Below are 57,244 nucleotides of genomic sequence, written 5' to 3' on the forward strand. Positions count from 1 at the left end.
CCTGCAGCCAAATCCCATGCGTTCAGACCAATCTCCCAGAAGCCGCTCAATCGACCGGCCGCTACATAAGCCATATGAAGCGCCGCTGAACCGGATGCGCGAATATTTCGAGCCTTCGGACTAAGCGCTTGAATACCCTTAAGATTGTGAGCCAAGGCATGGTCTCGATCTGCAGGAAACCCGGTTGCAATTAACGCCTCGCTGAGCTGCTTCTCACCCGAAACACGCATGGGCTTGCCCTTAAGGTAAGCACCCTTCCCCTTCTCGGCAACAAACATCTCGTCATGGACGGGATTATAGACAATACCCACGATCACCTCACCACGGTGTGCTAAGGCAATTGAAACCGAGAAGAAAGGAAAGCCGTGCACAAAGTTCGTTGTGCCATCCAGAGGATCGACGATCCACACATATTCGGCGTCGCTGATTTCTTCAAGCGCAGCTCTCGACGCTTCCGGACCTGGCTCTACACCTTCCTCTCCGAGTATGGAATGGGTAGGGAAGTGCGTATGAATGAGCTTGCGAATCATCATCTCGGCACCTTTATCCACTTCAGTGACAAGATCGTGCTGCGAATATTTAGTATGTAAGGTGCTGTAATCTCCCAGCTTACTCTGAATCCATTCTCCTGTCTTGGAGGCTGTGTTGATGGCAACGGCAGTGAAGCTCTTGCTGCCAACGGCGAACGTAGCATCTATATTGGACATCGTATCATCATCCTTTTGGATAATATATTTTCTCATTCATGATAAGGACTCTATGAGTAGTATAGAAAATATACGCAGCAATAGCTATGTCGTTTCGTCTAAAGTTATATATTTTGTGTGGCGCTCATGACAAAAGGAAAAAACCACTCGCACGCATAAATCGCGCAAGTGGTTCGACATCCCTGCTATATCATGCTATACCCCTACGATGTGATAGCCGTTATCGACGTAAATCACTTCCCCTGTAATGCCGCGGGAGAGCGGGCTCATGAGGAACAAAGCTGTATCTCCAACCTCAGCTGCCTCCGTCGTCCGACGCAGAGGAGCCTTCTCCTCCACCGTGCGAAGGATGGAATTGAAGTCCTTAATTCCTTTCGCAGCCAATGTCCGAATTGGACCAGCCGAGATCGCGTTCACGCGAATGTTGTATTGCCCGAGGTCGTTCGCCAAATAACGGACGCTCGCTTCAAGCGCAGCCTTGGCGACACCCATGACGTTATAATTTTTCATCGCACGCTCGGCACCGAGGTAGGTCATCGTCATGATGCTGCCACCTTCCGTCATCAGCGGGTACAGCTTCTGAGCGACAGCGACCAGCGAGTATGCGCTGATGTCATGCGCCAATGCGAAGCCTTCGCGCGACGTATCGACGAACAAGCCCTCTAGCTCCTCCGTCTTCGCAAAAGCGATGCTATGCACGAGTCCGTGCAGGACGCCAAAGCGTTCACGCAGTGATTCGGCAAGCTTGTCCAGATCGGCATCATCCGTGACGTTGCACGGCATCACCGAGGCATTCGGAATCGTATCGGCCAGCTTCTTCACACGTTCTTCCACACGCTCATTCTCATAAGTAAACACCAGGTTCGCGCCTTGCGCCGCCAGCGACTGAGCAATCGCCCATGCAATGCTTCGGTCGTTCGCTACACCCATGATGACGATATTCTTACCTGCAACCAAGCTCATTCTTCTTCGTTCCCCTCTCATTGCCCGATGTAGCACGGACACTTTATCCCTATCAACTTACTTCAAATTGGTTCATATTTCAAGAGAGCTTTTTGTCGAACAGTAGCAGCACACACGGCCAAACAAATATGATCAAAGCTCAAAGGACGCTTGCGAACGGATCGATACGCCTTCCTCGCCCCGAAGTGCCTCCATAAGCTTCACCAGTGCATCATCCTTCATCTTCGCCTCCAGCATAATGTCCAGTCGCGGCGTCGATGGCGCAATAGCCCGGAGGAAGGCCATCAACGGAGGAAGCTCGATATAATCGGCATGCCCGCGCGGATCCTTCTCACTCTTCGGACTCGAGACATGAATCTTGGGCGGCAGCGCCGCTGGCTCTGAACCACTGTCCTGCTCCGCCTGCCTACAGCAGCCCTCCCAGGTGCGCTGAATACGCGGCCATAGCTCATCGGCTGACTGTGCACTAGGATTGACAGCATCATGATGAATGTCGAGCACCATAGGTACACCGACCTCCTCCGCAATCTCCAGCGTCTCCAGTGCATTGAACGTCTTGTCGTCGTTCTCTAGCGTAATTCTTTCGCGAATCCGCTCAGACAGGGACTGAAAGTTGCGGATGAATCTGGCGCGAGCTGTCTCCTTGTTGCCGTACGTGCCTCCGACGTGTATGTTGCACTTGGCCGACTTATCAAGTCCCATGGCCTCCAGCATCCGAACATGACGTTCGAGATCGGCGCGCGAATGCTTCAATACTTCTTCCCTTGGCGTACTGAGAACGGTGAAATGATCCGGATGAAAGCTGATACGCATCCGATGAGACTTCGCATACTGCCCCAGCTCCGCAAAAGCATCGGACAGGCGCTCAATCGGGTCCCAGTCTCCGAGACCGTCGTGACCGAGCAGGGGGATCAGCTTGGACGAGCAACGATACATCTCAATGTCATGAGCACGATTGTGCTTCAGCAGCCTGAGCGTGTTGGCGATGTTCTCAGCAGATATACGCTCCAGCTTGCGAAGAGCCGCTTCTTGATCTCCCAGCTTGGAGAAGGTGGCATAGGTCATGGTTTTGGACGGGGACGCATTCTTCACGACGACGGACATCGCGACGTATCCGAGACGAACGAGCATAAGCATTCACACTCCCGGTATATAGTGATTGCCCTTAGCTTAACCAACCTTGGACGTAAGGATAAGCTACGAACAAGCGAATAAGCGAAAACACAAAAACGCCCCCTCCTCCAAGCAAGCTTGGCAAGGGGACGCATTCGTCCGTTCGATCGGTACAGCGGATGTGGCCTGGCTACGGCTACTCTCTTTCGCCGAAAAACATCTCATGAGCCAGCGCTGTCTGTATACGCGCTTCTTCGTCGGTGAGCTTGCGCACGAGCTCCATCTCGACCTGGGTCACTTCCTCGCCTTGAAAGTTAATCTCAGCGATCGAGGCGACGATCTTGACAATGGCGATCGCCTGATTGTCAGGCGTGTACGCAACGACCTTCTGTCCGGTTGGGAACACACGGAAGCCTTGCTTCACCATTTTGCCACGGCCGTACTCCAGCAGCTCATACAGCTCCTGCTCCGACTTAAACTTGCACACTGAATTGAACTCGGTTGAAAATCCCATAGCCTTCGCTCCCTTGGCCTGTATTCACGACTTAAGCATAACGGAGTGCTCCCGCTGAATGCAAGCTGGAGGCCGACGGGAGCACGAGCTTCGTCCGCTCACTAGGCGTCAAATGAATACTGCAGCTGCTGCTTCGCCTGATGACGTTCCAGTGCGAGCTGGATCAGCTCATCGAGCAGTTGGGCATAAGGCTTGCCGCTCTCCTTCCAGAGCAGCGGATACATGCTGAACGGCGTAAAGCCGGGCATCGTATTGATCTCGTTGATGAATACGGCACCGTCCTCCTTGCGCAGGAAGAAATCAAGACGCGACAGACCAGAGCCGTCTACGGCCATGTAAGCACGAATCGCCAGATCACGAATGAGCTCAGCCGTCTCCTGCGGAAGGTCGGCCGGAATAATCATCGTTGACTTGCCATCTACATATTTCGCCTTGTAATCGTAAAATTCGTTCGACGATACGATTTCGCCGACTACAGATGCTACTGGCTCATCGTTGCCGAGCACAGCAACCTCAACCTCGCGAGCGTTGATGTTCTCCTCGACAATGATTTTACGGTCATACTGGAATGCAAGATTGATCGCCTCAAGCAGCTCCTCGCGACTGCGCGCCTTGCTGATGCCGACGCTCGAACCGAGATTAGCCGGCTTCACGAAGCAAGGATACCCGATCGATACCTCGATCTCCATCAGGAAGAACGCATGATCCTTCTGCCATTGCGCTTTGGTGAAGTGACGGAATACGCACTGCGGCAAGCCCTCCTGGGCAAATACACGCTTCATCATCACTTTATCCATGCCGACTGCCGAGGCAAGAACACCTGCTCCGACATATGCGATATTCGCCATCTCCAGCAGTCCCTGAATGGTACCATCCTCGCCGTACGTACCGTGGAGGAGTGGGAACACGACGTCAAATGCAGTATCAGTCGCTAACGCTTCTGCTGCACCCCCTGATGTGCTGGACTGTAGGGCGTTGAAGATCGGCTTCAGAACAGCAGTGCCGCTATGCGCTGCGTTCTGCTCGAAGGTGAGCGACTGCACCGAATCGACCGGAGCAGACAGGGCCGGACCCGAGCGCCATTCGCCCTCCTTCGTTATGTAAATAGGCGTTACTTCATATTTAGATAGATCGAACGCTTTAATGACAGCAAGCGCCGTCTGAAGGGAGACCTCATGCTCCCCTGATTTTCCGCCGTAAATTAAGCCTACACGTATTATGTCGTTCATAGAAACCTCCGGTTCGTATCTGTTAAGTATGTAGTGAGAAGCAGGGGAACAAGCATATGAAAGAAAACAAATGATCAAGCGCATGATGAAACGATGAAAGGCGAAGCCTAACATCGTCACACAAGTCAGTTCATGAAGCAACAGCCATGCTGGTTCGAGACTGTATGTATAACGAGCATGCTCGGGGCTGCAGCTTAGAAGGTATCCACGATATGCACGAACCGATAGCGGGTACGATCGGTCCACGCCGGGGAGTCGGTATAGCTCCAATACCGGTGCTTGCTGCTTACCGTATGTGCATTGACAAGAGGCATGCCGTTCGCATCCTTCGCTGTCACGATCGTGCTGTGCTGGTACCGGCCGCTCCCGTCCCAGTCATAGCTGATCACATCACCGATATCGAGCTGACCGGGCTCTGCCACCTCTTCACCCCGTAGTCCGCTGCGGCTGCCAAGCAGATACATCGGCAGGCTGTGGGCGACGGCCCAGCTGAAGCTCCATAGCTCCTGGGAGCCCGTACGGCCTTGATACCACCAGCCCGAATCTCTTTTACCAGTATAGTTCATCGGTGCACCGCCTGCAAAGAGGCACTGAGACACATAATTGGTGCAATCGACATCGAAGCTCAAGTAAGCCGGATTGCCACGGTCCCACCACAAATCGGCATACGTTGCGGCAGCTGTACGGTTATACTGCACTCGAGCAGAGCTTCCGTCTTGGGGATCGCGTAGCAGTTTTCGATTCAGGAAAGGAATAGAATGCGAGCGTACTGTTCCCGAAACATGCATGTCCGTGAGTACCTCTTGGCCTATACCGCTGACGACAGGAACGCTACGGAATGCATGCTCGGCATCAAGGGAAACGATCTTGCCTATCGTCCACTCGCCGTCCTCCTGCTGCAGCGTAATGCGTTCTCGCTCGATCCGGTATTCCTCCAGCTCATCGGCCGAACCAATACGGCCGCAAGCGTGACGCTTTAATGTAATATCAGCTACAGCCCGATCGGTATGCTCGTAGATCACGTCAAGGATGAGTCGTGTTTCACACTTCAGCGGAGAGAACGCACGTTCTTGTTGCGTGTCGGCCCGCCGGGCGAGCAGCAGCGTTTGCCGGTTCAAGAACGACGTATCGCTAACGAGCGGCTGAATCGGCTCGACCGAGCAATTGAGCTCCATCTGATTGCGCTGATGCACATATTCACTTAACAACGTTTTCCAGGTCATGGTCCATACCCCTTCCCTACGTCATTTCTCATTGTATGCACGGCTAATTGTAAACATGTTGTGTACAAGTCCGTGATCGTGACAACGTAATTCCATCTTCAGGAGGAACTGAGATGCTTAATCATGATCCATATTCGATCCATCGAGAGCTGCAGACATCAAGCCACACGTATCGCTACTGCAGCCTGCCGTCGGCATGGGCGTGCTGCCGCTGCAGTTCGTGGACGGTCAGAGCTGGCAGTCGCTCGGCATAACCGGCCGCGAGACATTCGACCTGACAGGCCTCTCGAACGACATCAAGCCCGGCGAGCATATGATCGTCAACGTCACACGCGAGGACGGAACGACGTTCAGCTTCGAGACAGCCGTCCGGCTGGACAGCTACGTCGACGTCGACTATTATCGGAACGGCGGTATTCTGCAGACGGTACTCCGACAGTTTATGACCTAGGCTTACGTATATATAAAACGGCCCGCACCTCGTATGAGAGGTGCGGGCCGTTCTGCTGCGCCCTCCTCGGACGCGCTATGGCGGTGCTCAAGCTGCTACTTCAGCATCTTGCCCATGCGCCGCGCCGCCTCCATGAGGCTCGGCGCATGCTCCTTCATCAGCTCGACCGTCAATCGGTTCGACGGTCCGGATACAGCGAGCGCGGCAGCAAGCCGCTGCCTGCGGTCGAAGATCGGCGCGGATACAGCCGCCGCGCCGGGCTCGCGCTCCTCGACGCTCGTCGCATAGCCGAGCGTCCGCACCTCTTCGAGCTGCTGCAGGTACGCATCATTGGCCGCGAAGCCGGGCCAATCGGGATGTCGCAGCAGCGCATCGCGGTCGCCTGGGTCAGCGAAGGCGACCAGAATTTTGCTCGAGGCGCCGACGTAGAGCGGCAGCCTGGCGCCAAGAGGAGCAACCCGGCGAATCGCCTGGTTGCTCTGCACCGCCTGCACGCGGACGCGCTCGAGTCCGTCGCGTATGTACAGACTGACCGTCTCGCCCAGCAGGTCACGAAGCCGCTCCATCTCCGGCAGCAGCAGAATGGCCGGGTCATCGCTATGCGTGAGATTCGCGGACAGCTCCCAGATGCTGAAGCCGAGACGGTACCGCTCCGACGCCGGGTCGCGAATGATGAAGCCCTTCGCCTCCAGCGAAGCGAGCAGCCGATGCACCGTGCTCTTATGGAGGGCGACTCGCTCCGAGATCTCGGTTAGGCTGAGCTGCTCCGATTGTGTGAAGCATAGCAATATATCTAAGGCGCGTTCGACCGCGCGTACCGTCAGCTTGCCATCTTCCATGCCGCTCCACTCCCACTCTCCGAAAATAGGTTTCACCAGTTGAAATCTATTATACTCCAATCATAGTTACTTTCATATCATGAAATAACAAGCTGGATACTTGACCCAAACTGTTACAAACAGATTACATCTTGTTTACATTTGTCGAGATTCGTTGACGCTCGCTTCAACGGCGGCTTACTATAAATATATAAGCATCACTTGTGAGATTGATCCCTTGTCGTTCGCAGCCCCCAGACATTCTAGCTTAGGAGGGATACCGTTGAAAACAGATTCTGTAACAACTACGCCTATTCATACAGGAAGCATTGAAATCGCTTCCAAACAAACCTTGAGCTTACGTCGGCGCAAGGGCTGGCTCATCGCCCTGCTATCCGCCGGACTACTGCTGCTCAGTCTCGCGCTGTCATTCCACGCCTACGTCGCTTGGACACTTGCCCGTCCTCATATAGATCCACTGCAATCGAATCCCACTGCCGCATTCGGCGCCTTCTATGAAGACGTCACCTTCCCGAGCCAGGACGGAGATACTGCACTGTCGGGCTGGTACATTCCAGCTATTCCAGCTGCCGATCCTTCTTCCGGCGCGATATCAAGCCGTCAGACCGTCGTCTTCTCCCACGGCTATGGCGGCAACCGCGAGGAAATATGGGTGCCGATCTATGATCTGGCTCAAGCGGCCCATCGCGAGGGCTACAACGTACTCATGTTCGACTACGGCTACGTACAGCCGCAATGGAACGTAACCGGCGGCGTGCGCGAATCGCAGGAGCTACTCGGTGCGGTGCAATATGCGAAGGAACGCGGCGCGGAGCAAGTCTATGTATGGGGCTTCTCGATGGGAGCCGGTACAGCACTGCAAGCGGCGCTGCAGACGGAGGATATCGATGGGATGATTCTGGACAGCACGTTCGTGCTGGAGCCTGATACGCTTTATCATAACATGAAGCAGGCGGCCAATCTACCCAGATTCTCCCAACCGCTGGTGCACATGTTCTTCCCAATCGTGAACGGCGTCAGCCTTAATCAAATACCTTATCGCAAGGTGAAATCGACCGCTTACCCGATCCCGATTCTGTTCATCCACGGCAAGCAGGACGCCCGTGCGCCATATGAGCTGGTCGAGGGCATATTCGCCGAGCAGAAGGTAACTTCCGGCTCGGGGCTGTGGCTGCTCGAGGATGACGGTCATGAGCTCATCTACCGTGCGCATAAGCGTACGTATTTGCAAATGACGACAGGCTTTCTCCGCACACTGACTGGCGGGTCTGCAGCTCAGACTGCCACAGCCAGCACACACTAGCATACGTCCTTCAGTCTTTTTTATCACATATCACCCAAGCCTCTCCGAATACAATGACGCTGTGAGCATCAGGGTCGATCAGCCGACTATAGCTGGACACCATTCGGGGAGGAATGACCGCATGCTATTTGTATATGGAACGATGATGCCTATGCGTATATTGGAGGAAATTCGTTTTTGGAAAATGCAAGAAAGAGAGCACACCGTCGTCATCCGCGAGCTCGTGCCGAATCTCGAGCCGGAATATGTGAAGCTGCTTGAGCAATGGGAGGGCGTCTTCGCCAAGACGGAGGCGGACGCTGGACGCTGGATCGAGGCGGTCATTCGCTCAGGTGTAGCCGTAACCCCGCACATAATGGCGAAAGTGAACGAGCTGCTGCAGTACTCCACCTTGCAATCGCAGTCATTCATTCAGCAGCTGTTCCTCATGCTTGACAAAAGCGCCCCGATCCAAGCTAGCCCTGTTATCCGGGCCGTGATGCTGCACATCATCCGCGAGTCCGAATATTTCCTCGGGGTGCTGTCAGCCGTGCAAGGAGCGGCAGCGATCGGCGGTCCGCGAGCGATCGACCCGATGTATCCACAGCCGCATTCACCTGCATCAGCAGCTTCCACATCGGCATCTGTATCTACTCCTACTCCTACATATGCTTCCACACTTTCCACCACACCTGCTCACGCACCTCATCCCATAGCTGCATACACTTCCTTGTCCCTACAGACTGCCGCCCCCGAGACAAGACCTGAGGCCAAGCTAGCCTATCTCCATCATATTGAACGCAGCGAGGAGACTGTACCGGTCGAGCCGTATACGGCGACGAACGAAGGAACCTGGTCAGGCAGCATACGTCCAGGGGCGCCTGTCAAGCCAGTGCCCATCGGTGGGCATAAGCTTCCTCCATTGCCCTACAGCTACGAAGCACTCGAGCCTCATATCGATGCTGAGACGATGCGACTGCATCACGACAAGCACCATCAGTCGTATGTTGACGGGCTGAATCAAGCGGAGAAGCAGCTCGCGAAGACACGTGAGACCGGCGACTACGACTTGATCAAGCATTGGGAGCGGGAGATCGCCTTCAATGGTGCGGGGCATTACTTGCACACGATTTTCTGGAATGTGATGAAGCCGGGGGGCGGAGGCAAGGCAACCGGACCGATCGCAGCGGAGATCAAGAGGTCGTTCGGCAGCTTCGAGGCGTTCCAGAAGCACTTCAGTGCGGCGGCCGAGAAGGTAGAAGGCAGCGGCTGGGCGATACTCGTCTGGAGCCCGCGCAGCCATCGTCTTGAGATTCTTCAGGCAGAGAAGCATCAGAACTTATCGCAATGGGACGTCATCCCGCTGCTCGTGCTCGACGTGTGGGAGCATAGCTATTACTTGAAATACAAGAATCAGCGGGCGAAATATATCGAGGCATGGTGGAACACGATCAACTGGGACCATGTCAACGAGCGGTTCGCTGCGGCTCAGCAGCTGATGTGGCTGCCTTACTAGTTAAAAGCAACAGGGATGACCGCCCTTCATGGCGTCATCCCTGTTCTGTAATTCTATATAAGCCTAATCCTTAATGAGCGATAAGAACTCTGCTCTTGCTGCCGCATCGGTTCGGAATATACCTCGTACCGCGGAGCTCACCGTCTTGCTGCCCGGCTTCTTCACGCCGCGGGCGCACATGCATAGATGCTCGCCGTCGACGACGACCATACAGCCGTGCGGCTGCAGCACCTCCATCATAATGTCGGCGATCTCCGAGGTGATGCGCTCCTGCACCTGCAGCCTTCTCGTCACCGCCTCTACGAGACGAGCGAATTTGCTCAGACCAGCGATCTTGCCGCTCGGGATGTAGCCAATATGCACCTTGCCAAAGAATGGCGCCATATGATGCTCGCACTGACTGTAATAGACGATATCCTTGACAATAACAAGCTCCTCATGCTTCTCGTCGAAGGCGACGCCGAGTATCTCGTTCATATCGGCATCATAGCCTGCGAATATCTCCTCGTACATCCGAGTGACGCGCGCCGGCGTATCGACGAGTCCCTCGCGGTCGACGTCCTCACCGATCAGACGCAATATTTCCCGAACATGATGCTCAATCTGCTCTCGATTCTCTATAACCCGGTTATTCCGGTACTCCTTAGCCGGCATCCCTGCTCCTCCTTCTCGTTCGCTGTCAGCACCTGCAAGGCTCAAGGAAGAATTGCGTGCCGACTCACGAGCCAAGCACCCTCATCCGCAGCCTGCAAGCTATGGACGAAACTTCTGGTTCTTCATCATCTGCTGCATCTTCTGCATCTGCTTCTTATCCAGGTTGTACCCCATCTGCTTGGCCATCTGCTGCAGCATCGCCGGGTCGCTCTGCATCTTCTCCAGCTGCTTGCGCAAATACGCTACTCCGATGAAAAATCCGGCAGCTCCGCCGGCAATTAAAGCAACAATAGCCGTAATCGCATACCACATGAGCCTTCACACCTCTTTAGCCGTTATCATATGTTCATTCCTTGATCATACCATGTCCGATATCTGCGCACAACTTGACGCCCTTAACGCGAAGGCTGCGCTTGGCCGACACTCTCCAGCACGATTACATAAGCACACTGTCAATGAACAGCGTATTATGCTTCGCCAGATCAATCTCCTTCACCTCGAGCTGATTGTCGATACTCTTGACGATGCGGACAATCGGCCTGCCAGGCAAGCCGCGATGCTGACCAACGACAACACCTGTCTCCTTCGACGACAGCCTGACCGAAGCCCCAGTCGGATAGACGGATACGGTTCGTAAAAATTGGACGACCGCGTTATGGTCGAGCTTCGTGCCGGCGAGCGCCGTCATCTTCTCGCATGCCTCATGCGGAAGCAGACGCCGTCCCCCCGACAAGTCGCTTAGCATGTTATCGTAGGTGTTTGCGACTGCGACAATTTTGGCATAGAGATGAATCTCATCTCCACCCAACCCACGCGGCTGTCCCAAGCCATCCATCGTCTCATGATGCTGGAACGCAACATGCGCAATCAACAGGTTCATCTCGCGCTTATGCTTCAGCACCTCGAAGCCACGCCATGCATGATGACGACGTGGGTCCCCGCATTGATCGTCTGTAATCTGCTCCAGCTTCCCCACATCGTGCAGCAGCGCGCCGATGGCGAGCTCCCGCAGCTGCGGCTCGGAGAGCCCGAGGTTAATGCCGATCAGCACGGACATCATGCAGACGTTAATCGCATGCAAGTAGCTGGCGTTATCCGTCGTACGAATATCCGTCAGCTGCACCAGCACTTCCTGGTTGGACATGATCTCCTTCAGCAGATCGTCCACACCCTTGTACAGCACCTTCGTATTGAATTCTTTGCCTGAGCGGATCGAGTTGAACGTCTCCCCCATCTGCTTCATAACCGCGCGCTTCGTCTCCTCCGAGATGACCTCGGGAATTTCCACATCCTCGAACTGCTCGTCCTGAATGTAGATCATCGTGACGCCGATCCGCCTCATCGTGTTGATCATATAGACGGTGAGCTGTACGCCTTCTGCAAGCAGCACCTGCCCATTTGCGGAGAAAATCGTTCGACCCAAATATTGTCCCGGCTCCACGTTATCTACATGTACATACCTCATCAGGCTTCTCCTCCCGCAGCATGACCTTCCAGCCTTAACAAAAAGGTCTTCACCTCAAGACCTCCGCCGTAGCCGACCATACCGCCTCCAGCTCCGATTACACGGTGACATGGCACTATGATCGGTACCGGATTGCGGTTATTGGCTCCACCTACCGCACGTACAGCCTTCGGCGCTCCAAGTCGCTCGGCTATATCCTTGTACGCACATACAGTACCGAACGGCACCGTCCGCAATGCGTCCCATACACTCAGTTGAAAGGAGGTACCCCTCAGCTCAAGCGGGGTGGTGAACCGGTCCAGCTGTCCTGCAAAATACGCCTCCAGCTCTTCCCGTGCTTGTCCCGCGCTTCCGGCGTCAGGCTCCCAGCAGCTTGTGCCGAACCAGCGCTTCGACCAAGCCTCGAGCGTTAACCGATTCGATTCGAACGGCCCGAAGTCGATCTGGCACAGCGCCCCGGACGGACTTATGCCGAGCGTCAGCGTCCCGATCGGAGACGACAGCTCCTCATACCGAATGATGTCCACCCGTATTCCCCCTATCGTTCCCGTCCTTGTCAGCCTCGTCCATCTCACCCAGACGAACAAGCGCCTTCTTCAGCTCTCGACGTAACGCTTCATCCGTCTCGCGTCGCAACGCCTCACGCAGCGCCCCCTTGGCAGCGTCCCCGCCGATCTGCCCGAGCGACCACGCGGCCGAGCCGCGAATCTCGGGGCGCTCGTCCGTCTTCAATAGCCGCACGAGGTCCGGTACGCTGTCCACATCGCGGAAATTGCCTAGTGCCAGCACCGCATTGCGCTGAATCGGCTTCTTCCCGCGCCAGGCGGCCGCGCTAGAGCCGAATCGCTCCTTGAACTCGCGATTCGTCATCTGAAGCAGCGGTCTGAGCAGCGGCTTCACCAGCTCCGGATCAGGCGTCAGCTCGGGATGGTGGTCCGCATGAATTCCTTTATTCTTGGGACAGACGATCTGGCACGTATCGCAGCCGTACAGTCGGTTGCCAATCTTCCGCTTCAGCTCGTCGTCCTCGATCATTCCCTTCGTCTGCGTCACATACGAGATGCACCGCTGCGCATTGAGCTGTCCGTGACCGACGAGGGCGGACGTCGGGCATGCATCGATGCAGATGGTGCAATCTCCGCAGCTATCGAGGACAGGCGTATCCGGTGAGAACGGAATATTCGTCACCAGCTCGCCCAAGTATACCCAGGAGCCCCACTCGGGGGTAATAACCGAGCAATTGCGGCCAACCCATCCGATGCCCGCCCGCTCAGCAACCGCCCGATCGACCAGCACGCCAGTATCGACCATACTCACGATGAGCGCCTCCGGCACACGTGTCTTGAGCCAGTCCTCCACCCGCTTCAATCGATCGCGCAGCACATGATGATAATCTTGCCCCCACGCCGAACGGGATAGCATCCCCCTGTACGCACCGGGCTCCGACCGTGGCGGCGACTTCAGCTTCGACGGATAGGCGACCGCTATCGATATAATGGAGCGGGCTGTAGCAAGCGTCAGTGAAGGGTCTGTACGCTTATCCAGATCCGGCTCCTCGAAGCCGGACTCGTAACCCTTCTGCCTGTGCCTTACGAGCACATCCTTCAGCTGGCTGAACGGCTCCGCACTGGCGAAGCCGAGCTTATCGACGCCAAGGCTGAACGCCTGTGCCCTCAGCTCCTCCTTCAGCAGCAGCCAGGCTGCCTCACTCGTCTCGAGCATGCTGTTCATAAGCTCCTCCAATGCTTCGGCGGCCACACGATATACTCCACCCTGCCTTGAACGAGATCAGCCGGTATAGAGCCGAAGCTGCGGCTATCCTTGCTGGCGTAGGCTTTGCGATTGTCCCCCATAATGAAGAGATGTTCAGGGGCAACAAGCAGAGGCTCCATACGCCCCTCCAATATAGGGGAATCCGTATACGGCTCGACCGCCGGCTTTCCATTAATAAGAAGTATGCCTTTACGTATATGCACTTCATCACCTGCAACGGCGACAACCCGCTTGACGATATATGGGAACGACAGCTCGCTGTCTTCGCCTATCGGCTTGCGAAGGACAACGATCTCGCCCCGCTGCGTCTTGCCGACATATCGCGCCGCCAGCTTATTCACGAGCACCCATTGGCCGTCCTTAAGCGTCGGCTCCATCGAGATGCCCTTCACCGCGTATAACTGAAAGCCGTACTGATAGACGAGTACGGCGATGATGCATGAAACGAGCAGCAGTGTGAAGCTTCCTCTAAGCCGTCTGTTCCATATATGGTGTTTATTATGCTCCGTCGCTGCTGTTGTCATCGGGGTCTTGGGCTTTTTTACAGGAAAGAGTCTCATCCGATCCCTCCGTCTGAACGCTCGAATCCAGCCACAGCTGATAATAATGCTTCACCAGATCATCCTGCAGTGGAGGCTTCCCCTCTCGTACCCGCTGCAGCAGCTTCGACAAGCCTTGCTTCACCTTGACATGGACGACCTCTGAGTAATGGTACAACAGCTTATGTCTCTCGTACTCCTCCTGGTCGACGACGTGAATATCGCCAGCGGGCATTCGAATAACGTCCAGATCATAATCAATATACGTAATGACGCGACCGTTCACGTAGGGGGGAGAAGCAATATTACAATAGTAGCGGACTCCCTGCTCCTCCATGAGCGCGACGATATTAAACCATTCACCGGGGATGAAGAACGATACGCCGGGAACCCGGCTCACCCACTCCTTACCGTCGGCCTCCACAATCTTCGTCTGACTATTAATGAATACAAGCATCGCTTGCTCCGCATGCGAAGCATCGAGAAGACGGTCCGGCACACGCCAGTTTTCCAGCCACATCCGATGCAGATGCCCGTCATGCTTAAAACTTTTGATAATATAGGATGTGAAAGCTTCCATGAGGACCAGACCCTTCTGCTTCGGTATCGGACAAGCTCGACTGTCAGCCTAAGCCCATGCGCCAGCTCTTCCCTCTAGCATAAACGTATGGGGGACCGCTTTCAAGGGAAACACAACGCTGCACGCAAAAAAAGCACAACCGTGAAGCCAGGGCCTCCGGTTATGCTTATATAAGCGATGTTAGGCGAGAATGCCGCTAGCCTGCGACAATACTCAGACGGTGAGCCGCTCGGGAGAAATCGTCCGGCTGGTAGCCAGCCTTCTCATAGACAGGCAGTACCACTTCGTTATGCGTATCGACCGTTACCATGATCCTGTGCACCTTACGACCGACAAACCGCTGACGCAGCGCTTCGATCAACGCTTGTCCAATACCGCGGCGCTGGTGATCCTGACCGACAGCGATCCGGTAGAAATACGCCTTCTCCTTATCGATCGTACCGACGACGACGCCGACGATCTCCTCATTCTCCTCAGCTACGAGAATCAGCTCGCTATCCCAAGCCAGCTGTCTGCCGAAGGCCTTCATCGTTTCTGTATAACACTCGTCACACAACACATTTTGAAGCAGGTTCGTCACGGCCACCGAATCAGACAATTGAAAAGAACGCACTTGATACGAGGTTACAAGCATGCTGCACTCTCCCTACCGCTCTATAGAGTAATTCCATAATCAATAAGCCCTACCCGGGCCTTCTAATGACCACTCAACTTCACATTATAGTAAAATACGACAAATATCGCGAAATTCCTGCTTATACGGCGAAAAAAAGAAGATTATTTTAATTTTATTTTAATTTTCTCGAGAAAGCGCTTTATATTAAGCGTTTTCATAAGAGCTTCGTATAAAAGCTGATACACACTGTCATTTCTACAGCCTGCGAGAATGCTGCCGCACTCTCCGCCTTTGGCGGCTTCGAGTACGGCGAGACTACTTCTCCGCCGTCCATTCTACCGGCAGCGTGAATGTAAATACCGCTCCTTCTCCCGGCTTGCTCGCCACATCGATTGCACCTCCATGGATCGTGACGATCTCCTTAACGATTGCAAGACCAAGTCCGGAGCCGTCCTGCTTGCCCATCGCTCTCACCGACCCCTTCACGAATCGGTCGAACACATAAGGGAGCACCGACGGATCGATGCCTGTACCGGTGTCGGCAATGCTGATTTCCAGTAAGGAGCTGGCGGCGTCATTCCCATTCGTCCTGAATTGAGCACTGATGGTGATCGCTCCCCCAGCTAAAGTATGCTTAAGCGCATTATGAATGAGATTGCCCATCACCTGCTCGAAGCGGAACGGATCAATCGTAACAACCGGAACACCTGGCTGCTCTCTAGCTTCAGGGGGCTGCAGCACGTAGCTCAGCTGCTTCGCTTCTACCTCCAGACGGAACTTCTCCATATGCTTCGCCAATAAGTCTGACACTGTCACACTCGTATAATAGAACGAGGCTTGACCCGACTCCAGCTTCGACAGATCGAACAAATCTTGTACGAGCCGACTCACAAGCACGGACTTATCGTAGAGTAGCTGCTGACAGCTTCGGTCATCCGATCGGACCACACCGTCAAGCATCGCCTTCAAGTACCCCTGGATCGAGGTCATCGGCGTCCCCAGCTCATGTGAGATATTGGCGAGTAGGCGCTGCCTCGACAGCTCCGCCTGCTTCAGCTGCTCGTTCGCCTCCAGCAGCCGATCGTTGCTCCATTCCAGCTCCTGCGTGCGCTCCTTGATGCGGTCCTCCAGCGACGTATTCAATGTCTGTAGCTCGACGGACAAGCTCTCCACCTTATAGTAAGCCTTGGAGAATTTAAGCGCTACGATCAGCGTCTGTACGAAAATAAAAAACATAACGCCGTACGGAGCGAAGTCGATTGAATCAAACCATAAGTTGTAATATAAGATGTCGTTCAATACAGCTGCAAACATGACTAGAGACGCAATGCCATTCAGGAACGCCCCATCCCTGCGACGATATGCGGCCATACCGAACACGTAGATGATATACAAGAAGACGACGATGCTGTACACCTGAAACGGCTGCATCGTATATGTAAATAAGATTGCTGGTACGGACCATACAATTGCGGTGAACGCCGTTCCGATAACCAGCATAACACGCAATAGCACCGCATGAACCTCCTGCGGGTACAGCCTGCGAACGAACAGCAGGAAGATCGGAATACCTGCATAGGGGGCCATATACTCCACCTTAACCGCGAGCTCCCACGGAAGCTCGGGAAAAAACCGGACAAGCAGCGTATCTCCAAGCAGCAAGGAGCGGAACGCCAGCAAGGTGGAAACAAGTCCAATCAATAGACTCAGCCGATCAAGCTTGCGAAGAGCGAACAGCGCAAGATGATACAACCCCAGTGTGAGCAGCACGATGGCAATCAGCAGCTGTGAAGTCATGCGACGCTCACGCATATGCGTGATTTCCTCTGAGCCTCCAACGTACAGCTTGCTCCATAGCCCGCCCTTGCGCTGCACATAATTGGATACTTGGAGCACAAGCTCGTTATCCCCTTCGACAGGCTCGAAGTAGACAACCTTGGCATAAGTGCGCGGAGTCATCTCCTCCCGACTCGTACCAACGATGCCGTTCTCCGTCTCAAGTCGTCCGTTAATCCACAGCCTGTACGCTGTTGCTGCTCCCGGTATGTAGAGTGCCTTCACCGCCAGAGAGTCGCTCCCGTCGAAGCGGACGAGCAGGCGATACGTGGCATGTCCCTGTCTGTCCGGCGCTGTAGCCTCGCTGCCATCGAGCCCCCACACATGGGGCAGCATTACCTTCGACGCCTGAGCCTGGTTGTCTATGAATTGCCCCGGCTCCAGCAGCTGGTCCCAATACAGCTCCCACGGTCCGAGCAGCTCGATAATCGACTCTCCTGCTGCTACGACCTGATCGCCAGTAGCTAATAGATGTCGCTGATCCCCTACGTTCGCAGCCGCAGTGCCCGGCCATGCCAGTAGCACCAGAAGAACGAGGCATAGAAGTCGTAATGTAACTGTAGATCGGATATTCATGGGATGATGGTATCCCTTCTTATTCTCAATATATAGGATTGCTTCCCTATTATACCCTACCCTTGATGTCACCTTCAAAAAAATATCGCTTCATACCTATAATGGTATGAAGCGATTGAATGGTTCGATCAAATGATACTTAGCCTGTACATAATTCGGATTACCGTCTTTCAGGTAATCGACTCAGCACCGTCACAGCTTGCGCACGTGTCGCGATGCCTTGCGGGTCGAAGCTCCCGTCCGGATGCCCTTCCAGCAGCAGGGCGGCCGAGGCGGCAAGGACAGCTTCGCGGGCCCATTCACTAATAGTGGACGTATCCCCGAATGCTGTAGCCGGCTTCTGCTGCCGCTCCAGCTTCAAGCCCAGCTTGTTCACTGCGTTCACCAGCATGACCGCCATCTGCTCGCGCGTAATCGGAGCATCGGGTGCGAACTGACCGTCGCTGACACCGCTGACAATACCCGCTTCATAAGCGGCTCCTACCGCTTCATGGAACCAGGCTCCGTCAGGCACGTCGCGGAACGGAGCTGCGCCGGTCTGTCCTTCAAGACGCAGCGCCCTAGCCAGCAATGTGGTGAACTGTGCACGCGTCACTGTCCCCTCAGGAGCGAAAGTATACGCGCCGATGCCGTCCGCGATTTGGCGGGCGGCCATCCGCTCGATCGCCTGCTGCGCCCAGTGTCCTGCCGTGTCGGTGAACGTGCGATTCCATTCCATGACGGTGTACTGCGAGAAGTGGCTGAGCTCCACCTTGGCAATACCTTTGGACAGCTCTCCGCCTACGTATTCCCAGATGCCCTTGTCTTCATTGTAATAAAAGACGGCTGCTCGATCCGGGTACGTCAGCTTCAGCGGATCGTACTTCAGCTCGACAGTGACCGGACTCGCGAAGCGATGCAGCTGCCTGCCCCCGGCCTCCAGCCCCAGATCAAGCACTGGCGCAGCCTGCTTCGCATATGCAGGCTTGCCGGTCGCTTGCTCGGTGGAGCGAACTGTTAGCTTGACTGAGGCGGCGCTCGTCGGCAATTCCACCACCTTCGCCGGCAAGCGGATAGTGGCTTGCTCCGCTTCGATGCGGAACTGTGCACCAGATTGCGCTGCCTTCTTCCATACGTCGGCCGGTAGCTCCACCTGCACCTCAGCTACTTTGTCCTCACTCTTCGCCTCAATGTTGATCAGCTCGGCCTTCCCTGAGGTAAGCTGCTCCAGCAGCTTCTGCTTGCTCGGCGTCACGATGAGCCGGCCGTTCTCCAGCTTGACTTCCTTGTCAGCAGGCGGCAGGAAGCCGCCTCCTCCCCCGAAGAATGGCGGAGGAGCCGCAGCCGTAATGGTGTAGGTGAGCCGCACAGACTCGCTCGCAACCCCATTCTTCACTGCAACTGCGGTAATAGTTCTGCTCGCGCTAATCGTAATCGGACCTGTGTACAAGCTGGAATTGTCCGCTGTCGGCATCGATCCGTCCTGCGTGTAGTAGATGCTCGCATCCGGCGTGGACGTCGTCAGTGTGAGCGTCTGGTTCCCAATGTACGTACCCGAGGCGAGGGAAGCTTGCGGCTTGACAGGGTATTGAGCGAATTCAACCGAATTGGACAGCACGTAGCTGTTCGTCCCCGAATCGATCGTGTCATCTGCATATAAGCCTAAGTAATAGGCATCCGTGCTTTCCATCGAGAACTGCAGTTCTGCCTTCCCGTACGTCAGCTCGGTCACGGTCTGCGTCGTTCCCGCTGGCGTCTCCTTCAATAGACGAATCGGACCGCTTACTTGCACGACCTGCCCGGTATCGTCCTTCGCTGCGATAGATACTTGGTACAGCCGCCCGCTGCCGCTTACGAGCTGCTCGCTTGCTGTCAGCGTCAGCCTAGGCATCACGAGCGCCTGCTTCGCGCTCACAAGACCGCCGCCAAAGTAGCTGCGATATGCCTCTGTGGACGTCCCTGCTTGGTTCCCCGGAGTCTCGATCGGCATCTGCAGGCTACTGTCGTATATAATACGCATCACATCATCCGGGCTCAGCCCTGGCTGCTGCGCCTTCACCATCGCCGCCACTCCGGCGACGAACGGTGCCGAGAACGAGGTACCGCTGCTCTTGCTATAGGTACCGCCCTTGCTCGTCGTGTAGATCCCACTGCCGGGAGCAGTCGTCACGATGCTTCCAATATTGGAGTAGTCCGATATAGCCAGCTGACCGGTCTGGGCATCCCGCTGTAGCGCTCCAACCGACACGACCCCCGCCATACTAGCTGGAAAATTCGTCTCTACCGCCTTACGAGCAGCGCCCGGCGTCTCATTGTACTTCTCACTGGCCAGCCAATGGTTGCTGTCATTACCAGCTGCCGCTACGACAACGATACCCGCCTGCTGCGCTTCCTCAATCGCTTCTCGAACGACCTTGATATTGGATTCTCCAGCTACGCTGCTGTCAATTCCTAAGCTCAGGTTGATAATGTCCGCCTTACCTATCGCATATCGTATGGCTCGGGCCAGCGCATCGCTCGGAATGATGAACTCGTTCGCCGAATTGATGTAGCCTGCGCGAATCGGCAAGATACGGACGCCCGGGGCCGCACCGGCGATACCTATGCCGTTGTCAGCCGCTGCAGCAATGACGCCTGCAACCGCTGTCCCATGTCCATCGACGTCTGAAGATTGCGACGTCTGCTGGTAAGCATCATAGCCCTTCTCAACGAGCACCCGACCTGCTAGATCAGGGTGCGATGCATCGACACCGGTATCGATTACAGCGACGGTTACCGCCTCTCGCTTAACCGTCGGCACACGCTGCCACCCATAGGTCACATCGGTTACCGTCATCGCCCATTGACCAGACAGCAGCGGGTCGTTCGATGCGGGCGCAGCCTGCAGCTGAAGAGCAGCACCCGGACCAGCCTCGGCTGACGCAGCCTCCATGTAAGTCGGTGCAGCTTCGGACAAGCGGAATACGTACACCGGCTCGGCATATTCGACGGTCTGATCGCCTTCCAGCTCATTCAGCAGCTCATCCACGCTCTGACCCGGCTCGACCTTCTTCTCCACGAATGGCTGGACGCTGGAGCTCCACGTCCGGTAGCTGGAATGCGTTCTCTGCTTGTACTTCACCAGCACCTTGCCTGGCATATAGCTGCCTTCTTCTGTCTTCTGCGCCGCAGCTGGCTCAGACTCCGACTCCTGCGTATTCGCACCTGTCTTCCAATCCTTATGTATGTATCGTTCTTCAGAGCTTAAGGCCGCTTGGGCACCCGCTTCCCCATGGACAGTCATCCCTGACAATAGGGATACGACTAGCCCTAGAGACAAGCTCATCCTTCCGAACTTCCTTCGATTAACCTTCATATTCCTGGCTCCTCCTTCAAGCGAAAAGCACATATGTTCCCAAAGTCATACGTTACTAGTATATAGTGGATTATATGGGCTGTGCAATGAGAGTTGCTGGCAATCGATAGAATCATAGAACCTTTCTGATTACATCGAGAGACGGTTTATCACCATTTCGTGACATTTCGTAACATTTCGACCCTTTGTAGCGTACTTACCTATAACAATAATTTGAAGGAGCGATGACATGCACAGCAACCCCCAGCCTCCAGCCTCCAGCGGCAAAAAGCTGCTCGGCCTATTCATGGCCGCCGCGCTGACCACAAGCACGGTCGGCTGCGCCAACACGGCTCAGCCCAGACTCGCCGATTCGCGCGCAACCGATTACCGGGTGAATTCTACAGCGCCTCATGGCACCCAAAGCCTGCCGGCTCAGCAGCGCCAAGAAGCGCAGCCGGAGGACTATTGCTTCGATGTGAATGAAGATCTGCAATGTGACGACGGCAGCGGAGAGATCGAGCTTGACGATTATGACATCATTGACGGCAAGAAGCGATATTACAAGCGTTACTCCGCTACTGCTGCTGTTGCCGCCGCTGCTGCGGCTTCCGCTACCGCTGCGGCTTCCGCCGCCAAAGCGACGAAGCCTTCAAGCGGCACAGCCTCGAGCACTACGAGCTCTGGGAGCGCGATGACGCCATCAGGTACGACGACTGGCAACAGCACGACGGGGAGCAGCACGACGCCACCTACGACCAGCGCAAGAACTGGAACGTTCACGTCGCCGAACAGCTCAACAGGAGCCGCGGGCACGGCCAGCTCGAGCAGCAGCTCCAGCTCAGCGAGCTCATCCAGCACTAAGAGCAGCACAGGCACAGCCAGCGCGAACAACAGCCCCAGCACGTCCAGTGCAGCCGCATCCAAGAGCAGCTCCGGAACGTCTGGCAGCAGCTCCTCTGGCAACTCCTTCAGCTCATCCAGCTCATCTCGTGGAAGCAGCAGCTTCTCCAGCTCCTCCGGCATATCCAGCGGCAGCTCGAGCTCGCATGGCGGCATCGGCAGCTCATCATCCTCAAGCGGGGGCTAACCTCCGCTTTTTTTCATGTCATGGCAGCTGGCACGAGGTCTACAGAGGGCATGCATAATACGCTGAACACACGGCAACGATAAGTCGGTAAACTTTGGGAGGAGAAGGGAGGGAATAGCATGCATACGCACCAGCAAGAAGCAGGCTCCGACATTCGTCGCATTCATGAGCTGAACGACCTCAAGGCGGACGCGTGGAGCTCGGAGGAGCTGCACTATCATCAGCGCGTCATGAGCGACCTGTCGCCATGGCTGAACGCGCAAGGCACCGCGATGCTAAGTCAGATCATCCAGGAGATCGAACGCCGCGGACATGAACAAGATAAGCAGACAAACGCTCGCTAGAGTATGGCTACTTAACATACATAAATGTTGATTTTATATGGTAAATCGGCGATAATAGGCAATGGAACTCTCATATTCTAGGAGGTAGATTAGAAGATGGCACACCAATTACCGGCACTTCCTTACCCGAACAACGCACTTGAGCCGCACTTCGACGAAACGACCATGATGATCCACCACGACCGTCACCACAACGCGTACGTGACGAACCTGAACGCTGCACTGGAAGGTCATGCTGACCTGCAGTCCAAGAGCATCGAAGAGCTGATCGGTGATCTGAACAGCGTGCCTGAGAGCATCCGTACAGCTGTTCGCAACAATGGTGGCGGCCATGCGAACCACACTCTTTTCTGGGAAACAATCGCCCCTAACGCTGGCGGCGCGCCAACTGGCAAGCTCGCTGACGCGATCAACAACGAGCTGGGCGGCTTCGATAAATTCAAGGAAGATTTCGCGAAGGCGGGCGCTACTCGCTTCGGCTCCGGCTGGGCGTTCCTCGCAGTAACGAAGGAAGGCAAGCTGAAGGTATACAGCCTGCCGAACCAGGACAGCCCGATCATGGAAGGCGAGACGCCAATCCTCGGACTGGACGTATGGGAGCATGCGTACTACCTGAAGTATCAGAACAAGCGTCCAGACTACATCGCTGCATTCTGGAACGTTGTGAACTGGGAAGAAGTCGGCAAGCGCTACGAGGCTGCTGTACAATAGTAGGCAACAAGCTCGGATATTGTGCGAGCCTGTTAGTTCATCTCAGAGAACACGGTACGCTCCGCAAGGAGTTTGCCGTGTTTTTTCTCGTGAAGGTGTCGATATTCGTCATGTTGTGCTGGTGTATTCGACTGTTTCACGCTATAATTTAGCTATTCATATCTATTTTTCTTCAATATGGAAAGAGTGAGGCTCATGAACCGATTGATCCCGCTCCTGCAAAATGTACCCATCTTCCACGATCTGTCCGCTGCCGAGCTCGAGTCGATTGCTCCCTTGTTTATTGAACGCAAGTATAAGAAAGGTACGATCTTGTTCTTCGAAGGCGATGTAGGCGACGAGTTCTTCCTCGTCCATAGCGGTGTCGTCAAGGTGTATCGGATCGATAACGCCAAGGAGATTATATTGTCTCTCTTTCATGCCGGGGACTATTTCGGTGAGATGGCGCTTATGCAGAAGGGGCTACAGCGCTCCGCGACGGCGGAGACGCTCGACAACTGCTCGATCTTCACACTGGTGCGCTCGGAGTTCCATCAGTTCATGGAGCGCAGCCCGAAGCTGTGCATGCGACTGCTAGAGGTTACGATGGAGCGTCTGCGCAAGACGAACGAACAAATCTACGATCTGACCTTTCTCGACGTGCGTTCCCGCATTATTAAGACGATCTTTCGCTTAGCGGAGCAATACGGTCAGCTGAAGCCGAACGGCATCCTCATCAACATGAAGCTTACCCACCAACAGCTTGCCAATCTGGTCGGAACCGTACGTGAATCGGTCACCAAGGTACTTCAGGAGCTGCAAGAAGACCGCATCATCACGATCGACAAAAAGTTCATACTTGTCCGTGACCTCGAAGCATTAAAGAAAATGATTTACTGAAACATGCTGCTGCTAGCGAAGGCTGCGCAGGCTGTCCAGGACGACATGCGCCTGGCAGCCAATAATCGCACAACAACCCCCTCGACGCCAAAGCCAAGGGGGTTGTTGCTATGCATGCTGATCAAAGTATGCGTTCAGGATACGAAGAAAAACATTCGGGAACGCGAAATCCGCCATCTCCTCGCGGCTGATCCACCTGTAATGCGAGGGCAGACGGTCAGTCGCTCCGTAACCCGACACAGACACATCCAGACTCCCTAGCAGCACGTCCATCTGCCAATGAATATGGCTGAACGTATGCTCGGTCTGCAGCAGCCACCTCGGCGCCTCGAGCGCGAAGCCCTGCTCGGCGAGGTGTGCCGACAGCGCGGCATGAGCTGCTGGCAGCGCAGCTGCTCCAGCGCCAGCTGAAGCAGATGACAGCTCGGTGTGCGGCAGCTCCCACATCCGGGCCAGCAGCCCGGTCGAAGGCCGCTGGCGAATGAGCACCTTGCCGGCTTCGCTGCTGCTACCCTGCAAGATGATCGCTGCACGCGCCTCAGGCCGGGGCGGCTTCGCCTTCGTCTTCACCGGCAGCGTCTCCTCGACGCCTGCTGCACGCCCTGCGCAATGCGCCATGACCGGACACGTCAGGCAGTGCGGAGATTTCGGCGTACAGACGAGCGCGCCCAGCTCCATCAAGCCTTGGTTGAAGTCGCCGGCCGCTCCTTCCGGAATGAGCTCCTGCGCGAGCACTTCCATCCGAACGCGTGTTCGAGGCTTAGCGATATCATCCTCGATGCGGAAATATCTCGAGAGCACCCGCATCACATTACCATCGACAGCAGGCTCCGGCTTATTGTAGGCGATGCTCAAGATCGCGCCCGTCGTATACGGGCCGACTCCCTTAAGCGCCGACACCGCCTCCTTCGAGTCGGGCACTACGCCTCCGTAGCTCTCATGCACCTCGCGAACAGCGCTCTGCAGGTTGCGAGCGCGCGAATAATAGCCTAGCCCCTCCCAAGCCTTGAGCACCTCCTCCTCCGGAGCTTCCGCGAGCGCTTGGACTGTCGGAAATTGTTCGATGAACCGGTTGAAATACGGAATGACCGTGTCGACCCTTGTTTGCTGCAGCATAATTTCTGAAACCCACGTATAGTAAGCATTCCGGTGACGCCGCCACGGCAAGTCCCGCTTATGACGACGGTACCAGCTCAGCAGCTCGGTCGAAAAATATCGTTTAGCTTCCGTCGCTTCCATCTCCTGTTGTCCCCTTTACTCGAGCAAGCTATCTTCCTATTATAGCTGAATGGATCTGCTAGCCCAAACGGTACAACCGCTGGAACTATTGGCCAATTGTAGCTTCCCCAGATGAATTTGACTTGCTTCACTTGAATGTGTACGCTGTGGTTAGATGTGTCATGTAAAGTCCAGAAGGAACATCTCTCCGATGCAGCGCGTCGGATGTTCATCTTGACGTTGTATAGTGAAAAGAGGCGATCTGCATGGCAAATGCCGAATCCACAACCGACACCCCATACTTAACCGCGCAATCGGGCTCACACTCAGCAGCGTATGCGCAGGCTGCTCCTTATGCGGCTTACTTATACATATGGGGGGCAGCCTGGGTCAGCTTGGCCGCCCTGCAGTTCTACGAGCAATTCGGCAAGGCTCCGGTCAGTCCGTTCCTTGTCATCGTGCTCGCGCTGTTCGCCACGGAATCGGTTCAGTACATTCGAAGGAAGCGCAATGCGCTTCGGCCGCCTGCTGCAGGGGACTCTCGGCTGAACGGGCTCATGCTGTTCGGGACGTGCGCACTGGTCGCGATCCTCTATCTAGCAGCCCGCACTGGCGTCCTCCAGCCGCTCGATTGGCACATTGGACAAGGCGTGCTGCTCGCCTGCTTCTACGGTGCGCTGAGCCGCAAGCTCGGCAAGCCGGTGCTCGGCCTCGCGCTATGGCAGCTGGCTCTCACCGCAACGGTCGGCTGGAGCTATCTCGGCTTCGCCCCCGTGCTGATCACCGGCTTCAGCGGCGCTAGTCTGCTCGCACTCGCAGTCATGATTCAGTTATGGAAATCGAACAGGAGGTCTTAAGATGAAAGTTACTCCATGGAAGTTAAGTGCAGCATGCGGCTTGCTGACGCTCGCCCTGCTCACAGGCTGCACAGCGAAGGAAAGCCCAGAGCCGTTCGGTGGCGGCAAGACGAGCGCCGTCACACCGGAAACGGCTATGGCTGGCGCGTCGGAGAGCGTTCAGGCGTTGTATAAGCAGAACTGTCTCTCCTGTCACGCAGCCAACCTCGAAGGGCGTATGGGCGGGAAGACGAACCTCCAGCAGGTCGGCGCCCGCCTGAGCGTGGAGCAAATTACTACCCAGATCGCCAAGGGCGGCAACGGAATGCCCGGCTATCAGGGCAGGCTGAAGCCCGAGGAGATCGACGGCCTCGCTCAATGGCTAGCAACGAAGAAGTAAGCCTAGCATATGTTAAGAAGCCTCCTTCCCACCGATCTAGGTTGGGAAGGAGGCTTCTTCCAGCTTATGAGTGCCTTGTACCGTCTACCCGCTCGATAATACAGTACGCCATAGCGGCCGTGTCGCTGTGCGTAATGCTCAGATGTATCACGAGGGTATCCTTCCGCCCCTGTACTGCTGCATCCTGCGGCACCGGCAATCCGAGAAGCGGGTACAGGCGCTCCTTGCTTCTTGCTGAGATACGGCACTCTGGCTTCCCCGCCCTGCTAGGCAGCACCTCGATGTCCTGCAGCGACAGCTGCTTGCCGATGCCGCAGCCGAACGCCTTCGCCACCGCCTCCTTCGCAGCGAATCGCCCAGCTGTGAATTCCGCAAGCCGTCCTGCGCGCCCCTGGGCCAGCTCTCGCTCTGCCGGAGTGAGCACCCGCTCCAGAAATCTCGCTCCCGAAGCCTCACTTAAGATGCGGCGTACTCTCTCGATCTCCAATAAGTCCGTGCCGATGCCGACAATCATGTCCAACGCGCCCCTTTCACTGTCTCATTCCCGAGTGGTACAATAGGATATTAGCGAACATCGCCGTCTCATTCGCTCTATCGTAATCGATTGAATATGGAAGTTCAAGGAGGCTCGAGCTATGGATCTTAAGCAGGCGGAGCGCTTGCTGCAGGCAGACCGCTCCTATGTGTGGCATCCGTTCACGCAGATGAAGGATTACGCGGAGCGCGACCCGATTCTTATTGAGAAGGCAGAGGGCGTCTTCCTCTACGATGCGTACGGCCAGCGCTACTATGACACGAACTCCTCGTGGTGGGTGAACGTTCACGGCCACGCGCATCCGCGCATCCGCGAGGCGATCAACCGTCAGCTCGGACAGATGGACCACGTCATGTTCGCAGGCTTGACTCACTCTCCGGGCATCGAGCTGGCGGAGCAGCTCGTCAAGCTGACGCCGCCGGGACTCGACCGAGTGTTCTACTCCGATAACGGTTCCACCTCGGTCGAGGTCGCGCTGAAGATGTCGTTCCAATATTGGCAGCAGTCCGACCGTCCGGATAAGACGAAGTTCGTCTACGTCGACAGCAGCTACCATGGCGACACGCTCGGCGCGGTCAGCGTCGGAGGAACGGACCAGTTCTTCTCTGTGTTCCGTCCACTGCTGTTCGATGCGTACAGCGTCCCTTCGCCTGACCCTCGGCTAGCACCGGGTGGCGATGCGGAGACCGCCGCGCAACAGGCGCTCGAAGCGGTTAGGACGCTGTTCGAGGAGAAGGCCGGGGAGCTCGCGGCGATCATTATCGAGCCGCTGCTGCAGGCGGCAGGCGGCATGATCATGTATGCGCCGTCTTACCTTACCCGCCTGCGGGAGCTGTGCACCGCCTACAACGTCCACCTCATCGCCGACGAGGTCGCCGTCGGCTTCGGACGGACAGGCCGTCTGTTCGCCTGCGAGCACGCCGGCATTACGCCTGATTTCATGTGCTTGTCCAAGGGGTTGACCGCTGGTGTTCTGCCGCTGGCCGTCACAATGACGACGAGCGGCGTCTTCGACGCGTTCTATGACGATTATCCGAAGCTGAAGACGTTCACGCACGGGCACAGCTTTACCGGCAATCCAGTATCGTGCGCCGTCGCACTCGAATCGCTGCGCATCATGGAGGACGAGCATGTGCTGGAGCGGACGGTGGAGAGCGCCGCCTTCCTCAAGACGCAGATGACCCGCTTCCAGTCGCTCGATGGACCGGCGAACGTCCGCAGCCTCGGCATGGTCGGCGCATTCGATCTGTTCCGCAGCCGCGATGCGGGCACGCGCTACTCGTTCGACGAGCGAATCGGCTTCCGCGTCTATCTGGAAGGACTGAAGGAAGGCTTGTTTCTACGGCCGCTCGGCGATACGATCTACTACTGGCTGCCGCTCTGTACGACGAGGGCACACATCGAGGACATCGTGGACCGGACGCTCCGGGTGCTGCAGGCCGTGCGTTAGTAGCAGGCGCCCCCCTTTGATTTCACACACAAAAAGCACCGTGCATCCGCCAGCTCCAGGCCGGCCGTATGTACGGTGCTTTTTTTCATACAATAAAACCTTAAATACCTGGAATCGGCGAGCGCTTATGCTCTGTCTTCGCATATTGACGCTCGAGCTTCTGCTGCGCCTCCGGTGCGATCTGCTTGCCCTCTAGGTAGTCGCTATTGTCTTCATACGTAATGCCAAGCTCAGCCTCGTCCGTCTGCCCCTCCCACAGTCCGGCAGTCGGCGCCTTGTCGAGCACGCTGCGCGGCACGCCAAGCTCCTCGGCCAGCATACGCACCTGACGCTTGTTCAGCGTGCTGAGCGGTGTCAGATCAACAGCTCCATCGCCGTACTTCGTGAAGAAGCCCGTAATTGCCTCGGACGCATGGTCTGTGCCGACGACAAGCAGATTAAGCTCGAACGCCAGCGCATATTGGACGACCATCCGCGTACGCGCCTTCACATTGCCCTTGCCTGCACGGCTCAGATGGCGATGAACACCGATCGACTTCAGGCCATATTCGGCCTCCAGCGCAATCTCGTTCACCGCTTCTTCGATGTTCGTCTCAACCCGATACTTGAGCGCGAACGCCTCTGCCACCGCGTAGCTGTCTGCGATGTCGACCTGTTCACCGTACGGCTGGAACACGCCGACCGTCTTGAACTCGCGGCCCTTCTCCTCGCTCAGCTCATCGGTTGCGAGCTTGCACAGACCAGTCGCCACCGCGCTATCGATGCCGCCGCTAATCGCGATCAGCAAGCCGTCCACGCCCGCGCTCAGCACATACGACTTGAGGAAGTCGACCCGCTTGCGAATCTCCTCCTTCACCTCGATGTGCGGCTGCACGCCTAGCTTCTGAATAATGTCTTGCTGGATGCTCATCCTCTCCACCCTCTCCCATGTCACGTTAATTGGAAAAACTCCCGCCCAGAGCCTAAAGGCCATAAGCGGGAGTGCTAGCTGTTCTTATTTGCAGTATTCTTCGAAGGCTCCGATCAGATCGGCCGCGATCATCTCCGCGGAGCGGTCCTCCACCTGATGACGCTGAATGAAATGAACGAGCTGGCCGTCCTTCATCAGCGCGATCGACGGAGACGACGGCGGATACGGTGCGAAATATTCGCGCGCCTTCGCTGTCGCTTCCTTATCCTGACCGGCAAACACCGTGTACAGGTGATCCGGCTTCACTTCGTTCTGCAGCGCCTTGGCAACGCCTGGACGGCATTGACCTGCAGCACAGCCGCAGACGGAGTTCACGACGATCAGTGCAGTTCCTTGCATATTGCTGAGCGCCTGCTCGACATCCTCCGGTGTGCGAAGCTCCTGAATGCCGATACGGGTCAGCTCGTCACGCATAGGCTGCACCATATCTTTCATATATGATTCAAACGACATGGACATGGACAATTCACTCCTTATCTATAACAATAATGGATATACGACTTATGCCCATTATACTCGGGTATTCAGGTGAAAGCAAAGCGAATGGCTCCATGCCTGTCGTCTGAAATGGCATCTGCACCTGCCTGTAGCAGCCTACTCGGTTAATTAGAATCCGATGAGCTGTCTCCGCGCTTCTTCGGGTCCCGCTCCCCGCTCTGGAACGTCTTGTACGCGACATCCTTGTCCGAATGCATGAACGGATACGCTTGCGGACGTATTCCTTCCTCGAACAGCTCGCGGTTCTCAGTCGTCTGGAACCCTACATCCTTATACGGATGCACCCATTCATCGCCCGACATGACAGACGGATCGACGTCCTTGCTCCACTTCTCCAGCGGGGAATTGCTCGATTCATACTGATGATCCCCGATCAGCACGCCATGCTCATTCACGAACGGCTTACGAGGACCGCGGTCCTCCGTGAACTCCGGTCGAAAGTTAATTTCGAACGGATCGAGCTCGGGATCGTTAGTGCGATTATACTCGATATTCGTCTCTACATTCTCATATGACTGCTTCGATTGCTCGCTCATCACCATGCGCCTCCCTTCATCCGATTCGTTAGACCGAAGGACGGTTCGGCCCAGTCAGCCTCTTGTCTCCCGCTTGAAACGACTCCGCCGCTTCGTTCTTCTCCACCTGCTTCGCCTGCTCCTTGGAAGCGTTCTTGACGCCTTTGTTGTCAGCCATTCTTATCATCTCCTTTCGTTCCCTATGCGCTTAGTATGCGAATGTATGTCATGAATCAGTCAAGCTGGCGGCTGTAGAAATTGGCAGCGGAACGACTCCTCCTTATCAAGCCCCTTGAATTCATAGCCCTCTCGCTTCAAAAAAGTAATGATCTCCGGCAAAGCCTCCACCGTCGTCGTCTTCTTATCCATATCGTGCATCAATACGATAATACGATCCTTATGCGCGCTGTTCTGCTTCACAGCTTGTACAATAGATTGCTTATCGAGTGTAACGGCTGCCGCATCCGCCGAGCTCACGTTCCAATCGAAGTAAGCGATCCCTTGCTTCGACATTTCCCGGGCAATACTTGCCATAATTCGACGACCGCCCGCCTTCCAGCTTATATGGTTATTCGACCCTCCGGGAAAGCGCAATATGTCCGGCTTCACACCTGTCTGCTCCTCTAGCAGCATGTTCAGCCGCTCCACATCCCGCTGGAACGCCTCCGTCGATCGATATATTCGACTGTAATCATGGGAGTACGTATGGTTGCCCAGCACATGGCCTTCTTCTACAATACGCCGGTACATCCGCTTATCTGTCTCCCGTTCCTTCCCAATGACGAAGAAGGTCGCCTGTACATGCTGCCGCTGCAAAATATCAAGTATTCGTGGTGTATGACTGGACGGACCGTCATCGAACGTTAAATACGCGATCTTGCGTGAAGCATCTGACTTCTGTAGATGTTCAACCTCACGGTCAGCCGTGCTTCTTGCTTGCGGAGGCGTAGATGAGCTCAGGCTCGTCGATTCGGACGAACTCCAAGGACTGTACGGTGGACCATATTCATCCTCGACCTTATGTATGACAGCTTGATGCTGCGGCGCCCCCCCTTCCCTCGTGAGCAACGAGCCTTCCCTGTAACCAAGTGCAGAAGCAAGCACCAACAACGCGGCTAGAATGGACATCCCGCGCACACTTCTCATTCCGAGCCCCCCCCATCATCATCGTACGCCTAGTATGGCTCGAATACGGTGTAAGGTAAGCTCATGCTACAATGCCAATATATCCTATCTTGAACCAACAGGCTCCCTACAGATCGACATGTTAGGTCTGGACAAAATAAAATGGACCTCGTCCCTGTACGGCTCGAAGTCCATCGTTCATTCGTATCCTATTGCATGCCACGCCTGCATGCACCATTCCTCTTCGAATCAGTCATCCATCATGCTGACTAACTAAAACAACGAAAGCCCTGCCTCTCTTCCATCCTTGCGGCTCCGAAGACCGCGCCAGTGAGAATCAGTTGAACCACCATGCAACAATACATCCTGCTCTGAACATTACCGAATCATTCTAACGTGAGATTAATGTGGGAATGTAAACAATCTTTTGAGGTGTGATTCTGTGGGGAATTTCGCGGATATAAATATAAAGATCATAATACCACATTATCAACTGATTTGCAACCACCACATTGCAACTATTTAGGCCACAGATCTGAATGGAAGGTTGGATTACTTGCAGCTTCTTCTCCTTTTTCACCCAACCCCGGTTTTTTCGCTTAAAACGAACAAATTTGTTCAAATTCGCGTACATGCGGTTGAATTACGGGATTAAACAGGCCGTGTACCTGCTCAGCACGCCAAGCATCGTCCTGAAGCCCTCGCACATCGTTTGAGACGCTCTTCGCCATCCGTTATAATGATACATAAGAAAGTATTATATTTTCTAAAAAAATCGACTGTCCAAGGAGGTGTACCTATCCACCTCACAGAGGGGATAGGGAATGTTTGAGTAGTGACCCGTTACCCTTATTTTTGATTAACGCGGTTTTGATTGTAGCCTTAGTGCTGTTGAATGGCTTCTTCGTCGCCGCCGAGTTCGCGCTCGTCAAGGTGCGTAATTCGCGGATCGACACGCTGGCCCTGACCGGCAACCTTAGCGCTCGCGTCGCCCAGCAAATTACCGGTAATTTAAACGCTTATTTATCCGCCTGCCAGCTCGGTATTACGCTCACGTCGCTCGTGCTCGGTTGGGTCGGAGAACCGGCGATTTCGCAATTGCTGGAGCCTGTGCTGAAGGACTGGCTCGGATTAAGCGACGTTGCCCTGCATGCTGTATCGTTCTTCATCGCGTTCACTATCATTACCTCGCTTCACATTACGCTCGGGGAGCAGTTCCCGAAGACGTACGCGATCCGGCAATCGGAGCGGGTGACGCTTTGGACAGCCATTCCGTTGATCATCTTCTATAAGCTGATGTTTCCACTCATCTGGGCGCTGAACGGCGTATCCGATTGGATGCTGCGGCTTGCGGGTATTGAGCCAACGAATGAGCACGAGTCCGCGCACACCGAGGATGAGATTCGGGTATTGATGAAGGAGAGCCACAAGAGCGGTCACATCGACAACACAGAGCTTACACTATTTGACAATATATTCGAATTTGCCGAGACGAACGCTCGGGAAATTATGATTCCGCGAACGGACATGAACTGCTTGTACGCCAACCTGACGTTCGAGGAGAACATGCAGATCGCCTTGACCGAGATGCGTACACGTTATCCGGTCTGTGATCCGGATAAGGACAACATCATTGGCTTCGTCCACATTAAGGATCTACTCAAGCATCAAGCCAGCACTCGTGTATCTGATATTCATTCGATCGTCAGACCGATCACGAAGGTGCCGGATTCGATGCCGATCAGCAACCTGCTGAAGCTGATGCAGCGTAAGAAGGTACAGATCGTGCTCTTGATCGACGAATACGGCGGCACAGCTGGACTCGTCACCATCGAGGATATACTCGAGGAGATCGTCGGCGACATTCGGGATGAATTCGATATGGAGCAGCGTCCGAGCATTGAGAAGAAGGATGAGCTGACATATTCCATCGACGGACGTCTGTTGATCGACGAGGTGAACGAGCACTTCGGCTTTGAGATCGAATCAGAGGATTACGATACGATCGGAGGCTGGATCTACTCGCAGGTCGAGATACCTCCGAAGCGAGGCCATGCCATCATGTATGGCGACAACTACGAATTCATTATCGAGGAGACCGATGATCTGCGGATCGCGCGTCTAACGGTGCGCAAGCTGCAGTTTGAAGTCGCTGGTATCAAGTCGGCCTAATCCTGATATTATAGATAAATATGAAAGACGAGGCGCATGTCGCCTCGTCTTTTTTGACGCCCCTTTTATAGATGATGACTGACGGACCTCCCGCTTCGCAGCTCCTTCAGCTGAGTTCTGAGCAGCTTCATCTGCAGCTTATTCGCCGTAATCGCTTCTTTGGTCATAATAAGTGCTGTTGCATTAGCGGTCACATCCTGCATTAGTTGACGATTGGCGACCGCCAGCTGAACGATCCGCTGCTGCAGCTGACTACGGTTCACGCTCACTTCAGATTGACTCATCGTGTGTTCGACACTCCTCTATCTAAGGTTCGTTAACATCCCGATTATAATATAGTTATGATTAAAAGTTTGTCAAAGCTTGTAGGAGCGACTGACACTAATTTTGAAGAATGCCGTCACATTTTTTATAATGAGCGTATACAGGGGGTCTGTCATAATGTCATATGATGTAATTGTTGTCGGCGGCGGTTCGTCCGGACTAATGGCCGCTGTGGCCGCGAGTGGACAAGGAGCGAAGGTGCTGCTGCTCGACAAGGGCGATAAGCTCGGACGCAAGCTCGGTATCTCCGGAGGCGGCCGCTGCAACGTGACGAATGCGAAGGATACGGATGAGCTGATCAAGCATATTCCAGGCAACGGCAAGTTTCTACACAGCGCGTTGAACGATTTCGGGAATCGGGATATTATGCGCTTCTTCGAAAGTATGGGCATTGCACTGAAGGAGGAGGATAATGGGAGGATGTTCCCGGTGTCCAATAAGGCGAAGAGCGTCGTCGACGCGCTGGTCGGCAAGGTGCGCACGCAAGGGGTGCATCTGAAGGTCAACAGCCCGGTGCGCGAGGTGATATATCGGGATGGCGCTGTGTCAGGCGTGAAGCTGCGCTCCGGCGAGGTGATCAAGTGCCGCTGCGTTATCGTTGCGGTAGGCGGCAAGTCCGTTCCGCATACGGGCTCCGAGGGAGACGGCTACGCATGGGCCGAGCTGGCCGGGCACACGATCACGGAGCTCTACCCGACCGAGGTGCCGCTCACTTCCGGGGAGCCGTTCATCCAACGCAAGGAGCTGCAAGGGCTGTCGCTCAGAGAGATCCGACTGACCGTATGGAACGCGAAGGGCAAGCGGCTCGTCGAGCACCAAGGCGATATGATCTTCACTCACTTCGGCCTATCCGGACCGACGGCGTTGCGCTGCAGCCAGTATGTCATCAAGGCGCTGAAGCAGGTACAAGCCGGGCCTCGCACCGTGCTGCTCACGCTCGACCTGAAGCCGGACCGAAGCGCCGCTGACGTGTACGCCCAGACGCTGCTGCTCGCGAAGCAGGAAGCTCGCAAGTCGATCAAGAACGTGCTGAAGAGCTATGTGCCCGAGCGCATCATACCTATGCTGCTATCAGCTGCCTCGTTATCCGAGGAGCTCACCTACGATCATATTCCGAAGCAGCCTTGGCTGGAGCTCGCGAAGCTGATTAAGGCTTATCCGATTCGTGTGAACGGCACGCTGTCCATTCAGGAGGCGTTCGTTACGGGCGGCGGCGTGAACCTGAAGGAGATTGATCCGAAGACGATGCAGTCGAAGCTGATGCACGGTCTGTTCTTCTGCGGGGAAATACTAGACATTCACGGTTATACCGGAGGCTATAACATTACAGCCGCCTTCTCGACCGGCCATTCAGCTGGCAAGCATGCCGCGAAGCTGGCGTTAGCCGCGAGAAGCGGTGAGCTGGAATAGCGACAGCTGTGGATAGGGGAAGACGCATTACGGTTGTGGATAACATCATCTGTGGATATGTGTGTAGATGGAGCTAGAGCTATTCACAGCGCTATTTTAGGCAATGTGGATAATGTGTATAACTTTGTGGATAATGGCTGACAAGAGCCGTATACGGCTCCCAGCATCGAAGATGCCCGGCAAGCTTCTGAAGCTTAAGCCGGGCTTTTTTTCATCCTACCGAGTCGATGGACACGCTCTTACACTCTTGCCTTCTCTCTGCTTGATGCCCCGTCTCCCGCTTCTTCCGGCCTCTGCTCCTTGCCTTGACCCTTGCGCTCCGGAGGCTTCGTCGACCGCTCCTCATGGAACGATCGGAGCATTGAGATGACCATCAGCAGCAGGATGACCGCCAGCGGGAACGCGCTGACGATGATGGCGGTCTGGAAGCCCTGCAGTCCTCCTGACGACATCAGAATGACGGCGGATGCGGAGAGCACAAGTCCCCAGATCACCTTCACAGCGGTTGGCGGCTCTAGGCTGCCGTACGTCGTCTGCATACCGAGCACATATGTGGCAGAATCGGCTGATGTAATGAAGAACGTCGTAATGAGGAACAGCGTCACGACGATCAGCACGTTCGCCAGCGGCAGCTGCTGATACACATAGAACAGTGCAGTCTCCAGACTCTGTGCGGCGATCGGCAGTCCGAGCACATGCTCCATGTAGACGCCCGTTCCCCCGAATACGCCGAACCAGACCGCACAGAAGGTCGAAGGAATGATGAGCACTGCAATGACGAATTCGCGGATCGTTCGACCCTTCGATATTCGTGCGATGAACGTGCCGACGAATGGCGCCCACGCGATCCACCATGCCCAGTAGAAGATGGTCCAGGAGCGCAGCCAGCTCGCATTCTGCTCATTGAACGGCGCAAGACGTAAGCCCATGCCGAGCAAATTCTGCACATACGTGCCGAACGTCGTCGTGAACAGGTCCAGCAAAAATACGGTCGGCCCCATCGCCAAAAAGACGACGAACAAAATAAGCGCCAGCACCATGTTGGCGTTGCTCAAATATTTAATGCCCCGCTTCACGCCGGTGCCAGCCGACAATATAAACAAGACCGTCACAATCGATATGATAATGACTTGAACGGTAAAGTTGTTCGGTATGCCGGTTAAATAGCTGATGCCTCCGTTAATTTGCGCGGCCCCGAGGCCTAGCGATGCAGCTACGCCGAAGATCGTCGCGATGACGGCGATCATGTCGACGAGCTTACCGATCCAGCCATTCACTCGCTCCCCCAGCACCGGGTACAGCGTAGCGCTCATCAGTCCGGGAAGACCCTTGCGGAACTTATAATAGGCTAGCGCTAGCGCGATAACGGCGTAGATCGCCCATGCGTGGAACCCCCAGTGTAGATATGTATACTGCAGAGCCAGCTTGGCACTGTCGTTCGTACCCCCTGCACCGAGAGGCGGCTTCGCATAGTGCGAGATCGGCTCGGATACACCGAAGAACAGAAGCCCGATGCCCATCCCCGCGCTGAACAGCATCGCAAGCCAGGTTAGTCGGTTGAACTCCGGCTTGTCGGTATCCTTCCCCAGCTTAATATTGCCGTAGCGGCTGAAGATCAGGAATACAGCGAACAAGAGGAAGAAGGTAGCGGACAGCTGGTAGAACCATCCGAACCGGACAAGGAAATACGTCTGAAGTGTGTTCATGCTTTGAATAAGTTGCTTCGGCCATATCGCTCCCCACAGCACGAAGAAGACGGATATCACAAGCGTTATCCAAAAGACGCTAGAAGTTTTTTTCAAGCGAGCCCTCCTCCTTTACCTCCATTATGTCTAACCGTCCCGCTATTTATGTGGATAATGTTCCGAATAAAGGATAATTACGCAACGTTTCACACAACATAAGGCTGGAGGTGAAACGGTATGGTCCGTATATGGCTGTTCATATTTACGATCCAGATTGTGTACGTAACGTTCTTCACCTTACGCATGATCTTGACGCTGAAGGGGCAGAAATACATAGCCGCTGTGCTGAGCACGGCAGAAATTACAATCTATATACTCGGCCTCCATCTGGTGCTTCAGTACTTGAATGAAGTGACGAGCCTCGTCGTCTATGCACTCGGGTATGCGCTCGGTATATTGCTCGGGGCTTGGATTGAGGAAAAGATAGCACTCGGGTACGTCACCATCAAGGTCATATCTAATGACACCGATGGACGCATCGCTCAGCAGCTGCGGGAGAAAGGCTACGGCGTCACCTCCTGGTATGGTGCGGGTCGGGACGGAGATCGTCTCGTCATGGAAATTCTCGCCAAGCGTAAAAACCATAACAAGCTGTACGATACGATTCTTGCGCTTGATCCTAAGGCGTTCGTCATTACAATTGAGCCGAAGCAATTTCACGGCGGCTTCTGGACGACGGTCATTAAGCGATAATGATTCAGCTCCATGCTCCATGAGCAGCATTCTTTGTACAAAGGAGACGTGAGGAAACGATGACTTCCACATCCCGGCCATCATCGCATGGGCCAGCCTCTCAGCCTTTAGAAACGAGTCTGCGGGCGAATCTAGCCCGGCTGGAGCAAGCCTTCGGCTATCCGGATAACGTAGACCTGCATATTCGTTCCCTTCATATTCCCGCGCTGCGGCGTGAAGCGTTCTTATTGTATCTGGAAGGCGTGGTCGATGAATCGACGGTGGAGCATCACGTGCTCCAGCCTCTGCTGACGAGCATGCAGCCATTGCCTGAGCACGAGGACCGCCCAGCCTCCCTGCTGCTGCAGCGCGTGCTGCAAACGGCCAGCGCCCGAATTGTGACGAATACCGAGGACGTCGTACATGATCTGTTGAACGGCTTCGCGGTGCTCCTGATTGAATTCGAGTGCGAGGCCGTGTCCGTGAATGCTCCGGGCTTCCAGGCCCGCAGCGTCGACATCGTACAGACGGAGAACGTGCTGCTCGGCCCGAAGGAGGCTTTCGTCGAATCAGCAACCATCAATCGTTCCTTGGTGCGCAAAAATTTGAAGGAGGCCTCTCTCATTACCGAATCGATTACGATCGGGCATGAGGGTCGTCAGATCGTTCATCTGATGTATCTCAAAACGTCAGCCGACCCCGAGCTGATCCAGACGGTGAAGCAGCGTATACAGTCAATCGAAAGCACAACGGTCTCCCAGCTCTCGATGCTGGCTCAATATATGGAGGATCGGCCCTATTCCCTGCTGCCCACGTACCTCATTACGGAACGACCGGATCGAGCGTGCGCGTTCCTGAACGAAGGTCATGTCGTGCTGATCATGGAGAGCTCGCCGCATGCCCTGATCGCACCTGTCACCTTCTGGTCGCTCTTTCACACATCGGAGGATATGTATCAGCGGTTCTTCTACGGTAACTTTATACGAATGATTCGTCTGTTCTCCTTCTTCGTCGCGCTGCTGACACCGGCGCTGTACATCGCAATCACGAACTATCATGTCGAGATGGTCCCGACCGATCTTGTCCTCGCCATCGGCGCAACGCGTGAGAAGGTGCCGCTGCCGGCCATCTTCGAGGTGCTCATCATGGAGCTGACGTTCGAGCTGCTGCGCGAGGCAGGCATCCGGATCCCGAGCATGATCGGTCCGACGATCGGCATCGTCGGTGCGCTTATTCTAGGTCAGGCAGCTGTAGATGCGAATATCATCAGTCCGATTCTGGTCATCGTCGTTGCGATTACGGGACTTGCTTCCTTCACCATATCCGATATTAGCTTCAGCTTCGTCATACGAATTACTCGCTTCGCCATATTGGCCTCTGCGGCGATTCTCGGCTTCTTCGGCATGTCGCTGCTGCTGACGGTCCTTATTGCTTACATGGTATCGGTGAAATCATTCGGCGTCCCGTTCTTGTACCCGGTAGCCCCTTACAGCCGTTCTGCCAATGACACCATCCTGCGTCCGACCGTCTGGAAGCTATGGCTGCGCCCATTCCAGGTTCGCATGCAGATGGCAGCCAAGCGATCTGGAGGAGGGAATAGAACATGAAGTCTTCCGATGGGAAAAGCGGCGGCCGTGAGTTCATGTCGATCATTCTGTTATCGATGATGGTCAAGGTGTCCGATACGACGCCTGCGCTCTTGTATCAGGCCGGCTTGACCGCTGCGTGGCTCATCCCGCTCCTCTCGCTGCTGATCATCGCCGGCCCGCTTCTCTTGCTGCAGCATCTGCTTAAGCGGTACAACGTCGGGCTGATTGAGCTGCTATACAAGCTCACAGGCCGATATGTAGGCTTTATAATCGGCATGTCAGCCTTTACCATTATGTTCTGGGGCACTGTGGTCAACAGCCGCAGCTATGCGGATATCGTCAACTTTATGTTTTATCCGAAGACGCCCCTGATCATTCTCTATACGCTGCTCATCGCGGCAAGCTGCTATATCGCTTCCAAGGGACTAGAGACGCTCGGAAGGACGAGCTGGGTCATTATTCCTTACGTGATTGGTGTGTACCTGATCCTTGTTGCGCTCGTACGTAAGGACATTGAGCTGGCGAACCTGGCCCCTTATATGGGACCGGGCTTCGGCCAAGTCGCCGTATCCTCCTTCAAGTACAGCTCCATTTTTGCTGAGGTGTTCCTGCTGAGCATTTTTTACCCCTGCGTACGTAGTGACAAGGAATATCGGTATGCCAATTGGCTCGGACTCGGCACCGTCGTCCTCCTGATGATGCTGTTCTTAATTATTTTCGTCGCCGTATTTGACTTCCACTCTACACGCAAGGAGGCGTTCCCGTTCCAGCATTTGACCCGCTTTGCGGACATCGGTCCATATATTCAGCATATCGAAGCGCTGTTCCTTGGCTTCTGGGTCATGGCGGGTGTGGTACACTTCGGCATCTACATCTATATCGTAACAGCCATTCTGGGCCAGACGCTGAAGCTGGATAAGTGGGAGCCGCTCTTGCTCCCGATGTCGGGACTTATTCTGTTCACTGGCATGCTGCCGGAAAATATTACAGCCACTCTCCTTCTGTCCAGAGAGCGGCTGCTGTTCCTAGCATCGCTGTTCTTCATCGTGCTGCCTCTCTTGCTGTCGTTGTTGAACATGGTGAGAAGGAGGTCCATCTCTACATGAGAAGATGCCATGGCTTCTATGTACCGTTGCTCACTCTGCTACTCTCTATTCTAGTATCAGGCTGCTGGGACAAGCAGGAGATCGAGGAGCAGGCCTTCTCTGTCGTGGTCGGCGTCGATCCCAAGGAGGGCTCCGGCATTCAGATTACGTACCAGATCGCGAACCCTCAGATCGGCTCCTCCGACCGGGCTACCGCTCAAGAGGAACCGCCAAGCGACATCATTACGTTCTCAGCGCCTGATCTCATTACCGGACGGGATCTGGCTAATGCCATGGTGACCCGCAATATAAGCTTCGCCCATACGAAGACGCTGGTCGTCAGCGAGCAATTTGCCCGCTCGAAGCTCTTCAAGCATTTCATCGGGGCATCCATTCGGGATCGGCAGCTACGGCGCGAGGTAAATCTAATCGTATCGAAGGAGTCAGCCGCAGATTTTATTCGTAGCAACAAGCCCATACTCGAGACACGGCCGCACAAGTACTTCGAATTCATGCAGACGCGCTGGAAGGAGACCGGACTCGTGCCGTTCTCCACATTGAATCGGCTGTTCCAGCGAACGGAGGGTGACGACACCTTATTCCTTGCGATCTACGCCACAGGACAGAAGGGCAAAGACAAGGAGGAGGCCCCCAATGCACCTAGGCAAGATACGATTACGTATGGCAATGAGGATAGCTACATGCCGGGACAAATCGGCTACCGCAGTAAGCCAAGACTGCAGTTCATGGGCTCTGCGGTTCTGCGTGATGGCCGGATGATCGGCACCATGACGGGTGAGGAGACGCGGCTCGCGCTGCTGCTTCGGCCCTCGAGCATAAGAGCTTCGACGTGGATGTCCACCTACACCGATCCGCTGGATTCTAGATTCCGGGTTGGTGTACGACTTCTGCGTGAAAGAAAACCGACCGTCAGCATCGACATAAGCGGCAGCAGGCCTCGTGTGCAAGCGTTCGTGCCCATTACGGCACACCTCATCAACACGCCTAGCCTCATCGACTATATCGCCAATGTGTCCAACCAAGAGCTGCTGAAGCAGTCCATTGAAGAGCAGCTTTCAAGCAAGGCGAAGGCTCTGATCAAGCGAACTCAGACGGAATTCAAGGGCGAGCCGTTCACCTGGTACTTAAGCGCACGCCAAAAATTTGCAACGTACCAGCAATACCAAGCCTACGACTGGATCGAGCAATACCCAAGAGCAGACGTTGAGGTTACGTTCAGCGTGTCTATTCAGCAGTTCGGCAAACAGCTGCAGCCGTTCGAGGAGAAATGGCAGGAGGAGGTCGTTCAATGAGGATACTCTACTTAATCATCGGAGCCTATCTCGCCTACTATACGATCAGCTATGCGCGTGTCGTGTGGGTGGAAGGCAATCGGCTTGCTGGGGCGGTCATCTTCTTGCTCGCCCTCGCCCTGCTGCCGCTCGCTTATGTCGAATATACAGGGATGAACCGCGGCTAAGCATGGACATGTCAAAGGCTGAAGCGAAGTGCTGTTTCTATGCAGCGCTTCACTTCAGCCTTATTGGTGTTAGCGAATCGGATCGATATGAATTCAGGAGCGCTCCTGCTCCTCGAACGGTTCGATATGAACATGCACATTGCGAATGTGATGCTCCTGCAGCATACGCCGCTCAATCTCGTCGCTAATATCGTGACTCTGCCCCACAGACAGCTCGGCGCTGACCTCGACGACGACATCGAGCAGCACACTGCTGCCGTGAACACGGGCACGTATATCCTTGATGCCCTTCACCCCAGGGGTCGTCGTCAGCGTCTCCTCGTACACCTTCAATTGCTGATCGTCGAAGCCGTCTGTTAACGTATGAGCCGCATCGGAGAATATGTCCCACGCTGTCTTCAGTATGATCAGACCGACTGCAAGCGCTGCAACCGCATCAAGCACCGGAAGACCGAACCGAGCGCCGAATATACCGACCGCTGCCCCGATGCTGACAAGAGCATCGGCGCGGTTATCTTGAGCGGCCGCCATCAGCGATTGATTCTGAATGCGCTTCGCCAAGCGGCTATTGTACATGTATACGCCCCACATGATGACCGCCGCTCCGAGCGCTACCCATGCCGCGAGGAGACTTGGCGTCGTCCGCTCATCCGCGAAGAAGCTCTTCGCCGCTCCGAGTACGACCTGAAGTCCGGCAGCAGCCATAATGAATGAGGCGACTAGCGAGGCGATCGTCTCTGCTCTCTTATGCCCGTAGGGGTGGTCCCGATCCGGCGGCTTGCGCGAGATGCGTAACCCGATCAGCACCGCAAGCGATACAACGATATCAGTTGTATTGTTAATGCCGTCAGCCGTTAGTGCAGCCGAGGCTGTTAAGTAGCCGATGGCGATTTTGAGCGTAGACAACAGCACGTAGGCGACAATGCTTACCCACGCGCCCTTCTCGCCTTCCTTCAATTGATCATAGGGCTCCACCTAGATCCCCCCGTCCTCTTTATAACATGCACATGCTCCGTTACAGCTAACCCATCATATCAAAGCACGATCGTGTGGGTCTAGAGAAACAGAGTTTTCTAAGTTTATAAAAATAGGTGCAGGGCAACTTTGTTTTCCCTATGAAAAGCTTCATAGATCCTGCAGTGAGAGAAGCCGTGCTATGCATCTGTTCCTTCTACAAATGGATTCCCGCGTCAAAGCCATCATAGCTGTCACCCGAAGGGTCGAACTCGGAATGGTCGTCGTTGTAAGCGCCGCTGGAACGATTCATATAAGCAGAGGCTGACGTGACTGGCTCACTGTCTGCAAGGTCCTCGTTCACCAGATGAGCGGGAATTGGGATCATCCCATCCTCTGTGTGGTAGGCCAGCGCATAGACGTCCGACTCTCGCTCTCCCTGATGCGTCTCCAGCAAGCACCCACCGTGCGATTGGGACACCTCGAGGCAGCTGGTCAGGTCGTGCCTGTCTACGACAACCTGTAGCACAGGCTGCTTCGCCTCTGTATGCATGCTTACCGAATACCCGAGCTCCTCCAGCGTATCTAGCGCCATGTAGGCGTCCTTGTCCGTTGCGAATTGAAAAAATATAGGCTTGCTGGACATGTCCATCGTCCTTTCTCTAAATGGTATAAGTTCCTAGCGCTCGCTATAGGATGCCCCGTCCGAACGTGCTTATTCTCCATGTCATGCAATTGCGACGAGATGTCGAATTTGTTATCATTGACAAATGGCTGAGCATGTGTAATATTAGTAATTAATAGAGACGCTTTATCGCTTAAAAGCCAAAAAGCTTAAAAGCTAAAAAGCTTGAAAGCCAAAAAGGAAACGTCATACATGTTCATTCAATTTGGAGAGGGGTAATGAGTAATGGTAAGAGATGATCAGCACAAAATTTTGGATTGTACGATTCGCGACGGCGGTCTGGTGAACAACTGGGACTTCAGCGTGCAGTTTGTTCAAGACATGTACAACGGACTGAGCGAAGCGGGCGTTGAATATATGGAGATCGGCTACAAGAACTCCGCTAACCTGCTGAAGGGCGCCGAAGCCGGCCCTTGGCGCTTCCTGAACGAGGATTTCCTGAAGGAAGTCATTACGCGCAAGACGGATACGAAGCTATCCGCACTTGTTGACATCGGCCGCGTCGATGAGAAGGATATTCTTCCGCGTGACCAAAGCTTGCTCGATCTGATCCGTGTTGCTACTTACGTCAAGGATGTAGACAAGGCGCTCGATCTCGTGCAGAAGTTCCACGACTACGGCTACGAGACGACGATCAACATCATGGCGCTGTCGCACGTCATGGAGAATGATCTGAACGAGGCGTTCGAGGAGATCGCGAAGAGCCCAGTTGACGTCGTGTACGTCGTAGACTCCTACGGCAGCATGGACTACAAGGACATTGATTACCTCGTATCGAAGTTCCAGCGTATGCTGCCAACGAAGAAGCTCGGCCTTCATATGCACAACAACATGCAGCTGGCATTCTCGAATACGATCATGGGTGCAGCGAAGGGCGTCGAGTTCCTCGATACGTCCGTATACGGAATGGGACGCGCGGCAGGTAACTGCCCAACTGAGCTGCTTGTCTCCCATCTGAAGAACCCGAGATACGATGTGCGTCCAGTCATCAACATCATCGAGAAGCATATGATCGAGATGCGCGAGAAGTGGGAGTGGGGCTACATTATCCCTTACATGATCGCAGGCGTACTGAACGAGCATCCACGCTCGGCTATGGCGCTTCGCTCGTCTGAGGGCAAAGACAAGTTCATCGAGTTCTACGATAAGCTGACATCCCCAGAGGTTATGCCTGCGGGCTCGCCTGAATAATACGAAGCCCCCTGTTCAACTGCTATTGTCGCAGATGAACAGGGGTTTTACTTGCTTTATTATATAATTGAATTATTATATACTTATAAAGTAATTTACTTCTCCCGGGAGAGTGATACGATGAGCAAGAAGATTCGCATGTATTTCCTATGCATACACAATCGGTGCAGAAGTCAGATTGCTGAAGCTTATGCACAGCATTACGGCGGCGAACATATCATCGCTGAGAGCGCTGGTCTTGAACCAGGTGACATTCATCCGTTCACGATCGAGGTGATGAAGGAAGTGGGTATCGACATCTCACAGCGTGAGGCTAAAGGACTGAATATGAAGACCTTTACCCACTCCAACCTCATCGTTAAGCTGTGCGAGCAAGTGAAAGAAAAATGCCCGATTGTTCCATTCGGCATTCAGAGTGTACAGTGGGACATCCCGGATCCGGTTCCAAGTGATATTGAAGCTTTCCGCAACACGCGTGACGAGATTGAGAATAAGGTCGTGAAGCTTCTGCAAGAGCTCAACATTCCAGTCGAACAAGCTAGATAAAAAGATAAATGAAAGAAGGTCATACGATGATTAAACGAATGCATGTGGCGGTCAATTGCAGCGATCTCGATAAATCAGTTGCTTTCTATCAAGCGTTCTTCGGCGCGGAGCCGACCAAGGTGAAGGACAACTACGCGAAGTTCGAGCTGGATGAGCCCGCTCTTCACTTCTCGTTAAACGTTCGTCCGTTCGAGAAGAATGGCGTGCTCAATCACCTCGGCTTTCAGGTCAACAACACAGAGGACGTGCTCGCGATGGGCGAGCGGCTACGTCAGTCTGGGCTGCTCTTAATCGATGAGATGAACACAACGTGCTGCTATGCGGTACAGGATAAAGTATGGGTATACGATCCGGACGGGAATGCGTGGGAAATCTTCTATACACGCGCGGACAGCGAATTCGAATCCGCAGGTGAGGCTCGCGATATGTCCTTGTGCTGCGCGCCCCCGTCTGCTCCGGTTAAGATTGAATTCGGTTCGCTCATCAAAGGCAGCAAGTAGAGGAAATTAGATATAGACGAAAGAGAGCCGCTGCATAGGCAACGGCTCTCTTCGTTCATTGATTCTTGCATGCCCAGCTTAACGGAAATCTGGCGGGATGCGACGGGATACTCCTGTTAGAATCGCCGCCTCAATAATAGCGTGGCGTACCTTGGTGACGACCTTATCATTGAATATACTCGGAATGATATAGTGCTCATTGAGCTCCGATTCCGTTACGACAGACGCGATCGCTCTTGCTGCCGCGAGCTTCATCGGCTCATTAATGCGTCTGGCTCGGCAGTCGAGTGCGCCGCGGAAGATGCCTGGGAACACGAGCACGTTGTTAATCTGGTTCGGGTAATCACTGCGCCCGGTTGCGAACACACGGACGTGCGGCAGCGCCTCCTCAGGCGCGATCTCCGGCACAGGGTTCGCCATGGCGAAGACGATGCTGTTCGGCTTCATCTTCTGAACATCCTCACCCTTCAACAATCCACCGCGCGACACACCGATGAATACATCGGCATCAGCAATGACATCCTTCAGCGTACCTTCCTGCGCTTCGACCTGCGGCTGCTCCGCGAGCCATTGCCACATCGAATGCTCATACGTGCCTCCGCGCACGATTGCGCCGTCGCGATCGACCGGCACCAGGCGAGTGACGCCGGCGGCCAGAAGCATTTTACATATCGACACACCCGCAGCTCCGACGCCGTTCACGACGATACGCACATTGTCAATTCGCTTGCCGACCACCTTGAGTGCATTGAGCAGGCCTGCAATGACGACGACCGCCGTACCATGCTGATCATCGTGGAACACCGGTACATCGAGCTCATCGGCCAGTCTCGTCTCGATCTCGAAGCAGCGCGGCGAGCTGATGTCCTCGAGGTTAATACCGCCGAAGATCGGGCTGATCGCCTTGATCGTACGAATAATTTCTTCCGTATCCTTCGTATCGAGACAGATCGGGAACGCATCGACGCCTGCAAGCTGCTTGAATAGCATCGCCTTTCCTTCCATGACCGGCGCTGCTGCATGCGGGCCGATGTCGCCAAGACCGAGCACAGCTGTACCGTCCGTCACGACCGCCACCGTATTGCGCTTAATCGTGAGCGAGTACGCCTTGCGCGGATTCTCGTGAATGGCGGTGCATACTCTTGCGACTCCCGGCGTATAGACACGCGACAGATCGTCACGGTTCTTAATCGGCAAATTCGGCTGCATATTGATCTTACCGCCCAGATGGACAAGGAACGTACGATCAGATACGTTAACAACCGTAATGCCCTCATGCGATTTCAGAGCTTCAACGACGACCGACTCTGCCGCTTCCGCTACATCTACCGTAATATCACGCACTGATGAATCCTTCCCTGGCCGAATGACGTCAATAGACGTAATATCGCCACCAACCTTGCTAATCGCCGCGGCTACATCGCCGAAGCTAACCTTGTCGTGATCCAGCTCGAGACGCAAAATAATGCTCGTTTGTGCCATATCGAATCCCTTCCTCTCGAACGAAATTGAATAGCCTCATCTTATCATGTAAACGCTTTTTTCTACAATCTAATATTTCCACTTACTGGTATTGTTCATTTATTTTTAATATTGTTCATTTTGGCCTTGGTGTAAGCCTCCTTCAGCATCAGCTCATTCATCGGCCCCTGATGCTTCTCGCGAATTCGGCCTTCCTCGTCCAGCACGAACGTTGCCGGGTACGCTTGCACCCGATACTGCTTCCCCACCTCGCCTGTTGAATCTAAGGGAATCGGGAACGTGACGCCCCACTCCTCAATCCATGCTTGAACAACGGGCAGACTCGCCTCGGTATGCGTCGCGTTCACGCCAACAATGACTACATCCTTCTCTACATTATTCGTAAAAAACTGCTCCATATACGGCATTTCCGTCCGACATGGCGGACACCAGGTTGCCCAGAAGTTGACGAACACGACTTTCCCCCTATAATCAGACAGCTTCACCTTCTCGCCCGTAAGCAATGTAAGCTCGAAGTCTGGCGCAAGCTGACCCACCGCAAGTCCTGTATCTGCTTCTGCTGTTCCGTTCTGCCCTCCTGCACCTTCCCCATACCGGGCCAGGACACCATTCATGAGCGTAATCACAACTGCTCCGCCGATGAGGACGACTAACAGCCGCTGCATGACGACTTGTACGGTGTCAGGGCGCTTCGAGCGCAGCCAGAGCAGCACTGCCGCCACGCCAAAACAAGCCAGCATGAGTGATTCGAGCCTGCCGCCATCCGCAACAAAAAAAGTTATCATTACATATACCGCGTACCCCCCTAAACCGGAGACAAGCATCGAATCTGTATAATAGGGTCTGCTTATGCGTCTTCGTTCAAGCGTGATCACGATGTACACGACAGCAGTCACTATGGCAAGCCATAGTCCTCGTTCACCGCCGTTGAAGTACAGCACATCGGCTGGACGCTCGACGACGCTTGACCAAGCGAACAGAATGACGCTGAGCTTCCATACGAGAAGCCAAATGAGTATCGCGTTCATCGTAACGGAGCTCAGCTCGCTTCTCTCCGGACGACCACGCATTCTAAAGTGTAGTGTACATAAGGCCACAGCTACCGCAATCAGGCTCATGAGCCATTGTTGCGGCACGACGAAAGGTCCGAAGGACCACGTATCCATAAGTGAATCACCGCCTGATTACAATTGTTGCTATCATTGTTGCCTGTCGACTGCCACCTTGTCAAATGTTGAAGCCGCCCGTCATAACTAACATCCAGAATCAACAGGAGGGTATCTCACATCATGATGAAAAAACAACTGCTCACCGTCGCCGTCAGCTCCGCTCTTGCCTTCACCGCACTTCTCGTTGCCGCCCCACAAGCGGATGCTGCAACAGGTACCATTGTCAGCTCCGTCAACTTCCGCTCTGCTCCGAATACGAGTGCTTCGAGCTACGGCTACATTCGAACGGGCGAGCAGGTAGACGTCATCGCCAAGGTCAATGACTGGTGGTACAAGGTTCGTGACGACGAGGGACGTGTCGGCTACATCTCGACGAGCAGCAAGTATATGAAGGTATCCGGCTCTACATCATCCAGCACTTCCAAGAGTGTGACGACATCATCAGCTACCACTGCGACAGACTCGACAGCGTTGCGGAACAAAATCATTGAAGCCGGCAAAGCGTACCTCGGTACCCCTTATGAATACAGCTCGAGCCGCGACAATACACGCACGTTCGACTGCTCGGATTTCGTAAGACAAGCGTTCAAGGACGGTGCAGGCATTACACTACCTAGTGATTCGCGAAGCCAGGGCGATTACGTCAGGTCGATCGGCAAGACGTCAACGAGCTGGAGTCAGCTGAAGCCCGGCGATCTGATGTTCTTCATGGAGTATCGAGGCACGAGCGCTTCGCTCTATCCATCGGACAAGTCAGGTCAACGCATTACCCATGTCGGCATCTATCTCGGTAACGGACAAATTTTACATACATACTCGAAGGATTCCGGCGGTGTACGCATCGATTCAATCGCTGGCAAGTCTTGGGAAGCCCGATTCATCTTCGGCGGAAGCGCCCTGAAATAGACATCATCAACAGCTCCGACTGCATCATGCAGCGGAGCTTTTTTTATATCCCCATGTAGCGAAAAAAGACTCCTTCAGCCTCTACAGCTGATGAAGTCTTCAGATCTTACGTACCGAGTATCGCATCGATCATCGGCTTCGTCTCGCCGCCCGGGAACAGGACATAGAGCAGCACATACACAGCAACGCCTGTCGGTGCAGTAAGCAGCCAGATAACAGCCGTCCAACGTCCGAGCTTCTTATGCTTCGCAAACCGCTTGTTAAAAGCATGGAGCAGCGTAACAATACCGAATACTCCCGCTGTCGTCGCGAGTGTAATATGGAAGAACAAGAACAAGTGATACGCCAGCTTCAAGTCATCAGGTCCACCGAAGCTCGTATTGCCGACGAAGATCGTACGGCTCGCATAGACGAGGAAGAACGCAAGCGCGAAGCCTGCTCCCCACAGCATCATACGCTGATGCTTCTCTCGATTACCCTTCATAATTTGCCTCCAGCCCAGTGCGACGAATATCGCACTAATGACGATGAAGGTCGTACTGATCGTTGGCAGCACAGCCAAATTCATCTTAATCCCCACCGTTCTATCTTGATTGGCAACTTATACACGATTCATATGGCCATGCTCGGAGTAGAAGTCAGCTGTTAGCTCCTCTTCTTCCTCCTTGCGTTCTCTGCGATACCATCTGAAGAAGATATACGCGAGCGCATAGCCGTATACAATCTCTTGAACGATCTTCATAATGACCCCGCCCAGCTGCTGGTCGTCCAGCATAGGTAGCAGGTGGAGCTGCGCAGGAACGGCCGCGTACATCGCATACATCGGCTCCTTGGCAAAAATGATCAGGGCACACGCTGGTGTCAACAGCACGCCGTTCACGAATATATACGCCATCTTCTTCAGATCAGAGATGCTGTTATACTCCGGAAGCGGTGCAAAGACTGGGAACCAGAGCTGGAATGCTGCCAGCAGGAAGATAATCTTATACAGCTCATGCAGCATCGGGCTGGCCATCAACGAATCCATTATAAACGGTATATGATACACCGAGAATATGAAGTTGAACATTGCCATCGCAAGCAATGGGTTCGTGATGAATTTCATAATCCGCTTCGCGAATTGTCCCTGCAGTGCAGGACGCAGCAGCCACCCTGGAACACCCATAAGCAGGAGTGGTGGCATCACGAGATACAGGATTGACTGCTGTAGCATGTGCATGCTGAAGTAGTAGTGATGACCGTAGTAGGACAGCGGGCTACCCTCAGCTATATACCAGCACGCAAGTCCAAGCCAGAAGTAGATCTGTAGCTTAACCGGCACCGGTTCGCTGTCTGTGAAGCGTGGACGCCAACGGTTCACAGCGTAATGATATATGATTCCGACAAGAAGCAGCAAGAGGAACAAGCCCGGATTCCACAGCTCAGCGAACGAGCTGGCGGCGCCATGACCTGTATGGACAACAGTTGCACTCATTTCGGATCCCCCCTGAAATAACAGGTTCCGAGTTCCCTCGGGTTCTGGTATGGCAAGCCTCGAATTTGGCGTAGCCAAATTGAGGGCCTTCTTCGACTCAACAGCATCTGATGCAGCGTTAGCGGCATGATGTCACCCTGAAATAACAGGTTCCGAGTTCCCTCGGGTTCTGGTATGGCATAATAATGTCTAACTCGTGAATTTTTTCCCAAACTATTCGAAAAAAAGAGGGGCTCTCACAACCAAGTGACAAGCCGCCTCTTCCTTCTAATTGAACCTTACCACCAAACCCAATATACAGCCGCTGCTAATGCCGTTAACGCAACGAACGTTCCGAACAGTAGACCGACAATCGGGAAGAAATGTCCGCGATCCTTCATGTGCATCCAATACGCCAGCTGGAATATAACCTGCACCACACCGATTCCGACGAGGAAATAGATGATGAAGGTACGATCCAAGCCGCCATACAGGACAGCAGCAAAAGCAAGAATCGTTAATACGATAGAAATGATATACGTCACATAGTGGTTCCTAGGGCCTTCGAGCCGATGGCGCTCGTGGCCATTGGACGACGATTGATGTTGATTAGCCATCTTATGGTCCCACCTTTCCAAGCAGGTACACGACCGTGAAGATAAACACCCATACGACGTCGATAAAGTGCCAGTACAAGCCGGCCACGTAATATTTAGGCGCCGTAACGGTCGTCAGACCTTTTTTGAAGCCGGAAATAATGAGCAATGAAATCCAGAGCACACCGAACGCAACGTGCGCGCCGTGGAAGCCGACTAGTGTATAGAACGATGTTGCGAAGGCGCTCTTCGAGAAGATATGGCCTTCGTGCACATAGTGATTAAACTCATAAATCTCAAGACCCAAGAACGAAAGGCCAAGAAGAACGGTAACTGCCATCCACATCTGCAGCTTCTGGAACTGACCCCGGTGCAATGCCATCGTCGCGAACACGCTCGTCAAGGAGCTCGTTAGCAGGATCAGCGTCGAAATCGCGACAAGGTCCATCGTGAACAGATGTTGACCTGTCGGACCATCCGGCACCTGGTTGCGCAATGCGATGAACGTTGCAAACAGCGTTCCGAACAATACGCACTCGCCGCCAAGGAACAGCCAGAAGCCAAGTACTTTATTTTTCCCTTCTAAGGTCGCGGTTTCCGCGTGAGGTGGCAGGGTACCGCCTACTTCATGATGTGCTGCACTCATGCCTTTGCCCCCTTATCATTCAACTCTTCCGGCTCAATATGGAAGCCGTGATCGTCATAGACCGAACGGAAGAACATACAAATGAACGTAAATGCGATACCGATGATGCTGACCTCGTACTTATGGTACATGAAGCCGTATGCCGATACGAACAAGCCGAACGACATCAGGAACGGTAAGATCGAAGGTGAAGGCATATGGATCGAGCCAAGCGGTTCTGCCGGCGTCATCTCCTTGTTGCCTGCCATCTTCTCTTTCCACAGTGCATCGTAGCCGCGTACAAGCGGAGTCTGCTTGAAGTTGTACTCTGGCGGCGGTGATGGAATCGCCCACTCCAGCGTACGGCCATCCCACGGATCAGCTGCATGCGGATCGATTGGCTTACGAGCTGTTGCTACGATATTGATAAAGAACGCGATTGTACCGATACCCATCAAGAACGCACCGATCGTACTGATGAAGTTACCTTCTTCAAGTCCGATTCCCGGCTGGAACGTAAATACGCGGCGCGGCATTCCCATCAGACCCAAGAAGTGCTGCGGGAAGAACGTCAGGTGGAAGCCGATGAAGAACGTCCAGAAGTGAATCTTACCGAGCGTTTCGTTCAGCAGCTTGCCGAACATCTTCGGCCACCAGTAGTACGAAGCGGCGAACAAGCCAAGCACAAGACCGCCGACGATGACGTAGTGGAAGTGTGCAACTACGAAGTACGTGTCGTGGTACTGGAAGTCAGCTGCAGGAACTGCAAGCATAACGCCTGTAACGCCGCCCATCGTAAATGTAGGAATGAAGGCCGTTGCGAACATATTAGCAACTGTAAAGCGAATTTGTCCGCCCCACAGCGTGAATAGCCAGTTAAAGATCTTAACCCCTGTTGGTACAGCGATCGCCATCGTCGCAACCCCGAATATCGCATCCCCGACAGGTCCGATACCGGTTGTGAACATATGGTGCGCCCATACCATGAAGCCGAGAAAACCGATCAGCGCTGTTGCAAATACCATCGAGCTGTAGCCGAACAAGCGCTTGCGGGAGAACGTTGCAACGATCTCGGAGATCATACCGAATGCCGGCAGGATCAGGATGTAAACCTCAGGGTGACCAAAAATCCAGAAGATATGCTCCCATATAACCGGGTTACCACCCTTGCTGACATCGAAGAACGCGCCAGCGAAAATACGGTCGAACATCAGCTGAACCAAGCCTACCGTAATAGCAGGGAATGCGAACAAAATAAGCAAGGAAGTAATGAACGCCGCCCATGTAAACATCGGCATTCTCATGTACGTCATGCCTGGTGCACGCATGTTGATGATCGTAACCAGGAAGTTAATACCACCGATCAGCGTACCAAGACCTGCAATCTGCAAGCCGAGCACGTAGAAGTCTACGCCCTTGAACGCGCCTGTCTCATCAATAATGGTAGAGAGCGGAGCGTATGCGGTCCAGCCTGCTGCCGGAGCGCCGCCAAGGAACCAAGAGGTGTTAAGCAGGACGCCTCCGAAGAAAAACAACCAGAAGCCCAAGGCGTTAACGAACGGGAACGCAACGTCGCGCGCCCCGATCTGCAGCGGTACAATCGCATTCATGAAGGCGAAAATAACAGGCATCGCCGCAAGGAAGATCATCGTCGTACCGTGCATCGTCGTCAGCTGGTTGAACGTATCGCCGATGAAAATCTTCAAGTCAGGGTACATCAGCTGAATACGAATCAGGATCGCTTCAAGACCGCCCAGCAAGAAAAATATGCCGCCTGCAAGCAAGTACAGAATACCAATTTTTTTATGGTCCACCGTCGTCAGCCAATCCATGAGTCCGGTGTGCCTTTTAACCGTATGTGAGTGAGCCACGTATTTTTTACCTCCTTTTCCTTGATGCTTCTTACTGAGGCAGCTTCAGCGAGTTCAAATATTTCACAAGCTCGTTGATCTCTTGATCCTTCAGTGCCTTATCCGTATTCGGTGCGCCCTCGTAGAATCCAGGCATCTTCGCGCCAGGCTTCACCGATTGCGGGTCCTTAATCCATTGCTTCAACATCTCATCGTTATGAGGCAAAATACCAGCTATCTTCTCGCGGGAAGCAAAGCCGTTCAGGTTCGGACCAGCGCCCAAGCCTTGTGCGTTCACCGCATGACAGGAGAGACAGTTGTCCTTGAAAATCTGCTCGCCAGCCTTCACATCCGCAGGGATGGAAGCAGGCTTCTTCATGTTCGCAACCCACTGGTCAAATGCCGCAGGCTCCTTCGAAACAACCTTGAAGTCCATCAAGGCGTGTGAGGCTCCGCAAAGCTCCGCACACTTACCGAGGAACACGTCAGCGTCGTCAGCTTCCAGGTAGTACACATTCGTAAGTCCTGGGTTCGTGTCCATCTTACCGCCTAGCGAAGGTACCCAGAAGGAGTGCTTCACGTCAGAGGCTGTAAGCTCGAACGCAATCTTCTTACCCGTCGGAATGACGAGGTCTTGCGCCGTATTAATTCCAAGCGTCGGATACTCAAACTGCCACCAGAACGCGTGCGCTGTGACCTTCACGTGAAGCGCGTCCTCGTTATCTCTGTGATCCTCCAGCAGCTTGAACGTATATTGCACCGTCGGTACGGCCAAGATCAAGAGCAGAATTACAGGAACGACCGTCCAAATAATCTCAAGCGTATGACTTCCTTCCACTTGCTTCGGAATGATGTCCTTCTCGCCCTTCTTCTTGCGGAAACGAATCAATACATAGATGTACAGAGCGAATACGACTACTACGACCAAGAGCATGATGATGAAGCTGAGCTCCATCAAAAACAGCTGATCCCTGGCCACTGGCCCCCTAGGCTTTAAGGCGGATATCGTATCGTCCCCACACCCCGATAGAAGCAATATCAACCCGAGAAGAGGGATGAAACGCCACAGATTTTGCCATCGAATCATCTTATCAATCCCACCTTATAAAGCTAATATTTTTGAACAAAAAAGGTCATAACTTGTCAATGAACCTGATCACCCTATTAACTATAAATTCGAGCCTGTTTTTTGTCAATGAATCTGGCGAAGTTCACAAAACGGTCAAATGTGTTGATTTTAGAGCATTTTCAAGCTTTTTTCAAGACTGTGGAAGCGCTTCTTCGACTCCATGCTGATGCCTTCTAACCGAATACTCAATTGTGGGCTGATTGTGTCGGCAGATACGATCTTCATATGTTCAAATTCGGGTCTATCCTTGTTTTTATTGCCATATTGAGGGTTCTTTATGCATCTTCTTCCCGCTGCCTCTGCTCTGTGAATCAAAAGCTGCTGCATGACTCATCCTAAAGAGGAATTACTGCAGCCTCAATCGCTGAGGGCTTATCGTCTGCATCGCTGTCATTCCTATACAGAAGGAGGCTATGCCAATTGCGGGCTATTCGATCGGCATCCGTTATCGCTCTTGCGCTGTCGTGTACGGTCATGGCCGGCTGCTACAGCTGGTACGACTACAACAGCGCCAACAATTACGGCAGCAAGCGCGACTATCCGAGACAGGACACCTCACGCGCCTACCAGACGGAGCAGCAATATTCCTCCGTATCGCATCAGGTTCAGTCGCTTGAATTCAACCAATTTCTCTCCGATCAGGTTGCGGCTATGTACGGTGTGAACAGCGCACTCATCTTCATGGGGGACAACACTGCCTACGTAGCCATTACGCTCGACAACACCGCGTCAGGCACAAGAGGGGGCGAGGTCAAGGGCACAGAGACGAACTTCTACGGCCTTGTGAAGGGGCTATACAATCCCCACTCCCAGCATACGGATCAAGCTGATCCGGACAAGCTGATTACAGGCCACATCGCTGAGACGGAGACGCATCACGAGCACTTATCTCATTTATTCAAGCAAAAAATCGCAGAAAAAATTCGTTCCCTGCAGCCGAGCGTGACCGATGTATACATCTCTGCCAACCGCTTCATCGTCGACGAGTTCAATCGAATTGCGCAGGAGAGTTGGCAAGGACGGCCACTTGAGCCGTACCGTCCTTACTTCATCAGCCTCATGGAACGAACGTTCGGCACAGCGCCTACGATACCGAATCAGGCCGAGGTGAACGGCCGAGAGTATTAGCATTAGATCTGCTGCACAGAGCCGCTTAAGGCTTGTGCAGTTTCTTTTTGCCGACAGTTGCTGTACAATGCAATATTAATACAAGAGATACTATACCTATATTTAGGAGACTATATTAATGAAGAAAAACGAATTCGCAGCACTCGGCATCAGTGACAATGTAAGCGAGCAGCTGCGCCTATACGGCTATGCAGAGCCGACACCGATTCAGAAGGAAGCGATCCCCGCGATATTGTCAGGCGCTGATTGCATTGCGCAGGCACAGACCGGTACAGGCAAGACGCTGGCCTTCGTCCTACCGATCATTGAGACAATCCGTCCCGAGCGCGAGCACGTTCAAGCGCTCATCGTCACGCCTACCCGTGAGCTGGCTATTCAAATTACAGAGGAGGTTCAGCGCTGGGCGCCTCTGAAGGGCTTGCGCGTGCTATCCGCGTACGGCGGTCAAGATGTGGAACGGCAAATTCGGAAGCTGGAAGGTAATATACATATTATTGTAGCTACACCAGGACGCCTGCTCGATCACATACGTCGTGAAACGGTTCAGCTACATAAGCTGTCTATTCTTGTGCTGGATGAGGCCGACCAGATGCTCCATATGGGCTTCTTGAACGAGGTTATCGATATTATTGCGATGACTCCTTCCCGCAGACAAACGCTGCTCTTCTCGGCAACGATGCCGCCGAAGATCCGGGACCTGGCAAAGGCTTACATGCGGCCTCCAGTTGAAATTGAAATCAAGGCGAAGCGAATTACGCTGGATGAGATCGAGCAGGTCGTCGTGCAGACGACA

Annotated in this window: 59 protein-coding genes and 1 pseudogene (2 of these 60 only partly in view); 22 read left to right on the forward strand and 38 right to left on the reverse strand. The window is 54.2% G+C overall.

Annotated features, from left to right (window positions below; all coding sequences use genetic code 11):
* From PAE68_RS20900 to PAE68_RS20925, 6 genes are all read right to left on the reverse strand, one after another.
* Window positions 1-707 carry the 5' portion of an inositol monophosphatase family protein gene (locus tag PAE68_RS20900; RefSeq protein ID WP_281890170.1) on the reverse strand. 151 nt of this gene lie to the left of the window's left edge, so 707 of the gene's 858 nt are visible here — the first part of the coding sequence; it begins with the start codon at window positions 705-707; its stop codon lies off the left edge, out of view.
* Between the two features lie 195 nt (window positions 708-902).
* Window positions 903-1,670 carry an enoyl-ACP reductase FabI gene (gene fabI, locus PAE68_RS20905; RefSeq protein WP_281890172.1) on the reverse strand — a complete coding sequence of 256 codons (768 nt, stop codon included), beginning with the start codon at window positions 1,668-1,670 and terminating at the stop codon, window positions 903-905.
* A 132-nt stretch (window positions 1,671-1,802) separates the two neighbouring features.
* A complete protein-coding gene (gene uvsE / locus PAE68_RS20910) occupies window positions 1,803-2,801 on the reverse strand; it encodes a UV DNA damage repair endonuclease UvsE (RefSeq protein ID WP_281890174.1) in 999 nt (332 codons plus the stop codon).
* Window positions 2,802-2,979: 178 nt separating this feature from the next.
* Window positions 2,980-3,297, reverse strand: coding sequence for a hypothetical protein (locus tag PAE68_RS20915; protein ID WP_281890176.1), 318 nt, complete (start codon window positions 3,295-3,297; stop codon window positions 2,980-2,982).
* Between the two features lie 101 nt (window positions 3,298-3,398).
* Entirely contained in the window at window positions 3,399-4,526 is a 1,128-nt protein-coding gene (locus PAE68_RS20920) for a D-alanine--D-alanine ligase (protein WP_281890178.1), read from the reverse strand.
* 194 nt (window positions 4,527-4,720) lie between these two features.
* Complete coding sequence (locus PAE68_RS20925) at window positions 4,721-5,749, reverse strand: amidase domain-containing protein (protein ID WP_281890180.1); 1,029 nt, start codon at window positions 5,747-5,749, stop codon at window positions 4,721-4,723.
* 190 nt (window positions 5,750-5,939) lie between these two features.
* Between PAE68_RS20925 and PAE68_RS20930 the strand changes: the two are divergent.
* Window positions 5,940-6,200: pseudogene (locus tag PAE68_RS20930) on the forward strand (hypothetical protein); the annotation flags it as partial.
* Between the two features lie 95 nt (window positions 6,201-6,295).
* On the opposite strand, the gene PAE68_RS20935 reads toward PAE68_RS20930, so the two are convergent.
* Window positions 6,296-7,039 (reverse strand): IclR family transcriptional regulator, encoded by a 744-nt coding sequence (locus tag PAE68_RS20935; RefSeq protein WP_281890182.1) that lies wholly within the window; start codon window positions 7,037-7,039, stop codon window positions 6,296-6,298.
* A 262-nt stretch (window positions 7,040-7,301) separates the two neighbouring features.
* Between PAE68_RS20935 and PAE68_RS20940 the strand changes: the two genes are divergently transcribed.
* Together PAE68_RS20940 and PAE68_RS20945 are read left to right on the forward strand one after the other, a co-directional pair.
* A complete protein-coding gene (locus PAE68_RS20940; RefSeq protein ID WP_281890184.1) occupies window positions 7,302-8,342 on the forward strand; it encodes an alpha/beta hydrolase in 1,041 nt (346 codons plus the stop codon).
* Between the two features lie 121 nt (window positions 8,343-8,463).
* Window positions 8,464-9,837 carry a Fe-Mn family superoxide dismutase gene (locus tag PAE68_RS20945; RefSeq protein ID WP_281890186.1) on the forward strand — a complete coding sequence of 458 codons (1,374 nt, stop codon included), beginning with the start codon at window positions 8,464-8,466 and terminating at the stop codon, window positions 9,835-9,837.
* A 63-nt stretch (window positions 9,838-9,900) separates the two neighbouring features.
* On the opposite strand, the gene folE is transcribed toward PAE68_RS20945, so the two are convergent.
* The 11 genes from folE to PAE68_RS21000 form a co-directional block, all read right to left on the reverse strand.
* Window positions 9,901-10,491, reverse strand: coding sequence for a GTP cyclohydrolase I FolE (gene folE / locus PAE68_RS20950; RefSeq protein ID WP_281890188.1), 591 nt, complete (start codon window positions 10,489-10,491; stop codon window positions 9,901-9,903).
* A 99-nt stretch (window positions 10,492-10,590) separates the two neighbouring features.
* A complete protein-coding gene (locus tag PAE68_RS20955; protein ID WP_281890190.1) occupies window positions 10,591-10,803 on the reverse strand; it encodes a YneF family protein in 213 nt (70 codons plus the stop codon).
* Window positions 10,804-10,927: 124 nt separating this feature from the next.
* A complete protein-coding gene (locus tag PAE68_RS20960) occupies window positions 10,928-11,956 on the reverse strand; it encodes an HD-GYP domain-containing protein (protein WP_281890191.1) in 1,029 nt (342 codons plus the stop codon).
* Window positions 11,956-12,483, reverse strand: a complete 528-nt coding sequence (locus PAE68_RS20965) for a methylated-DNA--[protein]-cysteine S-methyltransferase (RefSeq protein WP_281890193.1) — start codon at window positions 12,481-12,483, stop codon at window positions 11,956-11,958. The genes PAE68_RS20960 and PAE68_RS20965 overlap by 1 nt, the downstream gene beginning before the upstream one ends.
* Complete coding sequence (queG, locus tag PAE68_RS20970; RefSeq protein ID WP_281890195.1) at window positions 12,464-13,687, reverse strand: tRNA epoxyqueuosine(34) reductase QueG; 1,224 nt, start codon at window positions 13,685-13,687, stop codon at window positions 12,464-12,466. The genes PAE68_RS20965 and queG overlap by 20 nt, the downstream gene beginning before the upstream one ends.
* Entirely contained in the window at window positions 13,684-14,253 is a 570-nt protein-coding gene (lepB, locus tag PAE68_RS20975; protein ID WP_281890198.1) for a signal peptidase I, read from the reverse strand. Before lepB ends, queG begins: the two co-directional genes overlap by 4 nt.
* A complete protein-coding gene (locus tag PAE68_RS20980) occupies window positions 14,228-14,848 on the reverse strand; it encodes a DUF402 domain-containing protein (RefSeq protein WP_281890200.1) in 621 nt (206 codons plus the stop codon). The genes lepB and PAE68_RS20980 overlap by 26 nt, the downstream gene beginning before the upstream one ends.
* 196 nt (window positions 14,849-15,044) lie before the next feature.
* Window positions 15,045-15,482, reverse strand: coding sequence for a GNAT family N-acetyltransferase (locus PAE68_RS20985; protein ID WP_281890202.1), 438 nt, complete (start codon window positions 15,480-15,482; stop codon window positions 15,045-15,047).
* Between the two features lie 297 nt (window positions 15,483-15,779).
* A complete protein-coding gene (locus tag PAE68_RS20990; RefSeq protein ID WP_281890203.1) occupies window positions 15,780-17,876 on the reverse strand; it encodes a sensor histidine kinase in 2,097 nt (698 codons plus the stop codon).
* Between the two features lie 160 nt (window positions 17,877-18,036).
* Window positions 18,037-21,210 (reverse strand): S8 family serine peptidase, encoded by a 3,174-nt coding sequence (locus PAE68_RS20995; protein ID WP_281890205.1) that lies wholly within the window; start codon window positions 21,208-21,210, stop codon window positions 18,037-18,039.
* Between the two features lie 549 nt (window positions 21,211-21,759).
* Window positions 21,760-22,248: a hypothetical protein gene (locus PAE68_RS21000; protein WP_281890206.1), complete on the reverse strand. Its 489-nt coding sequence runs from the start codon at window positions 22,246-22,248 to the stop codon at window positions 21,760-21,762.
* A 150-nt stretch (window positions 22,249-22,398) separates the two neighbouring features.
* On the opposite strand from PAE68_RS21000, the gene PAE68_RS21005 reads away from it, so the two are divergent.
* The 3 genes from PAE68_RS21005 (at window position 22,399) to PAE68_RS21015 (ending at window position 24,213) form a co-directional block, all read left to right on the forward strand.
* A complete protein-coding gene (locus tag PAE68_RS21005; RefSeq protein WP_281890207.1) occupies window positions 22,399-22,623 on the forward strand; it encodes a hypothetical protein in 225 nt (74 codons plus the stop codon).
* 96 nt (window positions 22,624-22,719) lie between these two features.
* Entirely contained in the window at window positions 22,720-23,334 is a 615-nt protein-coding gene (locus PAE68_RS21010; protein WP_281890208.1) for a superoxide dismutase, read from the forward strand.
* Between the two features lie 195 nt (window positions 23,335-23,529).
* On the forward strand, window positions 23,530-24,213 hold the full coding sequence (locus PAE68_RS21015; RefSeq protein WP_281890210.1) for a Crp/Fnr family transcriptional regulator: 684 nt from the start codon (window positions 23,530-23,532) through the stop codon (window positions 24,211-24,213).
* Between the two features lie 108 nt (window positions 24,214-24,321).
* Here the strand turns inward: PAE68_RS21015 and mutY are convergent, their stop codons facing one another.
* The gene (gene mutY, locus PAE68_RS21020; RefSeq protein WP_281890211.1) at window positions 24,322-25,452 is read right to left on the reverse strand and encodes an A/G-specific adenine glycosylase; all 1,131 of its coding nucleotides are present in this window, start codon (window positions 25,450-25,452) and stop codon (window positions 24,322-24,324) included.
* Between the two features lie 245 nt (window positions 25,453-25,697).
* Here mutY and PAE68_RS21025 point away from each other — a divergent pair, with 245 nt between their 5' ends.
* Together PAE68_RS21025 and PAE68_RS21030 are read left to right on the forward strand one after the other, a co-directional pair.
* Entirely contained in the window at window positions 25,698-26,288 is a 591-nt protein-coding gene (locus PAE68_RS21025; RefSeq protein ID WP_281890213.1) for a hypothetical protein, read from the forward strand.
* A 1-nt stretch (window position 26,289) separates the two neighbouring features.
* Window positions 26,290-26,667, forward strand: a complete 378-nt coding sequence (locus PAE68_RS21030) for a c-type cytochrome (RefSeq protein WP_281890215.1) — start codon at window positions 26,290-26,292, stop codon at window positions 26,665-26,667.
* Window positions 26,668-26,731: 64 nt separating this feature from the next.
* On the opposite strand, the gene acpS is transcribed toward PAE68_RS21030, so the two are convergent.
* Complete coding sequence (gene acpS / locus PAE68_RS21035) at window positions 26,732-27,181, reverse strand: holo-ACP synthase (RefSeq protein ID WP_281890217.1); 450 nt, start codon at window positions 27,179-27,181, stop codon at window positions 26,732-26,734.
* Window positions 27,182-27,302: 121 nt separating this feature from the next.
* On the opposite strand from acpS, the gene bioA reads away from it, so the two are divergent.
* Window positions 27,303-28,652 carry an adenosylmethionine--8-amino-7-oxononanoate transaminase gene (bioA, locus tag PAE68_RS21040; protein ID WP_281890219.1) on the forward strand — a complete coding sequence of 450 codons (1,350 nt, stop codon included), beginning with the start codon at window positions 27,303-27,305 and terminating at the stop codon, window positions 28,650-28,652.
* A 100-nt stretch (window positions 28,653-28,752) separates the two neighbouring features.
* Here bioA and nadE read toward each other — a convergent pair whose 3' ends face one another.
* The 5 genes from nadE to PAE68_RS21065 form a co-directional block, all read right to left on the reverse strand.
* Window positions 28,753-29,562, reverse strand: a complete 810-nt coding sequence (nadE, locus tag PAE68_RS21045; RefSeq protein WP_281890220.1) for an ammonia-dependent NAD(+) synthetase — start codon at window positions 29,560-29,562, stop codon at window positions 28,753-28,755.
* Between the two features lie 84 nt (window positions 29,563-29,646).
* A complete protein-coding gene (locus PAE68_RS21050) occupies window positions 29,647-30,081 on the reverse strand; it encodes a BrxA/BrxB family bacilliredoxin (protein ID WP_281890222.1) in 435 nt (144 codons plus the stop codon).
* 143 nt (window positions 30,082-30,224) lie between these two features.
* Complete coding sequence (locus tag PAE68_RS21055) at window positions 30,225-30,656, reverse strand: DUF3905 domain-containing protein (RefSeq protein WP_281890224.1); 432 nt, start codon at window positions 30,654-30,656, stop codon at window positions 30,225-30,227.
* A 28-nt stretch (window positions 30,657-30,684) separates the two neighbouring features.
* Window positions 30,685-30,813 carry a hypothetical protein gene (locus PAE68_RS21060; RefSeq protein WP_281890226.1) on the reverse strand — a complete coding sequence of 43 codons (129 nt, stop codon included), beginning with the start codon at window positions 30,811-30,813 and terminating at the stop codon, window positions 30,685-30,687.
* A gap of 59 nt (window positions 30,814-30,872) precedes the next feature.
* Window positions 30,873-31,781 carry a polysaccharide deacetylase family protein gene (locus PAE68_RS21065; RefSeq protein ID WP_281890228.1) on the reverse strand — a complete coding sequence of 303 codons (909 nt, stop codon included), beginning with the start codon at window positions 31,779-31,781 and terminating at the stop codon, window positions 30,873-30,875.
* Between the two features lie 849 nt (window positions 31,782-32,630).
* Between PAE68_RS21065 and PAE68_RS21070 the strand changes: the two genes are divergently transcribed.
* Window positions 32,631-33,932: a hemolysin family protein gene (locus tag PAE68_RS21070; protein WP_281890230.1), complete on the forward strand. Its 1,302-nt coding sequence runs from the start codon at window positions 32,631-32,633 to the stop codon at window positions 33,930-33,932.
* A gap of 65 nt (window positions 33,933-33,997) precedes the next feature.
* Here the strand turns inward: PAE68_RS21070 and PAE68_RS21075 are convergent, their stop codons facing one another.
* Entirely contained in the window at window positions 33,998-34,216 is a 219-nt protein-coding gene (locus PAE68_RS21075; protein ID WP_281890232.1) for a hypothetical protein, read from the reverse strand.
* Between the two features lie 157 nt (window positions 34,217-34,373).
* Here PAE68_RS21075 and PAE68_RS21080 point away from each other — a divergent pair, with 157 nt between their 5' ends.
* A complete protein-coding gene (locus tag PAE68_RS21080; RefSeq protein ID WP_281890233.1) occupies window positions 34,374-35,666 on the forward strand; it encodes a BaiN/RdsA family NAD(P)/FAD-dependent oxidoreductase in 1,293 nt (430 codons plus the stop codon).
* A gap of 239 nt (window positions 35,667-35,905) precedes the next feature.
* Here PAE68_RS21080 and PAE68_RS21085 read toward each other — a convergent pair whose 3' ends face one another.
* Entirely contained in the window at window positions 35,906-37,468 is a 1,563-nt protein-coding gene (locus PAE68_RS21085; protein WP_281890235.1) for a glycine betaine uptake BCCT transporter, read from the reverse strand.
* 120 nt (window positions 37,469-37,588) lie between these two features.
* Here PAE68_RS21085 and PAE68_RS21090 point away from each other — a divergent pair, with 120 nt between their 5' ends.
* From PAE68_RS21090 to PAE68_RS21110, 5 genes are read left to right on the forward strand one after another with little or no spacing between them, the layout of a single operon-like run.
* Window positions 37,589-38,104: a DUF2179 domain-containing protein gene (locus PAE68_RS21090; RefSeq protein WP_281890237.1), complete on the forward strand. Its 516-nt coding sequence runs from the start codon at window positions 37,589-37,591 to the stop codon at window positions 38,102-38,104.
* A gap of 59 nt (window positions 38,105-38,163) precedes the next feature.
* Window positions 38,164-39,690, forward strand: coding sequence for a spore germination protein (locus tag PAE68_RS21095; protein ID WP_281890238.1), 1,527 nt, complete (start codon window positions 38,164-38,166; stop codon window positions 39,688-39,690).
* A complete protein-coding gene (locus tag PAE68_RS21100) occupies window positions 39,687-40,778 on the forward strand; it encodes a GerAB/ArcD/ProY family transporter (protein ID WP_281890240.1) in 1,092 nt (363 codons plus the stop codon). Before PAE68_RS21095 ends, PAE68_RS21100 begins: the two co-directional genes overlap by 4 nt.
* A complete protein-coding gene (locus PAE68_RS21105) occupies window positions 40,775-42,070 on the forward strand; it encodes a Ger(x)C family spore germination protein (RefSeq protein ID WP_281890242.1) in 1,296 nt (431 codons plus the stop codon). Before PAE68_RS21100 ends, PAE68_RS21105 begins: the two co-directional genes overlap by 4 nt.
* Window positions 42,067-42,237 (forward strand): hypothetical protein, encoded by a 171-nt coding sequence (locus PAE68_RS21110; RefSeq protein ID WP_281890244.1) that lies wholly within the window; start codon window positions 42,067-42,069, stop codon window positions 42,235-42,237. Before PAE68_RS21105 ends, PAE68_RS21110 begins: the two co-directional genes overlap by 4 nt.
* 93 nt (window positions 42,238-42,330) lie before the next feature.
* On the opposite strand, the gene PAE68_RS21115 is transcribed toward PAE68_RS21110, so the two are convergent.
* Window positions 42,331-43,212: a cation diffusion facilitator family transporter gene (locus tag PAE68_RS21115; protein ID WP_281890246.1), complete on the reverse strand. Its 882-nt coding sequence runs from the start codon at window positions 43,210-43,212 to the stop codon at window positions 42,331-42,333.
* 196 nt (window positions 43,213-43,408) lie between these two features.
* Window positions 43,409-43,837 carry a hypothetical protein gene (locus PAE68_RS21120; RefSeq protein ID WP_281890248.1) on the reverse strand — a complete coding sequence of 143 codons (429 nt, stop codon included), beginning with the start codon at window positions 43,835-43,837 and terminating at the stop codon, window positions 43,409-43,411.
* Between the two features lie 264 nt (window positions 43,838-44,101).
* Here PAE68_RS21120 and PAE68_RS21125 point away from each other — a divergent pair, with 264 nt between their 5' ends.
* The 3 genes from PAE68_RS21125 to PAE68_RS21135 all read left to right on the forward strand — a co-directional run bounded on the left by PAE68_RS21125 (window position 44,102) and on the right by PAE68_RS21135 (window position 46,113).
* On the forward strand, window positions 44,102-45,067 hold the full coding sequence (locus PAE68_RS21125) for an aldolase catalytic domain-containing protein (protein ID WP_281890249.1): 966 nt from the start codon (window positions 44,102-44,104) through the stop codon (window positions 45,065-45,067).
* Window positions 45,068-45,187: 120 nt separating this feature from the next.
* The gene (locus tag PAE68_RS21130) at window positions 45,188-45,613 is read left to right on the forward strand and encodes an arsenate reductase ArsC (protein ID WP_281890251.1); all 426 of its coding nucleotides are present in this window, start codon (window positions 45,188-45,190) and stop codon (window positions 45,611-45,613) included.
* A 26-nt stretch (window positions 45,614-45,639) separates the two neighbouring features.
* Window positions 45,640-46,113, forward strand: coding sequence for an ArsI/CadI family heavy metal resistance metalloenzyme (locus tag PAE68_RS21135; protein WP_281890253.1), 474 nt, complete (start codon window positions 45,640-45,642; stop codon window positions 46,111-46,113).
* Window positions 46,114-46,191: 78 nt separating this feature from the next.
* On the opposite strand, the gene PAE68_RS21140 is transcribed toward PAE68_RS21135, so the two are convergent.
* Together PAE68_RS21140 and PAE68_RS21145 are read right to left on the reverse strand one after the other, a co-directional pair.
* Window positions 46,192-47,595 (reverse strand): NAD-dependent malic enzyme, encoded by a 1,404-nt coding sequence (locus PAE68_RS21140; RefSeq protein ID WP_281890255.1) that lies wholly within the window; start codon window positions 47,593-47,595, stop codon window positions 46,192-46,194.
* A 95-nt stretch (window positions 47,596-47,690) separates the two neighbouring features.
* Window positions 47,691-48,761: a redoxin domain-containing protein gene (locus tag PAE68_RS21145; protein WP_281890257.1), complete on the reverse strand. Its 1,071-nt coding sequence runs from the start codon at window positions 48,759-48,761 to the stop codon at window positions 47,691-47,693.
* A 126-nt stretch (window positions 48,762-48,887) separates the two neighbouring features.
* On the opposite strand from PAE68_RS21145, the gene PAE68_RS21150 reads away from it, so the two are divergent.
* Entirely contained in the window at window positions 48,888-49,670 is a 783-nt protein-coding gene (locus PAE68_RS21150; protein WP_397379534.1) for a C40 family peptidase, read from the forward strand.
* 106 nt (window positions 49,671-49,776) lie between these two features.
* On the opposite strand, the gene PAE68_RS21155 is transcribed toward PAE68_RS21150, so the two are convergent.
* The 7 genes from PAE68_RS21155 to PAE68_RS21185 all read right to left on the reverse strand — a co-directional run bounded on the left by PAE68_RS21155 (window position 49,777) and on the right by PAE68_RS21185 (window position 55,650).
* Window positions 49,777-50,238 (reverse strand): DUF420 domain-containing protein, encoded by a 462-nt coding sequence (locus PAE68_RS21155; RefSeq protein WP_281890261.1) that lies wholly within the window; start codon window positions 50,236-50,238, stop codon window positions 49,777-49,779.
* A 33-nt stretch (window positions 50,239-50,271) separates the two neighbouring features.
* The gene (locus tag PAE68_RS21160) at window positions 50,272-51,144 is read right to left on the reverse strand and encodes a cytochrome c oxidase assembly protein (RefSeq protein ID WP_281890263.1); all 873 of its coding nucleotides are present in this window, start codon (window positions 51,142-51,144) and stop codon (window positions 50,272-50,274) included.
* Window positions 51,145-51,422: 278 nt separating this feature from the next.
* A complete protein-coding gene (locus PAE68_RS21165) occupies window positions 51,423-51,740 on the reverse strand; it encodes a cytochrome C oxidase subunit IV family protein (RefSeq protein ID WP_281890265.1) in 318 nt (105 codons plus the stop codon).
* 1 nt (window position 51,741) lies between these two features.
* A complete protein-coding gene (locus PAE68_RS21170) occupies window positions 51,742-52,365 on the reverse strand; it encodes a cytochrome (ubi)quinol oxidase subunit III (RefSeq protein ID WP_281890267.1) in 624 nt (207 codons plus the stop codon).
* Complete coding sequence (gene ctaD / locus PAE68_RS21175; RefSeq protein WP_281891173.1) at window positions 52,362-54,176, reverse strand: cytochrome c oxidase subunit I; 1,815 nt, start codon at window positions 54,174-54,176, stop codon at window positions 52,362-52,364. The genes PAE68_RS21170 and ctaD overlap by 4 nt, the downstream gene beginning before the upstream one ends.
* Window positions 54,177-54,246: 70 nt before the next feature.
* Complete coding sequence (gene coxB / locus PAE68_RS21180) at window positions 54,247-55,281, reverse strand: cytochrome c oxidase subunit II (RefSeq protein WP_281890268.1); 1,035 nt, start codon at window positions 55,279-55,281, stop codon at window positions 54,247-54,249.
* Between the two features lie 150 nt (window positions 55,282-55,431).
* Window positions 55,432-55,650 carry a hypothetical protein gene (locus tag PAE68_RS21185; protein WP_281890270.1) on the reverse strand — a complete coding sequence of 73 codons (219 nt, stop codon included), beginning with the start codon at window positions 55,648-55,650 and terminating at the stop codon, window positions 55,432-55,434.
* A gap of 93 nt (window positions 55,651-55,743) precedes the next feature.
* Here PAE68_RS21185 and PAE68_RS21190 point away from each other — a divergent pair, with 93 nt between their 5' ends.
* On the forward strand, window positions 55,744-56,451 hold the full coding sequence (locus tag PAE68_RS21190) for a hypothetical protein (protein ID WP_281890272.1): 708 nt from the start codon (window positions 55,744-55,746) through the stop codon (window positions 56,449-56,451).
* Between the two features lie 118 nt (window positions 56,452-56,569).
* Window positions 56,570-57,244, forward strand: the 5' portion of a protein-coding gene (locus PAE68_RS21195) for a DEAD/DEAH box helicase (protein ID WP_281890274.1). 1,242 nt of this gene lie beyond the right edge of the window; only the first 675 of its 1,917 coding nucleotides appear in the window; it begins with the start codon at window positions 56,570-56,572; its stop codon lies beyond the right edge, outside the window.

Source organism: Paenibacillus sp. YYML68 (assembly GCF_027923405.1).
Classification (GTDB): domain Bacteria; phylum Bacillota; class Bacilli; order Paenibacillales; family NBRC-103111; genus Paenibacillus_G.

Coding starts and splice junctions, on each gene's coding strand:
- fabI (WP_281890172.1), bottom strand. CDS start 1,670: ATGAGCTTGGTTGCAGGTAAGAATATCGTCATCATGGGTGTAGCGAAC.
- uvsE (WP_281890174.1), bottom strand. CDS start 2,801: ATGCTCGTTCGTCTCGGATACGTCGCGATGTCCGTCGTCGTGAAGAAT.
- PAE68_RS20915 (WP_281890176.1), bottom strand. CDS start 3,297: ATGGGATTTTCAACCGAGTTCAATTCAGTGTGCAAGTTTAAGTCGGAG.
- PAE68_RS20920 (WP_281890178.1), bottom strand. CDS start 4,526: ATGAACGACATAATACGTGTAGGCTTAATTTACGGCGGAAAATCAGGG.
- PAE68_RS20925 (WP_281890180.1), bottom strand. CDS start 5,749: ATGACCTGGAAAACGTTGTTAAGTGAATATGTGCATCAGCGCAATCAG.
- PAE68_RS20935 (WP_281890182.1), bottom strand. CDS start 7,039: ATGGAAGATGGCAAGCTGACGGTACGCGCGGTCGAACGCGCCTTAGAT.
- PAE68_RS20945 (WP_281890186.1), top strand. CDS start 8,464: ATGCTATTTGTATATGGAACGATGATGCCTATGCGTATATTGGAGGAA.
- folE (WP_281890188.1), bottom strand. CDS start 10,491: ATGCCGGCTAAGGAGTACCGGAATAACCGGGTTATAGAGAATCGAGAG.
- PAE68_RS20955 (WP_281890190.1), bottom strand. CDS start 10,803: ATGTGGTATGCGATTACGGCTATTGTTGCTTTAATTGCCGGCGGAGCT.
- PAE68_RS20960 (WP_281890191.1), bottom strand. CDS start 11,956: ATGAGGTATGTACATGTAGATAACGTGGAGCCGGGACAATATTTGGGT.
- queG (WP_281890195.1), bottom strand. CDS start 13,687: ATGAACAGCATGCTCGAGACGAGTGAGGCAGCCTGGCTGCTGCTGAAG.
- lepB (WP_281890198.1), bottom strand. CDS start 14,253: ATGACAACAGCAGCGACGGAGCATAATAAACACCATATATGGAACAGA.
- PAE68_RS20980 (WP_281890200.1), bottom strand. CDS start 14,848: ATGGAAGCTTTCACATCCTATATTATCAAAAGTTTTAAGCATGACGGG.
- PAE68_RS20985 (WP_281890202.1), bottom strand. CDS start 15,482: ATGCTTGTAACCTCGTATCAAGTGCGTTCTTTTCAATTGTCTGATTCG.
- PAE68_RS20990 (WP_281890203.1), bottom strand. CDS start 17,876: ATGAATATCCGATCTACAGTTACATTACGACTTCTATGCCTCGTTCTT.
- PAE68_RS20995 (WP_281890205.1), bottom strand. CDS start 21,210: ATGAAGGTTAATCGAAGGAAGTTCGGAAGGATGAGCTTGTCTCTAGGG.
- PAE68_RS21000 (WP_281890206.1), bottom strand. CDS start 22,248: ATGCCGCCATGCGAGCTCGAGCTGCCGCTGGATATGCCGGAGGAGCTG.
- PAE68_RS21005 (WP_281890207.1), top strand. CDS start 22,399: ATGCATACGCACCAGCAAGAAGCAGGCTCCGACATTCGTCGCATTCAT.
- PAE68_RS21010 (WP_281890208.1), top strand. CDS start 22,720: ATGGCACACCAATTACCGGCACTTCCTTACCCGAACAACGCACTTGAG.
- PAE68_RS21015 (WP_281890210.1), top strand. CDS start 23,530: ATGAACCGATTGATCCCGCTCCTGCAAAATGTACCCATCTTCCACGAT.
- mutY (WP_281890211.1), bottom strand. CDS start 25,452: ATGGAAGCGACGGAAGCTAAACGATATTTTTCGACCGAGCTGCTGAGC.
- PAE68_RS21025 (WP_281890213.1), top strand. CDS start 25,698: ATGGCAAATGCCGAATCCACAACCGACACCCCATACTTAACCGCGCAA.
- PAE68_RS21030 (WP_281890215.1), top strand. CDS start 26,290: ATGAAAGTTACTCCATGGAAGTTAAGTGCAGCATGCGGCTTGCTGACG.
- acpS (WP_281890217.1), bottom strand. CDS start 27,181: ATGATTGTCGGCATCGGCACGGACTTATTGGAGATCGAGAGAGTACGC.
- bioA (WP_281890219.1), top strand. CDS start 27,303: ATGGATCTTAAGCAGGCGGAGCGCTTGCTGCAGGCAGACCGCTCCTAT.
- nadE (WP_281890220.1), bottom strand. CDS start 29,562: ATGAGCATCCAGCAAGACATTATTCAGAAGCTAGGCGTGCAGCCGCAC.
- PAE68_RS21050 (WP_281890222.1), bottom strand. CDS start 30,081: ATGTCCATGTCGTTTGAATCATATATGAAAGATATGGTGCAGCCTATG.
- PAE68_RS21055 (WP_281890224.1), bottom strand. CDS start 30,656: ATGAGCGAGCAATCGAAGCAGTCATATGAGAATGTAGAGACGAATATC.
- PAE68_RS21060 (WP_281890226.1), bottom strand. CDS start 30,813: ATGGCTGACAACAAAGGCGTCAAGAACGCTTCCAAGGAGCAGGCGAAG.
- PAE68_RS21065 (WP_281890228.1), bottom strand. CDS start 31,781: ATGAGAAGTGTGCGCGGGATGTCCATTCTAGCCGCGTTGTTGGTGCTT.
- PAE68_RS21075 (WP_281890232.1), bottom strand. CDS start 34,216: ATGAGTCAATCTGAAGTGAGCGTGAACCGTAGTCAGCTGCAGCAGCGG.
- PAE68_RS21080 (WP_281890233.1), top strand. CDS start 34,374: ATGTCATATGATGTAATTGTTGTCGGCGGCGGTTCGTCCGGACTAATG.
- PAE68_RS21090 (WP_281890237.1), top strand. CDS start 37,589: ATGGTCCGTATATGGCTGTTCATATTTACGATCCAGATTGTGTACGTA.
- PAE68_RS21095 (WP_281890238.1), top strand. CDS start 38,164: ATGACTTCCACATCCCGGCCATCATCGCATGGGCCAGCCTCTCAGCCT.
- PAE68_RS21100 (WP_281890240.1), top strand. CDS start 39,687: ATGAAGTCTTCCGATGGGAAAAGCGGCGGCCGTGAGTTCATGTCGATC.
- PAE68_RS21105 (WP_281890242.1), top strand. CDS start 40,775: ATGAGAAGATGCCATGGCTTCTATGTACCGTTGCTCACTCTGCTACTC.
- PAE68_RS21110 (WP_281890244.1), top strand. CDS start 42,067: ATGAGGATACTCTACTTAATCATCGGAGCCTATCTCGCCTACTATACG.
- PAE68_RS21120 (WP_281890248.1), bottom strand. CDS start 43,837: ATGTCCAGCAAGCCTATATTTTTTCAATTCGCAACGGACAAGGACGCC.
- PAE68_RS21125 (WP_281890249.1), top strand. CDS start 44,102: ATGGTAAGAGATGATCAGCACAAAATTTTGGATTGTACGATTCGCGAC.
- PAE68_RS21130 (WP_281890251.1), top strand. CDS start 45,188: ATGAGCAAGAAGATTCGCATGTATTTCCTATGCATACACAATCGGTGC.
- PAE68_RS21135 (WP_281890253.1), top strand. CDS start 45,640: ATGATTAAACGAATGCATGTGGCGGTCAATTGCAGCGATCTCGATAAA.
- PAE68_RS21140 (WP_281890255.1), bottom strand. CDS start 47,595: ATGGCACAAACGAGCATTATTTTGCGTCTCGAGCTGGATCACGACAAG.
- PAE68_RS21145 (WP_281890257.1), bottom strand. CDS start 48,761: ATGGATACGTGGTCCTTCGGACCTTTCGTCGTGCCGCAACAATGGCTC.
- PAE68_RS21150 (WP_397379534.1), top strand. CDS start 48,888: ATGAAAAAACAACTGCTCACCGTCGCCGTCAGCTCCGCTCTTGCCTTC.
- PAE68_RS21155 (WP_281890261.1), bottom strand. CDS start 50,238: ATGAATTTGGCTGTGCTGCCAACGATCAGTACGACCTTCATCGTCATT.
- PAE68_RS21160 (WP_281890263.1), bottom strand. CDS start 51,144: ATGAGTGCAACTGTTGTCCATACAGGTCATGGCGCCGCCAGCTCGTTC.
- PAE68_RS21165 (WP_281890265.1), bottom strand. CDS start 51,740: ATGGCTAATCAACATCAATCGTCGTCCAATGGCCACGAGCGCCATCGG.
- PAE68_RS21170 (WP_281890267.1), bottom strand. CDS start 52,365: ATGAGTGCAGCACATCATGAAGTAGGCGGTACCCTGCCACCTCACGCG.
- ctaD (WP_281891173.1), bottom strand. CDS start 54,176: ATGGATTGGCTGACGACGGTGGACCATAAAAAAATTGGTATTCTGTAC.
- coxB (WP_281890268.1), bottom strand. CDS start 55,281: ATGATTCGATGGCAAAATCTGTGGCGTTTCATCCCTCTTCTCGGGTTG.
- PAE68_RS21185 (WP_281890270.1), bottom strand. CDS start 55,650: ATGCAGCAGCTTTTGATTCACAGAGCAGAGGCAGCGGGAAGAAGATGC.